The 57671-nt window shown below is 38.0% G+C and carries 48 protein-coding genes (1 of these 48 only partly in view); 39 read left to right on the top strand and 9 right to left on the bottom strand.

The features are described 5' to 3' along the window. A protein-coding gene (locus ACFSTH_RS17125) for a chloride channel protein (protein WP_377775125.1) crosses the window boundary here: on the bottom strand, window positions 1-327 show its 5' end (the start). It extends 867 nt beyond the left edge of the window; the window shows 327 of its 1194 coding nt (coding positions 1-327); it begins with the start codon at window positions 325-327; the stop codon falls past the left edge of the window. A 120-nt stretch (window positions 328-447) separates the two neighbouring features. On the opposite strand from ACFSTH_RS17125, the gene ACFSTH_RS17130 reads away from it, so the two are divergent. Further along, window positions 448-1641: a glucosaminidase domain-containing protein gene (locus ACFSTH_RS17130; RefSeq protein ID WP_377775127.1), complete on the top strand. Its 1194-nt coding sequence runs from the start codon at window positions 448-450 to the stop codon at window positions 1639-1641. Between the two features lie 46 nt (window positions 1642-1687). Here the strand turns inward: ACFSTH_RS17130 and trhO are convergent, their stop codons facing one another. Further along, a complete protein-coding gene (gene trhO / locus ACFSTH_RS17135; RefSeq protein WP_377775129.1) occupies window positions 1688-2593 on the bottom strand; it encodes an oxygen-dependent tRNA uridine(34) hydroxylase TrhO in 906 nt (301 codons plus the stop codon). Window positions 2594-2778: 185 nt separating this feature from the next. On the opposite strand from trhO, the gene ACFSTH_RS17140 reads away from it, so the two are divergent. After that, window positions 2779-3738 carry a 2-hydroxyacid dehydrogenase gene (locus ACFSTH_RS17140; RefSeq protein WP_377775131.1) on the top strand — a complete coding sequence of 320 codons (960 nt, stop codon included), beginning with the start codon at window positions 2779-2781 and terminating at the stop codon, window positions 3736-3738. Between the two features lie 11 nt (window positions 3739-3749). Here ACFSTH_RS17140 and ACFSTH_RS17145 read toward each other — a convergent pair whose 3' ends face one another. Then, on the bottom strand, window positions 3750-4547 hold the full coding sequence (locus ACFSTH_RS17145) for an AraC family transcriptional regulator (protein ID WP_377775133.1): 798 nt from the start codon (window positions 4545-4547) through the stop codon (window positions 3750-3752). Window positions 4548-4654: 107 nt separating this feature from the next. Here ACFSTH_RS17145 and pyk point away from each other — a divergent pair, with 107 nt between their 5' ends. From pyk to ACFSTH_RS17245, 20 genes are all read left to right on the top strand, one after another. Beyond that, window positions 4655-6073 carry a pyruvate kinase gene (gene pyk / locus ACFSTH_RS17150; protein ID WP_377775135.1) on the top strand — a complete coding sequence of 473 codons (1419 nt, stop codon included), beginning with the start codon at window positions 4655-4657 and terminating at the stop codon, window positions 6071-6073. Window positions 6074-6898: 825 nt separating this feature from the next. Then, window positions 6899-8623, top strand: coding sequence for a hypothetical protein (locus tag ACFSTH_RS17155; RefSeq protein ID WP_377775137.1), 1725 nt, complete (start codon window positions 6899-6901; stop codon window positions 8621-8623). Window positions 8624-8648: 25 nt separating this feature from the next. Then, window positions 8649-9308: an aspartate/glutamate racemase family protein gene (locus ACFSTH_RS17160; protein ID WP_377775139.1), complete on the top strand. Its 660-nt coding sequence runs from the start codon at window positions 8649-8651 to the stop codon at window positions 9306-9308. A gap of 26 nt (window positions 9309-9334) precedes the next feature. Beyond that, complete coding sequence (locus tag ACFSTH_RS17165; RefSeq protein ID WP_377775141.1) at window positions 9335-10600, top strand: ribulose-bisphosphate carboxylase large subunit family protein; 1266 nt, start codon at window positions 9335-9337, stop codon at window positions 10598-10600. A 3-nt stretch (window positions 10601-10603) separates the two neighbouring features. After that, on the top strand, window positions 10604-12016 hold the full coding sequence (locus tag ACFSTH_RS17170; RefSeq protein WP_377775143.1) for a four-carbon acid sugar kinase family protein: 1413 nt from the start codon (window positions 10604-10606) through the stop codon (window positions 12014-12016). 86 nt (window positions 12017-12102) lie between these two features. Further along, entirely contained in the window at window positions 12103-13809 is a 1707-nt protein-coding gene (locus ACFSTH_RS17175; RefSeq protein WP_377775145.1) for a sensor histidine kinase, read from the top strand. Then, window positions 13802-15190, top strand: a complete 1389-nt coding sequence (locus ACFSTH_RS17180; protein WP_377775147.1) for a response regulator transcription factor — start codon at window positions 13802-13804, stop codon at window positions 15188-15190. Before ACFSTH_RS17175 ends, ACFSTH_RS17180 begins: the two co-directional genes overlap by 8 nt. Before the next feature lie 181 nt (window positions 15191-15371). Next, window positions 15372-16292: an ABC transporter permease gene (locus ACFSTH_RS17185; RefSeq protein WP_377775149.1), complete on the top strand. Its 921-nt coding sequence runs from the start codon at window positions 15372-15374 to the stop codon at window positions 16290-16292. 9 nt (window positions 16293-16301) lie between these two features. Beyond that, window positions 16302-17183 (top strand): carbohydrate ABC transporter permease, encoded by an 882-nt coding sequence (locus tag ACFSTH_RS17190; RefSeq protein WP_377775151.1) that lies wholly within the window; start codon window positions 16302-16304, stop codon window positions 17181-17183. A 42-nt stretch (window positions 17184-17225) separates the two neighbouring features. After that, entirely contained in the window at window positions 17226-18809 is a 1584-nt protein-coding gene (locus tag ACFSTH_RS17195; RefSeq protein WP_377775153.1) for an extracellular solute-binding protein, read from the top strand. An 8-nt stretch (window positions 18810-18817) separates the two neighbouring features. Continuing rightward, window positions 18818-20344: a DUF5060 domain-containing protein gene (locus ACFSTH_RS17200; RefSeq protein WP_377775155.1), complete on the top strand. Its 1527-nt coding sequence runs from the start codon at window positions 18818-18820 to the stop codon at window positions 20342-20344. A gap of 81 nt (window positions 20345-20425) precedes the next feature. Beyond that, complete coding sequence (locus tag ACFSTH_RS17205; RefSeq protein ID WP_377775157.1) at window positions 20426-21328, top strand: ABC transporter permease; 903 nt, start codon at window positions 20426-20428, stop codon at window positions 21326-21328. Window positions 21329-21348: 20 nt separating this feature from the next. Further along, the gene (locus ACFSTH_RS17210; RefSeq protein WP_377775159.1) at window positions 21349-22236 is read left to right on the top strand and encodes a carbohydrate ABC transporter permease; all 888 of its coding nucleotides are present in this window, start codon (window positions 21349-21351) and stop codon (window positions 22234-22236) included. Between the two features lie 29 nt (window positions 22237-22265). After that, window positions 22266-24002, top strand: coding sequence for a sensor histidine kinase (locus ACFSTH_RS17215; RefSeq protein WP_377775161.1), 1737 nt, complete (start codon window positions 22266-22268; stop codon window positions 24000-24002). Between the two features lie 4 nt (window positions 24003-24006). Then, on the top strand, window positions 24007-25662 hold the full coding sequence (locus ACFSTH_RS17220) for a response regulator (RefSeq protein ID WP_377775163.1): 1656 nt from the start codon (window positions 24007-24009) through the stop codon (window positions 25660-25662). Window positions 25663-25779: 117 nt separating this feature from the next. Next, window positions 25780-27426: an extracellular solute-binding protein gene (locus tag ACFSTH_RS17225; RefSeq protein WP_377775165.1), complete on the top strand. Its 1647-nt coding sequence runs from the start codon at window positions 25780-25782 to the stop codon at window positions 27424-27426. Between the two features lie 182 nt (window positions 27427-27608). Then, window positions 27609-31244, top strand: a complete 3636-nt coding sequence (locus ACFSTH_RS17230; protein WP_377775167.1) for a family 78 glycoside hydrolase catalytic domain — start codon at window positions 27609-27611, stop codon at window positions 31242-31244. A gap of 24 nt (window positions 31245-31268) precedes the next feature. After that, window positions 31269-31970 (top strand): SDR family NAD(P)-dependent oxidoreductase, encoded by a 702-nt coding sequence (locus ACFSTH_RS17235; protein WP_377775169.1) that lies wholly within the window; start codon window positions 31269-31271, stop codon window positions 31968-31970. 227 nt (window positions 31971-32197) lie between these two features. Next, a complete protein-coding gene (locus ACFSTH_RS17240; RefSeq protein ID WP_377775171.1) occupies window positions 32198-33148 on the top strand; it encodes an EamA family transporter in 951 nt (316 codons plus the stop codon). Between the two features lie 78 nt (window positions 33149-33226). Further along, the gene (locus ACFSTH_RS17245; protein ID WP_377775173.1) at window positions 33227-33571 is read left to right on the top strand and encodes a hypothetical protein; all 345 of its coding nucleotides are present in this window, start codon (window positions 33227-33229) and stop codon (window positions 33569-33571) included. 81 nt (window positions 33572-33652) lie between these two features. On the opposite strand, the gene ACFSTH_RS17250 is transcribed toward ACFSTH_RS17245, so the two are convergent. Together ACFSTH_RS17250 and ACFSTH_RS17255 are read right to left on the bottom strand one after the other, a co-directional pair. Then, entirely contained in the window at window positions 33653-33934 is a 282-nt protein-coding gene (locus tag ACFSTH_RS17250; protein WP_377775175.1) for a hypothetical protein, read from the bottom strand. A 337-nt stretch (window positions 33935-34271) separates the two neighbouring features. Continuing rightward, window positions 34272-34628, bottom strand: a complete 357-nt coding sequence (locus tag ACFSTH_RS17255; RefSeq protein ID WP_377775177.1) for a c-type cytochrome — start codon at window positions 34626-34628, stop codon at window positions 34272-34274. A gap of 275 nt (window positions 34629-34903) precedes the next feature. Between ACFSTH_RS17255 and ACFSTH_RS17260 the strand changes: the two genes are divergently transcribed. Continuing rightward, a complete protein-coding gene (locus ACFSTH_RS17260) occupies window positions 34904-35623 on the top strand; it encodes a YebC/PmpR family DNA-binding transcriptional regulator (RefSeq protein WP_377775179.1) in 720 nt (239 codons plus the stop codon). A gap of 67 nt (window positions 35624-35690) precedes the next feature. Here ACFSTH_RS17260 and ACFSTH_RS17265 read toward each other — a convergent pair whose 3' ends face one another. Genes ACFSTH_RS17265 through ACFSTH_RS17275 form a run of 3 tightly spaced genes read right to left on the bottom strand, consistent with a single transcriptional unit; the run spans window position 35691 to window position 36928 of the window. Next, window positions 35691-36041, bottom strand: coding sequence for a DMT family transporter (locus ACFSTH_RS17265; protein ID WP_377775181.1), 351 nt, complete (start codon window positions 36039-36041; stop codon window positions 35691-35693). A gap of 31 nt (window positions 36042-36072) precedes the next feature. Then, a complete protein-coding gene (locus tag ACFSTH_RS17270; RefSeq protein ID WP_377775183.1) occupies window positions 36073-36387 on the bottom strand; it encodes a DMT family transporter in 315 nt (104 codons plus the stop codon). A gap of 1 nt (window position 36388) precedes the next feature. Beyond that, window positions 36389-36928 carry a TetR/AcrR family transcriptional regulator gene (locus ACFSTH_RS17275; RefSeq protein ID WP_377775185.1) on the bottom strand — a complete coding sequence of 180 codons (540 nt, stop codon included), beginning with the start codon at window positions 36926-36928 and terminating at the stop codon, window positions 36389-36391. A gap of 193 nt (window positions 36929-37121) precedes the next feature. Between ACFSTH_RS17275 and ACFSTH_RS17280 the strand changes: the two genes are divergently transcribed. Next, window positions 37122-38078, top strand: a complete 957-nt coding sequence (locus ACFSTH_RS17280; protein ID WP_377775187.1) for an ABC transporter ATP-binding protein — start codon at window positions 37122-37124, stop codon at window positions 38076-38078. After that, window positions 38062-39030 (top strand): ABC transporter permease, encoded by a 969-nt coding sequence (locus tag ACFSTH_RS17285; RefSeq protein ID WP_377775189.1) that lies wholly within the window; start codon window positions 38062-38064, stop codon window positions 39028-39030. Before ACFSTH_RS17280 ends, ACFSTH_RS17285 begins: the two co-directional genes overlap by 17 nt. A 36-nt stretch (window positions 39031-39066) precedes the next feature. On the opposite strand, the gene ACFSTH_RS17290 is transcribed toward ACFSTH_RS17285, so the two are convergent. Then, the gene (locus ACFSTH_RS17290; protein WP_377775191.1) at window positions 39067-39882 is read right to left on the bottom strand and encodes a helix-turn-helix domain-containing protein; all 816 of its coding nucleotides are present in this window, start codon (window positions 39880-39882) and stop codon (window positions 39067-39069) included. Window positions 39883-40073: 191 nt separating this feature from the next. On the opposite strand from ACFSTH_RS17290, the gene ACFSTH_RS17295 reads away from it, so the two are divergent. The 14 genes from ACFSTH_RS17295 (at window position 40074) to ACFSTH_RS17360 (ending at window position 57586) form a co-directional block, all read left to right on the top strand. Continuing rightward, window positions 40074-40886: a phytanoyl-CoA dioxygenase family protein gene (locus ACFSTH_RS17295; RefSeq protein WP_377775193.1), complete on the top strand. Its 813-nt coding sequence runs from the start codon at window positions 40074-40076 to the stop codon at window positions 40884-40886. A gap of 158 nt (window positions 40887-41044) precedes the next feature. Then, window positions 41045-41827, top strand: a complete 783-nt coding sequence (locus tag ACFSTH_RS17300; RefSeq protein WP_377775195.1) for an SDR family NAD(P)-dependent oxidoreductase — start codon at window positions 41045-41047, stop codon at window positions 41825-41827. A 37-nt stretch (window positions 41828-41864) separates the two neighbouring features. Beyond that, window positions 41865-43013 carry a galactonate dehydratase gene (gene dgoD / locus ACFSTH_RS17305; protein ID WP_377775197.1) on the top strand — a complete coding sequence of 383 codons (1149 nt, stop codon included), beginning with the start codon at window positions 41865-41867 and terminating at the stop codon, window positions 43011-43013. A 57-nt stretch (window positions 43014-43070) separates the two neighbouring features. After that, the gene (locus ACFSTH_RS17310; protein WP_377775199.1) at window positions 43071-43700 is read left to right on the top strand and encodes a bifunctional 4-hydroxy-2-oxoglutarate aldolase/2-dehydro-3-deoxy-phosphogluconate aldolase; all 630 of its coding nucleotides are present in this window, start codon (window positions 43071-43073) and stop codon (window positions 43698-43700) included. A gap of 200 nt (window positions 43701-43900) precedes the next feature. Beyond that, the gene (locus ACFSTH_RS17315) at window positions 43901-45373 is read left to right on the top strand and encodes a BclA C-terminal domain-containing protein (RefSeq protein ID WP_377775201.1); all 1473 of its coding nucleotides are present in this window, start codon (window positions 43901-43903) and stop codon (window positions 45371-45373) included. Window positions 45374-45411: 38 nt separating this feature from the next. Beyond that, a complete protein-coding gene (locus ACFSTH_RS17320; protein WP_377775203.1) occupies window positions 45412-46911 on the top strand; it encodes a BclA C-terminal domain-containing protein in 1500 nt (499 codons plus the stop codon). 206 nt (window positions 46912-47117) lie between these two features. Then, window positions 47118-49412 (top strand): 5-methyltetrahydropteroyltriglutamate--homocysteine S-methyltransferase, encoded by a 2295-nt coding sequence (gene metE / locus ACFSTH_RS17325; protein WP_377775205.1) that lies wholly within the window; start codon window positions 47118-47120, stop codon window positions 49410-49412. 42 nt (window positions 49413-49454) lie between these two features. Continuing rightward, the gene (locus ACFSTH_RS17330; protein ID WP_377775207.1) at window positions 49455-50405 is read left to right on the top strand and encodes a methylenetetrahydrofolate reductase; all 951 of its coding nucleotides are present in this window, start codon (window positions 49455-49457) and stop codon (window positions 50403-50405) included. A gap of 108 nt (window positions 50406-50513) precedes the next feature. Continuing rightward, entirely contained in the window at window positions 50514-51077 is a 564-nt protein-coding gene (locus tag ACFSTH_RS17335; protein ID WP_377775302.1) for a TetR/AcrR family transcriptional regulator, read from the top strand. Window positions 51078-51100: 23 nt separating this feature from the next. Beyond that, window positions 51101-52303, top strand: a complete 1203-nt coding sequence (locus ACFSTH_RS17340) for an MFS transporter (protein ID WP_377775209.1) — start codon at window positions 51101-51103, stop codon at window positions 52301-52303. A gap of 336 nt (window positions 52304-52639) precedes the next feature. After that, window positions 52640-54118 carry a ribosomal protection-like ABC-F family protein gene (gene abc-f / locus ACFSTH_RS17345; protein ID WP_377775211.1) on the top strand — a complete coding sequence of 493 codons (1479 nt, stop codon included), beginning with the start codon at window positions 52640-52642 and terminating at the stop codon, window positions 54116-54118. A 191-nt stretch (window positions 54119-54309) separates the two neighbouring features. After that, complete coding sequence (locus ACFSTH_RS17350) at window positions 54310-55506, top strand: amino acid deaminase/aldolase (protein ID WP_377775213.1); 1197 nt, start codon at window positions 54310-54312, stop codon at window positions 55504-55506. Beyond that, window positions 55494-56828 (top strand): D-arabinono-1,4-lactone oxidase, encoded by a 1335-nt coding sequence (locus ACFSTH_RS17355; RefSeq protein ID WP_377775215.1) that lies wholly within the window; start codon window positions 55494-55496, stop codon window positions 56826-56828. Before ACFSTH_RS17350 ends, ACFSTH_RS17355 begins: the two co-directional genes overlap by 13 nt. 173 nt (window positions 56829-57001) lie before the next feature. After that, complete coding sequence (locus ACFSTH_RS17360; RefSeq protein ID WP_377775217.1) at window positions 57002-57586, top strand: DUF1349 domain-containing protein; 585 nt, start codon at window positions 57002-57004, stop codon at window positions 57584-57586. Window positions 57587-57671 lie beyond the last annotated feature (85 nt).

The following is a 57671-nucleotide window of genomic DNA, read 5'->3' on the forward strand; positions in this document are numbered from 1 at the left end:
TTCTCGTCCAGCAGAGCCTCCAAATAAATGCGTTAGTAACGTTCCGCCCCATACAAGCGGTATAATTCTTATTGGTAAAGAACCATCACCAGTTCGAATTTTTTCTTTAAGAACAGTTGTTCCTCCCATTACTTGTTGCCCATAACGATAATAAATATAAGCAACAAACGTACCACCGATTGGAAGTAACCAAAATAGCCAATCGGTATTTTGTTGTACACTTATGACGAAATTCAAGCTGATAGAGAAGAGATAAGCTATAACACCAGCGGCTATCCCTATTGTCAAAGTAAGCGCGAATACACGCAGTTGATTTTTCCATCGCATACGGATAATTTCCTTTATTAAAAAATTTTTATATTAAAATAGTATTATGGTGGACAGCATGTACATATACTTTTCCAAGACCAAACTTCTTAAAAAAATAGGAAAGAGGTACTGGAAACGATGAAAATGATGAAGCATATGTTAGGGATTACAATGATTATCACATTATTTGTATTACTTTTGCCAACTGTCACTGTTCATTTGCAAGCACAAGCATCTACAGAAGAAGAAAATAAAGGTTCAGCAACGAGAGTTATTTCAACATATCATATTAATCAAAATAAACCAATGATTAATAGTTTATATAAAATTCCTCGTGATTTTATTGATTTTGACCATTATGCCAAACAAGCTACAGCGATTAGTGATCCAGAAGCGATCTTGCAATATTTGCAAACAAAAGAAACAATACAAGTACATACTAAGTTTAAACTGAAGAAGAGAAATATGTTATTATCTTCACCGCCAAGCGAAGCAAAAATAACACGATTACATCGTGAAATAGTCAAAGAACAACCAATTCCTCTTGAGGAAGAAATAGAAACAGTTATTAGTACTCCTATTAAAAAATTGTTTGAAGTTACAGCTTACTTTTTGAATATTCGAGCGGAGCATCATGCTAATTCGGATATTTTATCTACTGTAAAGCAAGGGACAATATTAGAAGTGCAAAGTATTTTGGAAAATGGTTGGTTGAAATTAACTGGTGGAGGATTCGTTTCTGGTAAATATACAAAACCATTAGAGATTAGTGAACAAGAAAGTATAATAGCAGACAAAGATAAACTTGAAATCACACCTGAGCTCGATACTGATCGGAAACAACAATCCGCAGTAACTGTTCAAGAAAAAGCTGATATTCAACCTAAGAATACTACTAAACCTACCAATGCGGTGCAGCAATTATCAGGATTAGATGCAGAGCAAGTGGAACAATTGTTCGGTGGTTCCTTATTATCAGGGCATGACCTTGGAACAGCTGTGATGGAGATGGAAGAAGAGTACGGTATTAATGCCTTTTTTACAGTTGCAGTGATGAAGCTAGAAAGTGGGCATGGCAAAAGCAATTTAGCACAAAAGAAAAATAATTTATTTGGGTTGAATGCGATTGATGGTCAAGCGTTTAAAAAAGGATATAGCTTTAAAACAAAAGGGGAAAGTGTGGAGAAATTTGCACAGTTAATTTCTAAAAATTATGTGAATAAAGGATTAACAACCATTGAAAAAATTGCTGGAAAATATTGTCCAACCGATGATCGTTGGCCGGGGTTAGTGAAGTCAATTATGAAAAGTGATTTTAAAAAACTAACATAAAAAGTACCATGTAACAGCAGCTACATGATACTTTATCTAGCACTTATTAAGCATGTTTTTCAACTGCACGTCCATTTTCTTCACAATGTTCGGAGCAGTAATGATGATATTGTTCCTCACATTGGTCACAGACGATATGTTGACGGTGGCATCGATCGTCGGCGCAATTGATGTATGTTTCAGCAGGTGCATTACAGTGATAGCATTTGCCTACGACTACAGCCTCGTCTGTATTATTAATCGTCACCGAAATTCGTTCATCAAATACGTAACATTTACCGTCCCATAGTCGACCTTTTACGTTTTCGTCTTTACCATACGTAACGATACCGCCTTCGAGTTGGTATACGTCAGTGAAACCTTCGGATAACATAACGCCAGTTAATTTCTCGCAGCGGATACCGCCTGTACAATATGTTAAAATCGGTTTGTCTTTGTGCTCTGCCATATTAGCCCGAAGCCATTCTGGAAATTCACGAAAAGCATCGAGATCAGGGCGAATAGCATTACGGAAGTGACCAAGATCAAATTCATAGTCGCTACGTCCATCCAGTACAATAACATCATCACGTTGGAGATATTCGTGAAATTGTTCTGGAGATAGTCTTGTTCCACTTAGTGTGTTTGGATCAAGCGGTTTGTCATATCGTAGTGTCACTAGTTCTTGTTTGTAACGTACAAATATTTTTTTAAAAGCATGCTCATGCGTATCATCAATTTTAAAAACCATATCTGAGAATAGTGGATTAGCACGCATATGTGCAATATATTGTTCTGTTTGCTCTATAGTACCTGATAATGTACCATTGATACCTTCATCAGCGATTAAGATACGCCCTTTAACTTCTAATTTTTTGCAAAATGCCAAATGCTCTTTTGCATATGTCTCTGCATCAGGTACAGGTACAAATTTGTAATACAGTAATACGCGATAATCGCCTTGTTCACTCATTGCTATAAACCATCCTTCTGTAATTTGTATTATTCTCTATGATAGAACTGTTTGCGACCTTTTTCAACACTTGATCGCTTCCGATTATAAAAAAGTTGGAGGATTGTCATGAGAGTTCAAAAAGTTGCTGTATTTGTGCTATGATAAAAAGTAAATATAGGAAATTATACAGAGGAGAACTAGCGATGAAGCCAATCGTGTTTGTCGATCGACCGCTACCAATAGAAGTAAAAATATATTTGGAAGAACATTTCCAATTGGATTATTGGGATAAACAAGAAAAAATAGATCAGGAAACATTACTACTTTATTTGGAACGTGCTACAGGAATTTTGACATCAGGGCGATCGATAGACGAACGTTTGTTACAAGCTGCACCTCAGCTTAAAGCTGTAAGTACAATTAGTGTTGGATATGATCATTTTGATGTGCCAGCAATGGATAATTACGGAGTAATAGGGATGAATACGCCGTATGTTTTGGATGATACTGTGGCGGATTTAGCTATGACGCTTATGCTTGGGTGCGCTCGAAAAGTAGCACAGTTAGATCGTTATGTGAAAGAAGGCAAATGGTCTTTTGCAGATAATCGTAAAAATTTTGGAATCGATGTTCATCACGCTAATCTCGGTATCATTGGAATGGGACGCATCGGAGAAGCTGTTGCTCGACGAGCCATTTTTGGTTTTTCGATGAATGTTACATACTATAATCGCACACGTAAACCGGATGTAGAAGAGCAATTAGGGGTTACTTATTCTTCGTTAGATCAACTACTTGCTACATCAGATTTTGTATTATTACTAACTCCATTAACGAAAGAGACGTATCATCTTATCGGTAGAGAGCAATTACAGCAGATGAAAAAAACTGCTTATCTGATCAATGTATCACGTGGTCAAACCGTCGATGAGTCTGCTTTAATTGAAGCATTAACAAAGGAATGGATTGCCGGAGCGGGGCTTGACGTTTACAATCAAGAGCCAGTTCCAGCGGATCATCCATTATTGCAATTTGAGCATGTTCTAACTTTACCTCATATAGGTTCAGCAACGGAAGCAACTCGCTTCAAAATGGCGATGCTAGGTGCACAAAATTTATATCAAACGTTAATTGCTCAAACACCACAAAACAGAGTAAACTAGTTGTTAAAAACTTAGTTTTTGGGACGATCCTGTATATATTCTGTGGGAGAAGCTCCGAGTAAACGTTTGAAAATGCGTTGAAAATAAGATACATCACGATAGCCGACATAGTCGGCTATTTCGCTTATGGACAATAAAGAGTTTTCTAATAAATAAAGAGCTGTTTTCATACGAATACTATGAACATATTCACTAATAGTTTGACCAGTATGATTTTTAAATAAAGATGCTGCATAGTTAGGAGTTCGATCGATCACATCACCAAGTAATTGTTTTGAAATGGGCTGTTTATAATATTGCTCTATATATTTTTTCATTTTTATAATATGGGTTGTAGTTTGTACTGCGGCTGGTTTCATATCTAGCTCACGATTAAGTAATATAATTGTCTCCAACAGTGCAGCAGCGCATCTTAAATGTGCGTAAGCGAGCTGATCCTCTAATTCTTTGACCGCAGTTCGTAACCGATCAATACATAGCTCATACACTGCTGCATGAATGATTTCCCATCGTTTGTAGTGAAGTAGTGGTAGATTGTTTCCAGGATCTGTCCTATTCACATAATTGTAAACGGTAAACTGAAAAATTAATTGTTCATGAAATACAGTTGGGATACTTTTACTATAATAGGCAGTAGATGATGGGATATAAAGAAAATCACCTTTACTGACGACAATTCTTTCGTCATTTATCCAATAAACACACTTTCCGTAGGTAACGACAACTATTGTATGTAATTCCGCATGCTCCTCTTGTGTATCAAACCAATCCATCCCTTGTACTTTTTTCCAACTAGTTACTGCTATCATTGTGCACCTCGATTATACTATAGTCTTTTCATTGTACTATAATTCATATACACTGTCAGTTTTATCGTATACAATGAGGATTGAAATGATCGGAGGTAAGTAAAAAAATGAATCAAACAAAAATTGTATGTACGATGGGACCAGCATGCCAAGAACCGGAAATTTTGCAAAATATGATGAAAGCCGGAATGACAGTTGCGAGACTTAACATGGCACATGGTGATTTGAAAGATCATGAAGAACGTATTAATGCTGTGAGAGCAGCGGCTGAACAAGTAAATGCTGTCGTTGCTATTATGATGGATATTAAAGGACCAGAAATTAGAATCGGAACATTACAGCAAAGTAGCTATGAACTTGTTGCCGGAAATTTGATTGCTTTAACAAGTGAAGTAATAGATGGTACGAATGAACGGGTATCTGTTAATTATCCAGATTTAGCTCAAGCGGTAAAACCAGGAGATCATGTGTTATTAGATGATGGTCTAATTGAGCTAATGGTAGAATCGGCAAGTGGATCAGAAACGATCTGTCGAGTAATTAATGGTGGACAATTAAAACCTCGCAAAGGCGTGAACTTGCCTGGAATTATTACAACATTGCCTGGTGTTACAGAGCGAGATAAAATGCATATACAATTTGGTATTGAACAAAAAATAGATATGATTGCTATGTCATTTGTACGTCGTGCAGAAGATGTACTTCAGGTGAAAGATTACTTGGCGCAATATGGTGCAGAACACATTCAAATCATTTCTAAAATAGAAAATGAAGAAGGTGTTGATAATTTAGATGCTATTATTGCAGCTTCTGACGGTATAATGGTAGCTCGTGGTGATCTAGGTGTAGAAATTCCACCACAAAAGGTACCTTTATTGCAAAAAGAAATGATCGATAAATGTAATACGGCAGGAAAACCAGTAATTGTTGCGACACAAATGCTTGATTCAATGCAAGTTAATCCTCGACCGACACGAGCAGAAGTAAGTGACGTTGCCAACGCTGTATTACAAGGAGCAGATGCCATTATGCTGTCCGGAGAAACAGCAGCCGGAAAGTATCCATTGCAATCAGTAGAAATGATGGCAGCTATAGCGGCATCTACGGAAGCTACGATTAAACATGAAGAACAGTTTGTGCAAAATCGTAATCGCCATTCTAGCACGACAACAGAAACTATTTGCCAAGCAGTGGTAGCTTCATCATTGCAACTTGGAGCGAAAGCAATTATAACACCTACGGAAAGTGGATTCTCCGCACGTATGGTATCCAAATATAAGCCAAAAGCACCAATCATTGCAATTACAGCGCATGACCATGTCATGAAACGTTTATCATTAGTTCGTGGTGTCATACCAGTAAAAGGGGAATCCGTTACTTGCACAGATGACCTACTTAGCTCATCCATTAATAAAGCACAGGCAACTGGTCTCGTACAAACTGGTGACTACGTTGTCATATCAGCTGGTGTACCAATTGGACAAGCAGGTGCAACAAATCTAATTCGTATTCATGAAATGGAATAAGTAAGTGATGTGTTTAGTGCTACGCGTTACACATTAAATACTGAACACTGAATATTAAGTATTAAGTATTATACATTACTCATTGTGAGCACCTCTCCTTATTAGTTGTAAAACAACTATAAATAGTGATGTACCCTGAAAGTTAGAGTTGAAAACTAACTTCTAGGGTACATCATTAGGGAGAGACTTTTGTTTTCAGTGAACACTACTCCACGATACAAATTCAATTTTTTATACGATATTTCGTATAAAGCTTAAGTTTCAAGTGTCCATCCATGCCCGTTTATACGAATTGTCGTACAAAACCTACGCTTCATTATGTCTACCTCAGCCATTTCATACGATTATTCGTATAAAACTTTCCCTGTTGCGTCATATGTTCAATCGTTTATAAGAATTTTCGTACAAATACAAATTTTAACCTGCTCTGAAATCCAATTATAAGGTATTGCAGAGGTTCTGCGTTAGTTATCGGAGTTACAACAGAGTGAAAGGGTAGAAATAAGTTTCAGTCCATTGTTCTAGAAAGTGAAATTGACAGGAATAAACTGAAAATTAGCTGAAATAAACTAAAATTAACTAAAAACCACTTTACTAAACATAAACAATATGTTAAATTTTCAGTTAAGTAGATAAATAAATTCATGTTATTTAGTAAAAATTAAAGATACGCTAGATGCAGGTGAAGAAAGTGAGATGGTGAATGGATTGAAAGCGATTTAATAGTTGCTTGTTTGTTGTAAGGGATATAATTTACTTTATTTAACATATTTCACGTACTACATTTAATATAAATAAACGGAAATTATTGAGGAGGAAACGAAAATGGAACAAAAACAAATTCCAGATACATTAATGTTAGAGGAACGGGCAGCACATGCAATTAACGCAATGATTGGTATGTCAGATGAAGAGCATGATCATATTCCTTTTTTTGCAGCAAATCTTAATCATAAACCAGCATTTATGACACATGGCGACTGGGATTATGGTTCTACTCATGGAAGAATGATTGATGGGTTAGTATTGGCACGTCATATGTCGGGTGAAACGTATGGTAAAGAAGTTGAGGAACGATATCGTGCTAACTTACTTTCATTTTTTAAAGAGGATGGTCTAAGCTACCGTCAGAAAAATCCAGCATATGATTGGGAAGATAATGCTAACTTTATTGATCAGCGTGCAGTTATTCTTTCTTTAACAAGTTGGTATATTGAAACGAAAGATGAAAAAGTGAAGAAAGCAGCTGATAAACACGTTGCAGCTTTGAAGAATGTAGCCATTAAAGAACGTGATATTTGGTATTATCCTGCATCGGAACATAAGAAAGACGGCTGGCCATCATCGAATGCTATTAATTTACGTTTGGCTCCAGATCCAGCTTCATTCAGCGGACGGTTAATTATGCCTTTGCTAAAATATCATGAAGTGACGGGCAATCAAGATGCATTTGAACTGTGCGAGTTTTTTTCGACGATGATTATCGAGCGTAGTGGCGTATTTAATGCAGATGGTAGTTTTAATGATGCACTTGCTTATCGTAGTGGTCATTTTCATACTCGTTTGGGTACACTTGATGCGATTGCTAGATTTGGTGTATTTACAGGAGATGCTGCTAAACTAGCTTTTGTTAAAAAAAGTTATGACTGGGCACTAACGAAATGTACAACATTCGGGTGGACACCAGGTGATTTGCATGAACAAGCATTTGAACATGAAACATGCTCACTTGTTGATTTAATAGCTACTGGTATTACACTTGCAAAGAGTGGTTATGTCGAGTATTGGGGTGTCGTCGAGAAATTTATTCGTAATCACCTAGCAGAGTCACAATTGTTAGATTTGGATTGGGTGGAAGATAGTACAGATCGGTCCAATGATATTAAAGGAAGAAAAAGTTTCTATAAAGTGGGAGAGCGCACTAGAGGAGCTTTTGCAGGCTATTCCGCACCAAATGATTTTGTATGCGATGTCATAGAAGGTCGAGGTCATACGAATGATTTGCAAATTTGTTGTTTAGGCTCTGGTACTCGCGGCTTGTATATGGGTTGGAGTAATACAATTACAGAACGTAATGGTACAGTTAGTGTTAACTTTTTATTAAATAGAGGTTCCAAGTGGTTAGATGTAAGTAGTTATTTGCCGCATGAAGGAAAAATTGTACTAGATATTCATCAAGATATTAAACGTTTGGAAGTTAGAATTCCTGAGTGGGCAGGGTTTACCAAAATTCGTTATACTCGTGAGTTAGCAGGCGATACAATAGAAGGTCATGGTCGTGAAGCTAGTAGATGGGTGAAGAAACATTTCTTGTTGTTAAATGAAGCAAAAGCTGGCGAACAAATTGTCATTGAGTTTCCACTTAGTGAACGTACAACGGTTGAAAATGCAGTAGGGCAAACGTTCCAGGTGCAATGGCGAGGGGATGATGTAGTTGGTATTTCGCCAGAAGGTAAGCGTAAACCTCTATATACAGGTCGAAAAGTGTTTGATGAAGCACCAATGCGTACAGGAGATTATCGCCGGGTAGACCAAGAAATTGTTTGGTAATCGGCTAAAAAGGAGCGGCAATAAAATGAAAACAGTAGTGGCTATTTATACAGGGCAAGGACTAGCAGACCCATTGAAAGCGATATTTCAAAAAGAACTGCCAGATTGTAAACTCATTAATATTATTGATGATGGTCTCATTGGCGAAGTAGTAAAAGCTGGATCTGTTCCTCCAATTGTAGCTCGTAGATTATTGCAATATTACGAACATGCGGAACAACTAGGTGCTGATGTCATCTTGAATACTTGTTCTTCTGTTGGAGAAATAGCGGATGCGGCAAGACCGTTTATTGCACCACCAATTGTAAAAATTGATGAGGCGATGGCGATTCAAGCAGTACAATCATATAAAAATATTGCGGTGCTGGCTACTTTGCCAACGACACTCGACCCTACTATGCGTTTAATTCAACATCAAGCGGATCGATTGCAGAAGGAAGTAAAGGTGATAGCTGGTTTGGCAAAAGGCGCATTCGATGCTTTAGTAAGTGGGAATGCTGCGGAGCATGACCGCATTTTAATGCAAACGGCGATAGATGCAGCTGCTGATGCTGATGTGATCGTGTTAGCGCAAGGCTCGATGGCGCGTATGGAGCAAACTATTCAAGAAGCGATAGGCAAGCCGGTGCTTTCTTCGCCACGCCTTGGAGTAATGCAAGTAAAATCTGTATTGGAACAGCTATAACACACAAAGATAGGAGCAATAATGAGATGAACGATCAACGTGTGATCGCTACTTATTTGGTTGAAACAGCCTTTTCACTAGAAGAAGCCGCTTTAGTTATTGCTGGAGAACAATCGACTGGTACCTTTACGAAGGTACCAGGAGAAACGGATCGACTCAAGGAAGAACACGGTGCTAGAGTAGAAGGAATTGAATTACTAGAAGAACGTTACCAACCCGGTTTACCAGGTGCAACCGTCCCAGCAAATCATGATGGTAAATATCGTGCTGGAAAAATAACTATTTCGTTTCCACTGCATAATTTCGGTCCATCGATTCCGAATTTAATGTCAGCAGTTGCTGGTAATCTTTATGAGCTACAGCAGTTGTCTGGACTACGTCTATTAGATTTGGAATTACCTGAAGCTTTCGCTAAACGTTATCAAGGACCGAAGTTTGGCATTGACGGGACTAGAAAATTATTGAATGTCTATGACCGACCTATATTAGGTACGATTGTGAAGCCGAGTATTGGACTAACGACAGCTGAACTTGGTCAGATGGTAGAACGATTGGCATTGGCGGGATTAGATTTTATCAAGGACGATGAATTAAATGCTAATCCGACGTATGCCCCACTTGAAGAGAAAGTACGAGTGGTGATGGAAGCGATAGAACGAGCAGCTGATAAAACGGGTAAAAAATTAATGTATGCCTTCAACATTACAGGGGACTGGGATGAACTTCGCAAACATCATGATATTGTAAAAAATGCTGGTGGCAATTGCGTGATGGTCAGCGTGCTGAGTGTTGGTTTGCCTGGTATGGCTTATTTAAATGACTATAGTGAACTACCGATTCATGCCCACCGGAATCAATGGGGAATGCTTACTCGTTCTCCTCATTTAGGGATAGAGTTTACAGCATATCAGAAACTATGTAGACTAGCTGGAGCTGATCATATACATGTTAATGGACTTAATGGAAAGTTTTATGAAAGTAATGCATCCGTAGTTTCCGCTATACAAGCTTGCACAACACCTTTATATGCTGGTTATGAAACGATGCCAGTCATTTCGAATGGGCAGTGGGCGGGAACGGCTCATCCAACGTATGAAGCGACAAAAACGCTTGATGTGATGCATTTGGCTGGTGGAGGAATGCTTGCTCATCCAGATGGCGCTGCTGCTGGGTTTGAAAGTATGCGGTTAGCTTGGGAAGCGGCGGCAAGCGGGGAATCTTTCTCTGATTGTGCAAATAAAAATCCAGTTGTCCAGCGAGCGATTGAAAAATTTGGGAAAGTGGGCCACTAGCTTATGACCGAAACTGATGATATAGCAAATCGTCCGTGGCTAAGTTATTATGGTGATGACTTTACTGGTTCCACCGATGTGTTAGAGACGTTCTTCCAAGCTGGAGTGAATGCACATTTATTTTTGCAAGTACCAACAAGACACCAAATGCAGCAGCAGAATGCTGATTTGCTGGCGTTTGGTGTAGCGGGTATTGGCAGATCTTTAACTCCGGCAGCCATGGAAGAGCAGCTTAGTCCGATATTAAAGCAACTGTATCAACTACAAGCTAAAATTGTCCATTACAAAGTGTGTTCAACGTTTGATTCGGCACGAGATATCGGAAGTATTGGAAAAGTGGCGGAGCTTGGTCGCAGTCAGTTCTCCAATCGCTTTATTCCGTTATTAGCTGCGGCTCCCCATCTGGGACGATATACGGTGTTTGGCAATCATTTTGCAGCAGCGGGCCCTGCTCATTATAGGTTAGATCGTCATCCGACGATGTCGCAGCATCCTGTAACCCCGATGAATGAGGCGGATTTGCGCCTTCACTTATCGTTGCAGACGAATCTCCGGATTGCAGTTATGGATGTCGTTGCTTTAAGCGGATCGCATGATGTGGTAAAAGAACGATTAGAACAAATAGTACTCAGGGAACAACCGGATATTGTTATATTTGATGCCCTTGATGATCAGCATCTCTTGACAGTTGGACGATTAATTTGGGAAGAAGCAGAGCAGAACCAGGACCCCTTGTTTGTAATTGGTTCATCTGGCATCGAAAAAGCGCTCCTTGCATATTGGCAGGAAACAGGAATGCTAGCAGTAGCAGCGAAGGAAGCATCACAGGTTACGCAAACAACCGTGCAAGAGGACAATAAACCTTTACTCGTCCTTTCTGGTAGCTGTTCTCCTGTGACAGCAGGGCAATTACAATATGCGAAGCAACATGGTTTTGCTAGTATTAAGCTGTCGATTGCCGATTGTCTTGCACCGTCTAGTAGCGATAAAACAATAGAGCAGATTTATGCTGATGCAGCTCGCTTACTAGCAGACGGTAAACATGTTATTTTATATACGGCGGAAGGTCCAGATGATCCATTTGTTGTTGAAACAAGAGAAAGATTAATGGCATTAAACATTTCCATTGACGAAAGTAGTAAACTGATGGGACCGGTTTTAGGAGGGTTGGCTGTACGATTGATCGATCAATTCGAGCTGCCACGTTTAGTGATTGCTGGTGGTGATACTTCCGGTTATATAGTACAACATATGGAAATAGAAGCACTACAATGTAAAGCTAATTTCCAAACGGGCAGCCCTATATGTGCTGTACATGCGGAGCAAGCGACAATAAACGGCATTGAGTTGATACTAAAAGGTGGCCAAGTCGGTCAACCAAATTATTTTGTAACAGCTGCGCAAACGAATAAATGATGGTAAAATAGAAAAGCTTCGTATTCTCATTATGATAATAAAGGGAGGACGAAGCTTATCTGTGCTGATTGAGGTGATAATTACTCATGTCGTTAAAAACAAGAATTACCTGGTTTTTTATATTAAGTACGCTCGTCCCATTCGTATGCACGGCGTGGTTGTCCTATACAGCGATGTCGTCTATTTTAGTAAATAAACTACAATCTAGCCAATATAATCAGCTTGCCCAAGTACAAATGTCACTTGAAAATGCGTATGATAATTTAAATATTATTGTGCAACAGCTAGCTATTCCCGGAAATATTGGCTATAAATTGCGTGATTACTTATATACCGACAATGAATCTGATAAACGTATACTGGCAAAAGAATTAGAAACAGATGTAAGTTTACTATCATTTACCAGTCCGACTATTAGTTTGACTACGTACTATTTCAACAGTCTAAAGACAGCTTTGTTTGCCAATACCTCTACTAAAAGTGACTTTAATTTATTAGCATTACCTCTACCACTATCGACACGATATCAAATAAGCAATTTTGCTCCTCATCTCAGTAATGAACGTTATAACAACGGTTATGTAATTTCCGCTTTACAAAAGCTAGATTTACCTGGGCAAGAAGAAGTATATGCCTACGTAGAATCTAGTTACCACTTTACAGCAATCAATGAAGAGAATGTTGTTACAGCAAACCCGTATTATTTATTACTCAACAGTAGTAATACGATAACTTATAGTGAACTACCAGAGATGTATCCCGTCGGCAATTATTTTCAAAACGATCAGGCGGAGCAAACAAATGGACTAGATGAGCACCACTACTGGTTCAAAACAAGTAGTACTGCACAAGGATGGCAAGTAGTTTCTCTTATTCCTAAATCGCAATATAACGCAGAACGGGATCATTGGGTGCTACAAATGCTAGGGCTGCTTATATTATTTATCGTTATTACGTTAATACTAGCTGGAGTACTTTGGAAAACTATATTTAACCCCTTACATCTATTTCATCGTGAAATGAAATGGCTGTCCAACGGGCAGTTACATCCGATTATTAAAAAAAGTAACATAATTGAATTCGATGAATTATTGCAACAATTCCGTAATATGAAAAATCAAATTGCAGTACTATTTCAAGAAGTTGAAATAAAAGAGAAAAAACGAGCGGATTTGGAAATTGAAAAATTGCTATATCAAATTAATCCTCATTTTTTAATGAATACATTAGATACGGTACATTGGCTTGCAGTGATGAATGGTCAAAAAGAGATCGATCAGCTTGTATCCTCTTTAAACAAACTACTTTATTATAATTTGGGTAAATTAGGAGAGCTTTCTACTATTGAAGAGGAACTGGAATCTTTAAAGCAGTATTTATTACTGCAAGAAATTCGGTATCAATTTAAGTTCGATTTGCAAATTGAAGCAGAAGCACCTGTATTACAAACGATCGTTCCGAGGTTTATATTACAGCCAATTGTAGAAAATGCACTTTATCATGGATTAGATGATCAAGGCTTCATTCGTGTAACTGTAGCGGAACAAGATCAAGACGTAGTTATATCAGTGATGGACAATGGTACGGGGATTTCAGAACAAGACATTGCCATTTTGCTGCATGAAGATCAGTTAGAGCATAAAAAAGCAGGAATTGGCATTGGCATACCCTATGTTATTCGTATGTTAGATTCCTATTTTGAAGGGAAAGCTAAAGTGGAAATTGAAAGTGAATTAGGAATTGGAACGACTATTTATTTAACGTTGCCAGCTGGAGGGATGACAGTTGATTAAAGTACTTGTCGTCGATGATGATCATTTAGTTCGTAAAGGATTAATTTCTGTTTTGCCTTGGAATCGGTATAAGATGGAAGTGGTAGGAGAAGCAAATAACGGAGATGCAGCGCTAAAATTTATGGAAGAGAATGCTGTTGATTTACTAATAACTGATATCGCGATGCCTGTCATGAACGGGTTGGAGCTCATTCGAATAGTTAATGAACAGTTTCCACATATAAAAACAATTGTGTTAACATTGCATCAAGATTTTGAATTTATACAAGATGCTTTGCGACAAGGGGTCATTGATTATATAGCCAAAATAGAATTAGAAACAGACAAGCTGGATGAAGTGATACAGCGCATATACGATCGATATTGGAACGAAAAAAAGCAAGATGAGCGGGAGAATATGATACAACACCTATCGAATGAACAAATAGATGAAATGGTTGTTGTATTCGCTCCGTTAGGATCATTAACGATCACCGCTTTAGAACAAACGATTACCGAAGGTACATGGGAGGAGCTGGATGCTTATTCGTGGTTGTGGTTGCCTACAACTAATTCATTGTTAGATTGTCAGTCTGTGTGCGAAAAAATAACTATACATTACCCCAGGTTACTCATCGGTTGGTTAATGGAATCAAATGATATCGCTTACTCCGAAATGAAACAAACTTTACGACGACATGGGTTGAAGTATTTTTTTTATCAATGTACTGCTCCAGGAGAGTGGGTCAAAGCATCTATCGTTACTATAAAAGAAAGTGGACAAGTGATCACGGAGGAACAACTGTTGGAGCATAAGCAATGGTGGATTAGTTTGGATTGGATGCATAATGATCAAATATATCATAATAGATTACAACAATTAAAAGAGATGCAACTACCAATAGCTCACTTAAACCAATTGATGTTGGAAATAGTAGTTCATTGGAATAAGCAATATAGCTTTATTTTTAAAGGCGATATAACCGTTCCGACAACGTTCATCTGTTGGCAACAATATGTAGACTGGTTAGCACAACTGCGAGAACAAAGTGCTGCTGTTACCAAAACGACTTACTCTAGTGAAGTAACTGCCTGCATTATGAGAGCACTCAAAATAGTAGAAGAAGAATTAGCAGATTCTTTAGTTGCGGGTATCGTTGCACAGCGGGTGAACTTAAGCCGTAGTTATTTTAATCAATGTTTTAAAGATATTGTCGGATTGTCGTTTAATGAATATGTACAGCAGCAACGAATGAAACAAGCGCAAAACTTTTTGTTGCGGACGAATCGATCGATTAGATGGATATCGGAACAGTGTGGTTACACCGATGAAAAGTATTTTAGTAAATTATTTCGCGACATTGTAGGTATTACACCAAGTGAGTTTCGTAGAAGAAAGTGAGGTTATTGGAGGACAATTCGTATGGTGATTGTCCAATAATGATGAAGGTAACGTTTCTAGTACAAAAACAGGTGATAATTAAAAGTCAATTATCACCTGTTTTTGCTGTCAAATGAGCAACAGTTGTTTCGAAATAACGTGCTATCCTTTTGTTAAGTGTTAACACCTAAGAAAGGAGGCGATGATCGTCAAATCATTTCGACAGACACTTTATAAAAATCGGATACTACTACTTATGTTAGTACCTGCGATGCTGCACATTATCGTTTTTTCTTATTTGCCAATGGGTGGCATTATTCTTGCTTTTAAGCGCTTTCAGTATCAATCAGGTATATTTCAAAGCCCTTGGGTGGGATTAGAAAATTTCAATTACTTTTTTGTATCAGGACAAGCATGGGAAGTTACCCGAAATACTGTTTTGTATAACCTAGCGTTCATTATTATTATTCCAGCAATTCAAATTTTGTTAGCTATTATTTTGAGTGAATTAGGTGGGAAGTATTTCAAAAAAATTACTCAATCGGTTATGTTTCTACCATTTTTTATTAGTTGGGTTATTGTAGGTTCTATTGCTTATAATGTGTTTAATTTTGAATATGGTTTGCTTAATAATATATTAACCATGTTCGGAGCAGAGCCTGTCAATATGTATGGTGAACCGGGGGCATGGAAATATCTTATTTTATTTTTTAAATTGTGGAAAGAGCTTGGCTATGGGATGATTATTTACTTGGCAGCTATCGTCAGTATTGATAAAGAAATGTACGAAGCTGGAAAAATGGATGGAGCAAATATATTTCAACGTATTCGTTACATTATGATTCCACAAATTATGCCAATGGTGATGATCATGTTTTTACTGCAAGTAGGACAAATTTTCCGAGGAGATTTTGGATTGTTTTATCAGTTGATTGGTAATAATGGAGCTTTATTAGCGCAAACCGATATTATCGATACGTTTGTATTTCGTTCTTTATTGCATTCATCGGAAGTAGGGATGGCGGCGGCAGCAGGGCTTTATCAATCTGTTATGTGTTTTATAACGATCATGCTAGTGAACTATATAGTAAAACGAGTGAAGAGTGATTACGCATTATTTTAGGAGGGCAAAGTGAAAATTTCAATCGATGAGAAACTATTTCGTGTTGTTGGTTACCCGCTAGTTGCTTTTTTTGCACTCATCTGTTTACTGCCTTTCATTTTAATACTGTCATCTTCTTTCAATAGTGAACAAGCTATCGTACAGAATGGATACAGTTTTATTCCTCAGCAGTTTAGTTTGGATGGGTACAAAGTTATTTTTGAAAATCCATTAGTTATTTTTCGATCCTATGGGATTACGATATTGATTACAGCGGCTGGCACAATTGCGAGCGTATTCATTAGTATGATGACGGGATACGTACTACAACGTCCTGATTTTCTATGGCGTAATAAATTATCTTTTTTCTTCTTTTTCACGACATTATTTAGTGGTGGTTTAGTACCTTGGTACATTTTATGTGTCAAATATTTGGGCATGAAAAATTCTTTATGGGCACTTATTTTGCCAGCAATGATTTCTGTTTGGCACATTTTGTTGGCGAAAGGGTTTATGAGAGGTATTCCATACGCTATTTCAGAATCTGCGAAAATAGATGGAGCTGGAGATTTTAAAATATTTATATCTTTAATTTTACCGTTATCGAAACCAGTAATGGCTACGATAGGATTATTTACCGCATTAACTTACTGGAATGATTGGTATCATAGTATGTTATTTATTTCCGAAGAACGGTTATACCCGCTTCAATATTTGTTGTATAAATTGTTGGGTGACATTCAAGCTATTCGCTCCATTATGGAGCAATCGGGATTATATATCGAATCTTTCCCAGTGGAATCGATGAAAATGGCATTAACGGTTATTGTGACGGGACCAATTATCTTTCTTTATCCGTTTGTACAAAAGTATTTTGTGCAGGGGCTAACGATCGGAGCTGTAAAAGGTTAATAGTTTGCTATTAAGATAATAAAACGAAAAAGGGGAATTTATATGATACGTAACGTTAAAAAATCTATAATTACGATGTTGGGATTATTATTGATCGTTTCTTTGGTAGCTGCTTGTTCCGCAGGATCAAACACCAATACAGCTAGTGAAGCTGGAGAACCATCGGGTACGGAACAATCGCCACAATTAACTAGTAATGGGATCGATATTTCGAAACATGTGGACTTAAAAATGTTTTTAATTGGTGATAAACCAGCTGATTTTGATAACGTTTATGATAAATTAAATGCGCTAATCAAACAAGATTTGAATGCGTCATTGCGCGTAGAATTTTTACCATTTAGTGATTGGACACAACGTTATCCATTACTATTCGCTTCTGGAGATGCGGTAGATTTGATCTATACGTCCGATTGGGCGATGTACGATCAAGAGGCAACCAAAGGTGCTTTTGCTGAAGTAACGGAAGAAATATTGGAAAAGTATATGCCAGAGACGAATAAACAACAAACGAAAGTTTCCTTTGACCAAGCTAAAATCAATGGCAAAGCTTATTTTGTACCTAATGACAAAAGTGCTGTATCCAATGCGAATGTTATTGTAATTAGAGGTGATTTGCGAGAAAAATATGGTTTGCCCGAAATAAAATCGATTTCTGATTTGGAAGCGTACTACGATGCAATTGCGAAAAATGAAAAAGGAATTTTTCCTTATGCTGCTTCACAAAACAATAATGAACTTCGCTCGATTATGCTGACTACATTAAATGAAATGTTTACCATTAATTATTATAGTGACTACTATCATCCTTTGGCAGAAAGTGAACTGTCTACACCAACTATTTCATGGATTTATGGATCAGAGCCATATAAGATATGGGTTGAAAAAATGAAAGAGTGGGCGGATAAAGGCTACTGGTCGAAAAACGCGATTTCTAATAAAACGCAACCACGAGATGCGTTTGAAAATGGTACGTCTGCTTCATTAATTTGGAATTTGGGTACCGTTTCTATGACTGCTCAAAAAGTACAACAAGAACATCCAGATTGGAAGCCGGAAATTTATGATATTGGCGAGCAGACAATTAAATTTTTGAGTCGTTTTACTGGTGATGGGATGGCAGTTGCTACAGCATCGAAACATAAAGAAAGAGCATTTATGTTGTTAGATAAGATGAAGTTCGATCGCAAATACAACGAATTAATGAGAATGGGAGTAGAAGGGGAGCACTGGATCGCTGTCGATGACAACAAGTGGGAAGCTGGTCCTAAGCAAGATCGATATCCGTTTGGTAGCGGAGGAACATGGGGAGTTAAAAGCGAAAATTATGAGCGAACAAGCGTCACTCAGCCAGAAATTATAACGGTTATTAACGATAAATGGTTGGAAAAAGTAAAGCAGCCGGCTACGTCAGGGTTTAGGTTAGATGAAAGTAAGATTAAAACAGAGTTAGCTGCTGTTAACAGTGCTAAGTCGAAGTATATACCATTGTTAGAACTAGGTTTAGTAGATGATGTAGAGAAAGTATTAGAACAATATAAAGCTGAAGTGATGAAAGTTGGGCAAGAAAAAATAGAAAGCGAAATAAATACGCAGCTGCAACAATATTTGGATAGCTTAAAATAAATGAAAAGGTGGGGATAGAGATAGAGCGGATAGAGATTTGGGATCAGTATGAGGTGAAATTATTGGGACCAAGTACAGGCAACCCATTCACACAAGTACAGTTGACAGCAACCTTTTCCATGCAACATAAAACAGTATCCGTTACAGGTTTTTATGATGGCGAAGGGGTATATCGCATTCGGTTTATGCCGCAGACTACTGGTATTTATCATTTTACAACGGAAAGTAACTGTCAGCAATTAGCAGGCATTACCGGATCATTTGAATGTATAGCTGCCAATGAGCATAACCAAGGTCCTGTTCAAGTTAGTGATCGCTATCATTTTTCTTACGCTACTGGTAAGCGTTATATTCCAGTCGGTACGACATCTTATGGCTGGGCGCATCAACAAGAAGCGTTAGCTACAGAAACGCTACAGACGTTAGCTGGTAGTCCCTTTAACAAAATACGAATGTGTATATTGCCACATTATAGCCCATATAGTGAGCGCCATATGGTGCATTATCCCTTTGTAGGAAATGCAGCGGACGGCTGGAATGAGCTGGAGTATAATCCACTATATTTTCAAATGTTAGAAAAGCGAATAATGCAATTACAGCAATTGGGCATTGAAGCTGACCTTATATTATTTCATCCATATAATCGTCAGTGGGGGTTTGATAAACTATCTCCTGAAGCCGATGATGCTTATATTAAATATGTAATGAGCCGATTCGCTAGTTTTCGTAACGTATGGTGGTCCATTGCTAATGAGTATGACTTTATGGAGCATAAAACAGAAGCAGATTGGTTGCGAATAGGTGAGCTAGTAGCCGAAAATAATGTGTATGACCAATTACTTTCTATTCATAATGGTTTTGTATTGTATGAACATTGGCAACCTTGGATTACTCATGTTTGTATGCAAGATGGATTAGCAGTCACTCATCCCGGTAGAGCTGTTGTGTTAAGAAACGTATATAAAAAACCAATTATATATGATGAAGTTTGTTATGAAGGAAACCTTCGTTTTCGGTGGGGTGGATTATTAGCAGAACAATTAGTAAGTCGTTACTGGAGAGGGATTACCGAAGGTACTTATGTTGGTCACGGGGAAGTATTGCGGGCGAGTAACCAAGGAGTAGATGAAGTATGGACAGGTATCGGAGGTCAGCTGCGAGGGAGTAGTGCAGAACGTATACAGTTTTATCGTGACATTATGGAAGCAGGTCCTGCTGAAGGAATGGAGCCGTTAGATGAATGGTTTCAAGTGGGAGTAGCTGGAAAAGAAGGAGTGTATTACTTGTTTTATTGGGAAACACCTCCGAAAACATGGCAATTTACAATTCCTGGTAAAGATATGCTGCTACAAGAAGGTAGCAAATTTCAAGTCGATATTATTAATACGTGGAATATGACCATCGAGCGTATTCCAGAAATATTTGAAACTGTACGACAAGATGATTATAGCTACGGTGATATTTATAATAGACAAATTGTGTTACCTGCCAAACGTTATTTGGCTTTAAGAATTACTGCATGTGCAGAGAGGTAAGTAAAAGATACATGAAGTAAAAATGCTCCACTATAAATATGGGATCCCCCTATTCTACACTAATAGTAGGAGGGGGATCTTATGGTTAAGAAAAGTAAATTTCGTAAAAACGGGCAGTTGCATGTGATGTTAGTTCCAGGTCTTATATTAGTTGCTATTTTTAGTTATTTGCCAATGGCAGGGCTTATTATTGCCTTTCAACAATTTAACCCTATGCTTGGTTTCAGTAAAATAACGTGGACAGGTTGGGAGAATTTTTCCTATATGGTATCCTTACCGGACTTTTTTCCTGCTTTTAAAAATACGGTCATTATTTCTTCTATGAAAATAGTAACAGGAATAATCGTGCCTGTAATGGTAGCGCTCATGCTTAACGAAGTACGTTCTGTTTTATTCAAACGATCGGTTCAAACGATTGTTTACATGCCTCATTTCTTCTCTTGGGTTATTTTGGGTGGAATTGTTGTAGATGTATTATCGCCAAGTGAAGGAATTGTCAACATGATCGTAAAGGCATTTGGCGGAGAATCAATTGCTTTTCTAACTAGTAATGAATGGTTTCGATACATCCTTGTCATTACCGATCAGTGGAAAGAGTTTGGATTTAGTACGATTGTTTACCTCGCTGCGCTAACGGCGATAGATCAAGGATTGTATGAAGCTGCTGTCATTGACGGTGCCAATCGTTGGCGACAAACATGGCATATTACACTGCCAGGTATTACACCGATTGTTGTACTCGTTAGTACGTTAAGTTTGGGAAATATTTTAAGCGGTGGCTTTGATCAAGTGTTCAATCTTTACAATCCTATGGTTTATGAAACAGGTGATATTTTGGATACGCTCGTTTATCGAATAGGAATTGTTCAAACGCAATATGCTGTTGCTGCTGCGATTGGTTTAATTAAATCAGTCATTTCTCTCGGCTTAATCGGATTTGGGTATTGGCTAGCTTATCGTATTGCTAATTATCGTATTTTTTAATCGAAAAAGGAGGTACACCGATGCACATAATGTCTCGAAGCTACAAGGTCTTTTTATGGATAAACAATATGATGTTAGTATTGTTAACCGTATTGTGTTTGTTTCCAGTTTTAAACGTATTAGCGGTATCCTTCAGTTCTAGCACTGCAGCTAGTGCAGGTGAAGTTATCTTCTGGCCTATTGAGTTTACACTGAAATCTTACTCGTTTGTATTACAAAGTGGTCAGTTTGTTATTTCCTTTTTGAACAGTGTTTGGCGTGTAGTACTAGGATTGATTATAAGTTTAATTATTACGGTATTAGTTGCTTATCCACTATCCAAGGAAAGTACTGCTTTTCCACAGCGAACTGTTTATGCATGGATATTTGTCTTTACGATGTTATTTAGTGGTGGTATTATTCCAAGCTTTTTAGTAATAAAGGAACTAGGTTTGCTAAATTCCATATGGGCTTTAGTATTGCCGTCTGGTGTGCAAGTTTTTAACATCGTATTGATGTTGAACTTTTTTCGAGGATTACCAAAGGAGTTAGAAGAGGCTAGTTTTATGGATGGTGCAAATCATGTCCAAACGTTGGTTAAAGTGTATTTACCCATTTCCTTGCCAAGCTTAGCTACGATTTTTCTGTTTACCTTAGTGATGCATTGGAACTCGTGGTTTGATGGGATGTTGTATATGAATCATACCGACAAATATCCACTGGCTACGTATTTACAATCTGTACTTAATAAAACAGCCATTCCACAAACCAATTTGACATTAGAGCAAGTGCAGGCATTGCAGTCGGTTTCTAATCGAACGGTGAGTGCCGCTCAAATTTTCATTACAGCCTTTCCCATATTGGCTATCTATCCCTTTTTACAAAAATATTTTGTTAAAGGTCTAGTACTTGGTAGTGTGAAAGGATGAAAGCTTTCTAGCAAATGAGGGACAAAACTATGAAATTTCGTTGGAACTCTATGTTTGTAAAAATATTAATTATGTTTTTATTGCTTATTATCCCTTTGTATGGTGCGAGTATTTGGTTTACTAAATACAGTTCAAAACAAATGCATAGCGAACTAGAGCATTCGAATCAATCCGTGCTCCAATTTCATTATGCAACATTACAGTTTGAGCTACAACGAATGAGCGATTTGCTGTTAGAATATGCTGTTGACAGTGTTATCGCAGATTTTGACACGTTAGTACCTATTTTATCGAATTATGAAAAAGATTTTAGATTAAATGAAATATTACAAAAAATGAAACAAATGAAAGCTAGCAGTTCTTATTTAGCGGATGTTCGTTTCTATATACCTAGCTCGCAAAAGATCGTATCTGCCAAACAAGGGATTTCGACTATAGCAGACGAACAGTGGCAGGGGCTGCTAAAAACAAGAGGGAACTTAAGTGGCAATATTGTCGTATACGAAAATCACTTATATGTCATGCATGCTGTTCCTACTTTACTGGATAGTTCTCTAACTCCAAATTTTATACTAGTTGCCGAAATATCGAAGAAGGAACTTTTAAAACAAATAAACTTAATTGGAAAAGGAACAGATAGTGGTGCGTTTATTCAATTTACACCATTTGCTTTTCAACTGGGCGATGAAGAGAGTCTGCAAGTAGCTACGCACTATCAGCCTTCTAATCCTATTGATTATAAGGTAGGTGTAATCCCATATGAATCGAAAGACACCCTTTTCTACGCTATTGTTGATCCTAACTATGGATTTGAACTCGTAAGTTACATACAAAAGCAGGTGATGTTACAACCAATCCGTCACTATTATTTTTGGATGTTACTATTAACGATGGTGTCTTTTTTGCTGGTGGTGTTATTTAGTTACGGTATCTATCTTTTTATTCACCGACCGCTATTTCGACTTGTCCGAGGGTTTCGTACCGTAGAACGTGGGGACATCGCACTGTTACGGGATGAGAAGCGGACAGATGAGTTTGGATATTTGTATGAGCAATTTGATAAAATGCAAAAAAAATTGTATGTTTTGATCCAAGATAATTATGTGCAACGGATTCGTATGCAAGATGCTGAACTTAAACATCTTCAATCACAAATTGCTCCTCATTTTCTGTATAACAGTTTATTTACGATCAAACAAATGGCTGAATTGGAAAATATAGAAGATATAAAACAGTTTTCTGATTATCTAGGACAATATTTTCGATTTATGACGAGAGATTACAAAAAAGAAATGCAATTAGGGGAAGAATGGGAGCATGCTCTCATTTATTTGCATATACAGGAGATTCGTTTTTCACATCGTATAGCGATGGACATTGAACCATTACCAAAACACTATGCCTCTTTACTAGTACCCCGAATCATATTGCAACCACTTGTAGAAAACGTATTCAAACATGGGCTGGCAAATATAACTTCGGGTGGCTACCTGTACATGAACGTGAAAGCTCATCCACAAGCTTTAACCATTACTATAGCAGATAATGGAGGAAGTTTAACGGATACGAAACTTTTTCAGTTACAAAATCAACTACGAAACATAACGACTACTGGTATACAAGGAGAAATTACAGGGTTAATGAATGTTCATCAACGATTACAAATGTACTTTGGAATAACGTATGGACTTACATTAGAACGCAGTAGTTTAGGTGGTTTAAAAATTGTCGTTTCATTGCCGCTTCAAAATAAAGAGGGGGAGTAGTTATATGCGACGTTTGCTCATCGTGGATGATGAACCAATTATTGTAAATGGTTTGCAGCAATTTTTTATAAAAAAACAACTAAACGATGTAGAAGTTGTAACCGCTTATTCTGCGAAAGAGGCGTTGACTTGGTTAGAGTCCATCCATATTGATGTTGTGCTTAGCGATATTTGTATGCCTGAGCTAGATGGATTGCAATTACTGCAAGCGATAGAAAAGTTTTGGCCAAGGTGCAAAGTGGTTCTATTGACTGGACATGATGAATTTGAATATGCACACCAAGCACTTAGGAGTGCTAATGTTATTGATTATATATTAAAGACAGAAGGAATGGAGAAGATTGGTCAATCTGTACAGCATGCTTTTTATGTCATTCGAGAAGAATTATCGGTTTATCATCATAAAGTGTGGTTACAAGAAGAGTTGCCACAAGCTCTAATGCAGCTGCAGCAACAATTATTGCGAGAAGTTTTGCGAGAAGTCCCAATAACAGGAAATAGACAGTTACAAACCGAGTTTACTGCTTTGCAATTACCGCTTGACACTACAAAATCTGTATTGGTAATCATGTTACATATCGAACAATGGGGAAAATATGAGACGACATCAGAACGGGATCTTATGTTATTCGCTATCAGTAATATCGTAGAAGAGTTGCTTGCTGATCGGGTTACTGTGAAGTGTGTACAATATGATGGTTATACTATTGCGGCAGTTATTCAACTGCAAAAAGAAGGAGTGGAACGAAGGGGTCTTGAGCAGGAAAAAGGATATGTTCCATTCGTTCACCGTACTTTAGAAGTCATCCAACAAACGAGCAGAGAGTTGTTTACCCTCCATATTTCCATTGCGGCTAGTGGACAGTTACGTCCGTTTAACGAGCTTTCAAGTGAAGTTAATCGATTAAGATTAGTACTGCTCAGTGATCGGTTTCGAGGGAATGAGAGACTGGCAATTACTAGTTTTCAACCATTAAACAACCACGAAGAGAAAAGGGGTAGACAAGCAGCTTTTTATTTTTTAGAAAAAATGCATCAAAGTTTGTTGCAAGAACAAGGAGAAGACTGGCCTCATTATTTTCAAAAGTTTGTAAATTTGTTTACAGAAGATGGCCCAATGGACCCGTTTGATCGCTTGCTCATTGTTCAGGCATTAACTCGTCAGACAATTTTATGTTTAGAGGAACTAGGCCTTAAGGATAAAGCGATTGCGGAGTCCAATTTATTATATCTATTTCAAATTGATCCATCTACTTCATGGCGAGAAATTATTTCGTTTTATCGTTTGCAGCTGGAATGGATGCAAGCGATGCGGAATGATCATTTGCAGTTGGAACAATCCAATTTAATTGGTCGTATTCATTATTTTGTTCGCAATAACTTACACCGCAACGTTTCGGTTTCGGCTATTGCGAGAGAGGTTTCGCTAAATCCTTCTTACTTGTCTCGGTGGTATAAGCAAACGTGTGGACATGCGCTATCCGACTTCATCCAAGAAGTCAGAATAGAACGAAGTAAGGAGTTGCTGGCTACAACAACGTGTAAAATTCACGAAATATCAGAAAAACTTGGTTTAGCCGATACACAATATTTTTATCGTTTTTTCAAAAAAAACGTTGGTTGTACCCCGCAAGAATATCGTAATCAATTTAGTAATTAAGTGGAAAGTAATAGAAAGATACGTAATGTAAGGACTATCCACTATTGGTGAAAATAACGGTTATATACAATATAGATGTACAGGAATTAGATTGCATATTATAAGGAGGGCTTTTTTATGAAACATTATTTGCGCATGACTTACTCCGTAATACTGATTTTAATGCTTACTTTTATGGCTGCATGTTCTAACGGAAAGACTACTGAATCGGCAAAAAGTGATGAGACAATTTCGATTATTTCTGAAGATGACGGTCCTTTGTCAAAATATGCGGTGCCAGTGACTGTTCGTACAGTCATGAATGATGTAGGCAAAGATTTTCTTTCAGAAGGTGATACGCTGGAAAATAACGTTTGGACGCGTGGTTATGAAGAAGAGTTGAATATTAAACTTACATTTGATTGGATTGTTGAAGCTGCGAATGCTTCAAGCAAACTGAATGTTACACTGACTGGCGGAGACATTCCGGATATATTCGCAGTTGGACATACGCAATTCAAGCAATTACTAGAAGCTGGAAAAATTACAGACTTAACCGAAGTTTTTGACAAGTACGCTTCGCAGCAGCTTAAATCTTTTTATAGTATGGGAGGCGATGGACTGAAACCGGTTCGGCATGAAGATAAGTTGTATGGATTGACTGATTATAGTGGGTCAGTAGATACAGCGCCGATGGTATATATTCGAAGTGACTGGATGGAAAACCTACAGTTAAAACCACCCAAAACAATAGATGACTTAATTATGATTGCTACTGCATTTACAGAACAAGATCCGGATAAGAATAATATAAAAGATACGTATGGTTTTCAGTTTAATAAAGATCTAGACGGTGGCTGGACGATGAAGATGAATGGTTTTGCCAACGCCTATGGTGCTTTTCCTCGAATTTGGGTGAAAGATGACAAGGAGCAACTCGTTTATGGTAGTATTCAACCAGAAATGAAAGTGGCACTTGAAAAATTACAACAATTATACAAACAAGGTGTGATAGATCAGGAATTTGGGACGAAAGATGTCAATAAAGCTGCTGAGTCTATTATGGCAGGAAAAGCTGGTATATTTTTCGGTCCGTTAGCCTCTCCTTTTGCCATTGGAACCATGATGCAAGATGAAACTATCGATTGGATGGCTTATCCTATTCCGTCTGAAACAGGTGAACCGACTGTTGTACCTAGTGAAATCCAAAACGCAACCGTTTTTGTAGTACGTAAAGATTTTGCTCATCCAGAAGCATTAATTAAATTGTTGAACTTTGCTGTAGAAAAATTATACGGACAATCTGCGGAACAAGAAGCGGGCAAATACTTAGGTGATGGTGGTCAGGGATTTCAAGTAACGCCATTTAAAATGTTGCAACCTAATAAAAATGTACTGATTTATGAGAATGTCGTGAATGCGCTACAAAGCGGGGATACCAGTAATCTAAATCGTGAAGAATGGAGTAATTATGAGTTTATTCAAGCATACCGCTCTGGAACAGATCGTTCAAAATGGGTGTATGAACGTATTTTCGGACCAGAAAGCACAATTGCTGTTGTTAAATATTACATGGATAATGATTTACTGAAACTCAATCAGTTTAGTGCTCCTCCAACTACAACAATGGCTACTAAAAAGGCTACGTTAGAACGACTAGAACTTGAAACGTTTTCAAAAATTATTTATGGAGCTGCGTCAATTGATGAGTTTGATAAGTTTGTAATGGATTGGAAGAAACTTGGTGGTAGTCAAATGACAGAAGAAGTTAATGAACAAAGGTAGCAAATAAATGATTGATATTAGCATAATCACGTTGTTTTTAACTTGTCATAACAAAAGATGTTGATGATGATATAACTTATGAGTATAATGAATGGTATGATAAACAGTTTATATAAACAAATTATTTTGTATAGTAAAATTTAATTAATTTTATATGATTTTTGCAATTAGAGGAGGACATAATGGATATTGCCAATTGTTTAACACCCTATAAGTGGAAGGAACCGGTTCTAGTTGGTTCAGGTATAAAAGGTGCATTTGATTATCATGCTGTTGATTGTTCTTTTGTATTTCGTCACAATGATCGGTTTTATATGATGTATGTTGGATTTGATGGAATTGGCTATCAGACTGCGCTTGCAACTAGTGATGATCTACTAAACTGGGAGCATTTAGCATTAATTTTGACCAGAAGTGAAGATGAGAGTCGTTGGGATGCTCGTAATGTGGCTGGCACTTGGATGTTAAGAGACAATAATCTGCATGGATCAGCGGAGTTGAAAAAATGGCAAGGAAAATATTGGCTGGTGTATCACGCTTATCCTGGCGAAGGTTATGAAACGGGTTCAGCGAAAATCGGCTTAGCGTGGACAGAAGATGAAAATCTGTTAGAGTGGCATCGGTTAGAAGATCCGATTCTTGTGCCGGAAGATGGGGAAGCTTGGGAGCTAGGCGGATTGTATAAAGAATGTTTAGTGGAACATGAAGGACAATTTTATTTGTTTTATAATGCGAAAAATCAAGATCACGGGCGTTGGATTGAACAAACAGGTATTGCTATGTCTACTGATTTAATCAACTGGACGCGGCATCAGCAAAATCCGGTATTGCCAGTAACAGAAGGCGCATGGGATAGTGGGTTTGCTAGTGATCCATGTGTACTACAGGATGGTTCTCGTTGGGTTATGTTCTATTTTGGATTTGATTTTAAGAAAGCACAAGAAGGCATCGCTATTTCGGATAATTTGCTAGATTGGGAAAAATATGAACAACCGATTATAGAAGTAGGCACTGGCACGGAATTAGATGCTTCCTATGCACATAAACCATCCGTCATTACGCATAATGGTATTTTATATCATTTTTATACCGCTTGTCGGAAACCGCAGCCTGGGGATGCCACATGTAACTTTTTTCCGGAGTTTCGAACGATTGCTGTTGCTACATCTAAGCCGTTGGTCGTTTCGGAAATGTGGACAGACGGATTGAAAAATCCACTAGGAATAGATAATGCGACACCTAGATTGAGTTGGTCTTACTTGCATGATCTACCTAACGATTTTACTCCACATAGCTATCGTATTAATGTAGCATCTAGTGAAGCGTTATTGTGGGAAAACCAAGTGGATATGTGGGATAGCGGAATCGTGAATAGCAATGAACATACATCTATTGTATATGGTGGAACGTTGCTTCAACCAGGTAAGCGCTATTATTGGCGAGTGAGCGTCTATGATGCTGCGGGAGAACAATATAATAGTTACATTGCTTGGTGGGAAATGGGTCTGATGCGTCAAGAAAATTGGCAAGGAAAATGGATTGCTCATCCGGAAGGAAAAACAAACAAGGGTGCTACTTTATTTGAGCAGCAAATAGATATTAAGCCCAATATAAAAAAAGCTAGAATGTATGTATGCGGACTTGGGCATTTTGAGTTAAAATTGAATGGAAACAAAGTAGGAAACAATGAGCTGGAGCCTGGGTGGACCAATTATGATCAATCTGTGTTGTATACGGTATATGATGTAACAAATGATTTAAACTGTGGAAATAACAGCATCTCTATTGAAGTTGGTAACGGCTTCTACCATGTTGTAGGTGGTCGTTATACGAAGTTTAAGGACTCGTTCGGAACACCCACTTGCCGGCTAAATCTTGTTGTAGATTATGTCGATGGTTCAACAACAACGTTTTATACGGATGAGCAGTGGGTAACAAGTTTTAGTCCTACCATATTTAGCTGTATTTATGGTGGAGAAGATTATAATGCCTTGCTTGAAAATAATTTAACGTGGATCAAGGTGATAGTAATTGATGGTCCCAAAGGAAAGCTGCAAGCACAATCGATCCCTGCCATCCAAGTACTGAAAACGTTTCAACCGCAGCAAGTGAACCAACTAAACGATAATACTTATATTATTGATTTTGGACAAAATTTTTCGGGTTGGCCGAAAATAACAGTGAGTGGCAAACAAGGTGCACAAGTGAAGCTTATACCGGGAGAATTACTAACGGATGAAGGTTTGGTAAATCAAAAATGGACGGGGTCTCCATGCGAATTTAATTACACTTTAAAAGGGGAGACTGTAGAAATATGGAATCCCAAATTTACGTATAGTGGTTTCCGTTATTTGCAAATAGAAGGTGCTACTTTATGCGACACCTTATTTACTCAATGTCAAAGTCATAAGTCGAACGCAGCGGTCATTGTCCATCAGATACAAGGTGAAATGTTATCTACTAATGTTAATCGTGCAGGTAGTTTTTCTTGCTCTGATTCGTTAATTAACCGTGTGCACGATATCATTCATTGGGCAATGGTCAGCAATACGAAAAGTGTCTTTACAGACTGTCCACATCGTGAAAAACTTGGATGGTTAGAGCAGGTACATTTGATGGGACCTTCGTTAATTTATAATTTTGATATGGAAGCTATGTTTCACAAAGTGATGCAAGATATGCAGGAAGCGCAGCTGGATAATGGTATGATACCAACTACTGCTCCAGAGTATGTCGTATTCCAAAAACCATGGGACATGTTTCGACATGCGACCCCATGGGGTGGTTCCTTTATTTTAATGGCATGGGAAGTATTGCAGCGTTATGGAAATAGCAAGTTAATCGAAACCTACTACAAAGATATGCAGCGCTATATAGACTACTTAGCAAAACAAGCAAAAAATCATATTATTCAAGGTGGCTTAGGAGATTGGTATGATATTGGTCCCGAAGGACCGGGCTTTTCGCAAGCTACCCCAGTTTCTTTGGTGGAAACAGCGATCTATTATCATTTGACTGACATTATGCAAAAAATAGCTAATCTATTAGCTTTGGAGGAAGATAGGAAGTTATACGAAGTTCAGCTACAACATATATACGAAGCTTTTCAGGCGCACTTTTGGAATGAAGAGCTGCAAACGTATGCTGGTGGAAGTGATACAGCATTAGCCATGCCATTGGTACTCGGTTTAGTTGCTGAACGTCATCAATCGTTGCTTACTAGCAAGTTGGCGGAACAAATGGAGAAGCGAGGGTACCAAACGACTGCTGGTGATGTAGGGCATCGTTATGTATTGCAAGCGCTTAGCAGGCATGGATATAATGATCTTATTGTTAAAATGTTGCAAAATAGTGATTCTCCAGGCTACGGATACCAAATTAAACACGGTGCAACTACATTAACAGAAGCTTGGGATGGGCCAACCGTAGGCAAGTCGCAAAATCACTTTATGCTTGGTCATATAGAGGAGTGGTTTTACAATCATCTAGCGGGCTTGGATTATCATTTTAACTACGAGACTAAACAATTTCAGATGGTTGTCGAACCATATTTTGCAGACAGCTTGCAATGGGCAGCAGCTTCGCAACGTTTACGCGCTGGTGATGCTGCGGTTCGTTGGGAGAAAAATGAACTTGGCGATATAAAATTGCGGGTTACTGTACCGGCTAACACTATTTGTGAAGTAAAGTTACATAAAGGACAGCTAAAAGCAACAAAACAATGGAAAATTCCAGCAACTGTAACAACGATATCGGAAAATGCAGAAGTAATGACTTTAACGATGGATTCAGGTAGTTTTACTATGGACGCATGTTAAATAAATGAGCGGAGTGTGAACAGAATGAATATACTAATAACTGGAGCAAATCGTGGATTAGGGCTAGCACTTTTAACTGAATCATTAGAGCGGGGACATCAAGTATGGGCTACTGTTAGAGCAGATGTGGTAGATGGTAGTGACTTGCAGCAGCTCCAAAAAAAATACACGAATCATTTAAATATCGTAAAATTGGACGTTTTGGGTGAAGCTTCCGTGCAAACGGCAGCTGAGCAATTACGTCAAAACAAAGTCATTCTGGATTGTATTATTAACAATGCAGCTATCGTTTTAGGTCGTAGTTCTACGTTAGAACAAGTAGACCTAAATGATGTAGCTCATACGATGGATGTTAATTTATATGGTCCGATCCGCATACTTAAACATTTCTCATCGTTATTAGTGCAGGATAAATCGCCGATAGTTATTAATATATCATCTGCTTCTGGAAGTTACGATAAAGCGTATGGCGGTGATTATCCTTATGCGATCTCGAAAGCGGCGCTAAATTTCTTTAACTATCAATTACGTTTAATCGAGCGTCCTTATCCGATACAAGCTTTTGCCATCCATCCCGGTTGGTTAAAAACGGATATGGGGGGCGAGGCTGCCCCAACAGAGCCACATGATCACGCACCAGCGATTATCGATATGGCAGAAGGTAAAAGCTCCTATATGGCAGACACTATTTTGGTTGATCATCGAGGAGACCCTTTACCTAATTAGTTATATTTTCAAGTAGTCACTTGACTTTTCTTTTATTAAGCTGCAAAATGTATTTTAGTTTGTGTAATTTCATGAAGTGATCTCGTATAGCCTCACTAAACTCGAAACAGGGTGAGGGTCTCTACAGGAAGCCTTTACTTCCTAGCTACGAATAACAACGCATCTATCATTTAGATGCTGTTGTCGTAGCTAGGTTTTTTATGTTGAAAGAAGGAGTGGAAAAGTAAGTGAAACATATTATGGCTGTATTTTGGGGAGCAGCAAGTTATGGTATTTTGTCTACATTTGTAGTATTAGCGTATGACAGAGGTTTTCAACTAGGAGAAGTAGTAGGAGCTCAATTGTTTTTCGGACTTGTTCTCATTACTTGTCTCGTACTAGCGAAGCAATGGAAAGAAAAGAAAAAAAATAAGTTACAGTCACAGCAAGCGATCACCATTAGAGAAAATGATGAACATGTACGATTGGATGGTAAAAAAGCGATGCTATTAATGGTAGCAGGTATTCCTCAGGCGGCAACAGGATTGTTGTATTATCATACGTTAAAGTATGTGCCTGCTTCGCTAGCGATTATATTGTTGTTCCAATTTGTTTGGATTAGCGTGTTAATACAATCTATCCGACAGAGGAAATGGCCGCAGGCAATGGTACTCGTTTCACTTGCAGTTGTCATTGTCGGCACAGTGTTTGCAGCGGGCATTTTGGAAGATAGCTTTGCGAATATTAGTATGATTGGCATTGGGTTTGGTTTACTAGCAGCGGTGAGTTATACATTATTTTTATTAATTAGTGGAAATGTCTATCCCAAAGCAAATCCGGTTTATCGAAGTTTTTGGATGATTGCAGGAGCTTTTATAACTTTATCGATTATTTATCCACCTACGTTTTTATTTAATGGTCGTCTATTTTCGGAGTTAGCATTATTCGGACTAATATTGGGCTGTTTTGGAGCATTCATTCCACCATTATTGTTTGCATACGGTATTCCTAAAATAGGGGAAGGTGCAGCAGGCATATTAGGAGCTGTGGAGCTTCCTGTAGCGGTTTTTATGTCTATGTTAGTGTTGAAAGAAGAAGTAGGTATACTCAAGTGGATGGGCGTTATCCTTGTCCTCATTGGAATTGTTATACCTGAGCTGACTCGAAAAAAGCGATCTCCTATACCGAAGACAAGATAATAAGTACTGTTGAGCATAGAGGCGTGTTAGTGTAGACTAAAGAGAGGGAAAAAGTAGTAAAATCAAAAGGGGAACGCTATGTTTACTGGAAAAGCACAAACACTTAGTCGAGTGTTACAAGTTGTTTTTATTGTTTCGTTTATCGTCATTGTATTTTTTATGATGTTTGACCGCGGAGAAATTGAAGTTGGCAAGACGTATGATGTTATTGAAGGAAGTATCATTGCACAATCAGCAGAAGATTTGGAGAAACTCGATAATGCGCGGAGAACTCCCCAGTTTAAAGCGTTGTCGGAACAATTATCTATTGAACGAGCACCGAAATCGCTCCATGTATTAGTTATTGACCGTATAGCGAAAGTTTGTCAAATTGAAAGCGAACAATTAAAAGGATTTACATCGTGCGAATCTATTTTAAAGTAACATAAACAGCTGGACCTATACATGATGATATGTTTTCATCGTAGTATACAGAGGTACAGCTGTTTTTATTTCCAACGTATATTAATGAGTCGGTAGTTGCAGTAGCGTACGTGGATACTGACAATCTTTGCGAATGCAGTGAGTCGTTTTATCATAAGTAGATTGATTTAAGCGAAAGTGTATGTCTAATATAGGTAAACTTGGGTCAACGTACAGCATAGATTCTGTGAAAGAGCAGCGTTTAAAATTAAAATCTAACGTTTGAATGAAGATAACACATTTGCGAAAAGAACAATTTTGGAAAGTGAACCCATCAAAACTAATTGTTTCATTTTCAAAATGTTCATTTTCAATAATTTCCATGATGTGTAACACTCCTTTTGTGATGGTAAATCGCTTCAATATTGTTATACAAGTAAACAACGATGAGAGAACAAGTTCCATCATATCAAAGCCTATTTGCAATGTTTGTCAAAATAACAAGACGCAATAGTAATACTTATCGACATAATAATGTGCAGATCCGAGAAAAATGAAGTAATTTGTATATGATAATTATATGCGCACGCTGTATGTCTATATGATCTATATGGAAAAAAATAAGATGACACAAAAAAACGCCCCGATCACTTTACTCAATAATGAGTGCAAGTGATGGAGCATTTTTTGTAATAGTCGTTATCACTATTAAATGGAGTACTTATTTGAAAGTGGCTAGCCAGTTCGTTAAGTTAATAACTTCTTCTTCGGGCAACTTGCCTTCAAACGCAGGCATGATGCCGCCACCTTTCATAACTTTCTTATAAATCTCTTCTTTAGTCATCGTAGTACCAACCGTTTTTAACCCAGGTCCGTTCTTCCCTTGGAATTCTTCCCCGTGACAACTCATACAGTTGCTTTTGTAAACTGATTGTGCTGCTTCAGCATCAACCGGCAAGTCTGGTACTTCAAATGCTTGATTTTGCTCTGTTGGCTGTTTCTCTGGAAATTCGAAGACCATCAAGTACACTGTAAATAAAGCGGTCGCTCCCAGCAAAACAGACATGATCCATTTCATTGAAACATGACTCCTTTCAAAACCGGTAAGTATAAAATAGATAAATCGCTTCACATGCCTAGCTTGCATGCTTAGGTAAGTACTATAGTTATTCTACAACACTTCTGGTTGGAAGTACATGGCTAAATTGCACTTATCCCTTTAATTTGTGTTACCCTTTCATTGCTTATTCATTTTGTGAATAAAGATATTTGGAAATGTGATGTTTGTAGTTTTTCAAAAAATAAAAAGATGGTATACTATAATATATATTACATACGGAAAGCAGGTACATTATGGGTCGTAAGTGGAATAATATTAAAGAAAAAAAAGCATCAAAAGACGCTAATACAAGTAGAGTTTATGCCAAATTTGGCGTAGAGATTTATGTTGCTGCCAAAAAAGGTGAACCAGATCCCGAATCAAATCGAGCATTAAAAGTTGTTTTAGAGCGAGCGAAGACATATAATGTGCCGAAAGCCATTATTGATCGAGCATTAGATAAAGCAAAAGGCAGTGTTCATGAAGTTTATGAAGAACTTCGTTATGAAGGATTCGGACCGAATGGAACAATGGTTATTGTTGATGCATTGACGAATAACGTGAATAGAACTGCACCAGAAGTCCGCTCCGCATTCAATAAGAACGGTGGAAATATGGGTGTCAGTGGTTCTGTAGCTTATATGTTTGATACAACGGCTGTTATTGGGATTAGTGGAATGACGATAGATGAAACGTTTGAAATGTTATTGGAAGCAGATATTGAAGTTCGTGACATTATGGAAGAAGAGGATCAGATTATTGTATATGCTGAGCCTGAGCATTTTTCTGATGTTCAAGAGGCATTTCGCTCTGCTGGTATAACAGAGTTTTCTGTTGCGGAACTAACGATGCTGCCACAAACAGAGGTGCAATTAAGCGGGGAAACTTTGGTACAATTCGAAAAGTTGATCGATGCGCTAGAAGAGCTGGATGATGTACAGCAGGTTTATCATAACGTTGACCTAGGAGAATAGAAAAAGTCTCAATACTATATGAAAAATCTCATGACGTGCTGTATAGCGTCATGAGATTTATTTAGGTTTAAGAACTGGATACGGTGGCAGCTGTACGATCAGCTTGATTAAGTAAAGCGATACCGCCAACGATAAGAATGATTCCCATCGCTGTTAATATGTTGACAGGCTCGCTCCAGATGATAAAGCCAATCATAGCAGTAAGCACCGTTCCTGCACCAGACCAAATAGCATAAGCAAAACTAAGTGGAATGTACTTCATACTTATTGTTAAAAATCCGAAAGCAAGTGTGAAACCAAGGATGAATAATATCGATGGCGTTATTTTTGTAAACCCTTCTGTTAATTTCAACATCGTTGTTCCGAATACTTCACAGATTATCGCTCCTGTTAACAGTAATATTCCTTTTAGTCGCATTGTAATCTCCTTCCATTTCAAACGTTTATAATTAAGCTAGTCGCATCAGAACTACACCGCCAATAATACATAGTAATGCTAACGCTTTTTTTCGATTCATTACTTCTTTAAATAGGTAAACACCTACTAAAGCAGTTAAGGCAGTTCCTAGACCTGACCAAATAGCGTAAGCTGCGCTCAATGGAATTTGTTGCAGCACTTTTGAAAATAAAATAAAGGAAATGGACATGCCAACAATTAACCCCAGAACGGGCCACCATCGTTTAAAACCATTAGATAACTTCATCATCGTACTGCCGAAAACTTCAAAAATGATCGCTAATCCTAATAATACAAAAGCATTCAATTTAAAAATCCTCACTTTCTGTCCATTGCAACGTTCTTGCAATGACCTGCTCTAGTAACGGCTGCTGTAGCTTACCTAAATTTAAAATTTCAGAAAACCAAATACCATCGGCAACAAGTCTAATAATAGTAGCGTCAATGATGTCCATCCCATCATTTTCAATTTGCTGCTGCCAATCTTTATATTGTTCTTGTAATTGTAGTAGTAGATCAGGATTTGCAAATAAAGCAGCAATTAAAGCTTGCCCAAAGTTGTTACCTACCTTAATATCATCTTGAACTTGTTCTAAGTAAGCACGCGCCCGTTTTCCATGTTGCTGCGGAAGCGAAGTTACCTTTGATTCCATATCTTTATTAAATTGATCATTTAAGTAATGAAACATACCCGACAATAAGGCATCCTTACTAGGGAAATAGTAGAGCAGACCACCTTTACTTATGCCCGCTTCTTTAGCAGCAGCATCTAATGTTAAACGTTCTACACCATGGTCTTTTATAATCGTAATAGTTGCATTTAAAATATTCCGTTGCTTTTCATTCAAAATTACTCACCTCATCCAAAGTGTACCGTCTGGACGGATTGTTGTCAAACAGCTGTTTCTTATTTGCAATTTCTAGATTTGTCGCCCGCCTATAGTCTAGTATCCAAATTAGACCGCAGTCTGTTCTTGCTCCTTTGTAACTATTGTATAGTTAAATACGAACAAGATGATTCGTTTGAATAATTTATAGTAAATGGAACGTAACAACTTAGGAGGAATTGTAGTGAGTAGTGAACCAGTCTTGCAACTGCATAATGTAACGAAAAAAATTGGGCGACGAGTAATAGTAGATCAGCTAACATTCGATGTTCCGAAAGGTGAAGTGTTCGGTTTTTTGGGACCCAATGGTGCTGGAAAAACGACAACGATCCGCATGATAGTAGGATTAATTAAAATGACCAAAGGTGAGGTTATCGTTAATGGAATATCAATTAAAAATAACTTTCAATTAGCAATGACTCATATTGGAGCAATAGTAGAAAATCCGGAAATGTACAAGTTTTTATCGGGATATCAAAATTTATTGTTATTTGCGAGAAGACATCAGCAAGTGACAAAAGCAAGAATAGATGAAGTTATTCAATTGGTAGGTTTACAGCATAGAATTCACGATAAAGTAAAAAAGTACTCATTGGGTATGCGTCAACGTTTAGGAGTTGCTCAAGCGCTGCTACATAAACCATCGGTATTAATTTTCGATGAGCCAACCAATGGATTAGATCCGGCAGGGATACGTGAATTACGAGACTATTTGCGTAAATTAGCGAAAGAAGAAGGAATCGCTGTTATCGTTTCTTCTCATTTGTTATCGGAGATGGAATTGATGTGCGATCGAATCGCTATTATTCAAAATGGTAAATTGATTGATATTAGAAAAATTCATGAGTTGCGACAGCAAGTTGGCGTTCAACAGGTCACGATAGAAGTAAGTGACGCCATAGCTGCTCAACAGCATGTACAAGCGTTTTATCCTGATTTGGCTGTAGTCATTCAAGGTAATAGCATCCAATTGGTTATTGATCGATCGACTATACCAGAAGTTGTCCGTTATCTTGTGCACCAGCAAATAGATTTGTTCTCTATCCAGTTAGGGCAGCAATCACTAGAAGATCAATTTTTACAACTGACGGGTGGTGAGCAAATTGTCTAGTTTAGCTATGTTAATACGGAATGAAAACACAAAAATATATCGTAGACCACGTACATGGATTATTATTGCTTTTCTAGTTTCGATTATTGCTTTAATGGCAGGAATTATGAAATGGGATGAGGTCAAATATCCGCCATCAGCAAATTGGCAGGAAGAAATAGTAGCTCATAACGCGGAACTAACGAAAATGATTGCGGAACAAGGTCAGTCGGAATCGAATCAAATGATCGAAGAGTGGGAACGACAAATTATACTGAACGACTATTACTTATCAGAACAAATTAATCCGAACAAAATATCGCTATGGAGCTATATGGATACAGCATCGTTATTAATTGTGCTGATTTCAATTTTAACGGTTATCATAGCTGCTGATATGATAGCAGCAGAGTTTAGTTGGGGCACTATAAAATTGCTACTAGTTGGACCTGCTACACGTTCGAAAATATTAACTGCAAAATATATAGCGACGTTACAATTCGCTTTGTTATTACTTGTCACTTCTTTTGTTGTTTCTTTCGGAGCAGGTGCCATTCTAAGTGGATTAGATACGTGGAATGTAGCAGAGGTAACAGTTAATGCAGCGAACCAAATTGAAGTAAAATCGATGTTAATCTCGATTTTGCAAAAATATGGTTTTGGTATCGTTGAATTAGTAATGTACGTCACGATGGCGTTTATGATTTCTGCTGCATTTCGTAGTTCGACGATGGCGATTAGCTTTTCGTTGATCGCAATCTTTATGGGTAATATGATTGTGAGTATGTTAGCTAAGTATGCGTGGGTCAAGTACATTTTGTTTGCTAATATAAATCTCTCACAATATATGACAAACACACCTTTACGACCGGATATGAGCTTATCATTTTCGATTATCGTGTTAGCCGTTTATTACATTGTTTTTCAACTGATTACATGGATCATGTTTACGAAACGAGACGTTGCAGGATAAAGCGGATCATACATTTGTTATTGTAATCCGATTGGTTTAGAGCTTGTTTTCACGTTTAGACTTTTTATATTGACTGGGACTTGTTCCATACCACTTATGAAATTGATTAATAAAGTGGTTGTAATTATGAAACCCAACTTCATAGGCAATTTCGGCGGCATTGCGATCGGTATGTTCGAGCAGCAATGCCGCTTCTCGTATTCGCATTTGGTTTAATGTATCTATAATAGATTTATTCGTACTTTGTTTGAACAGATGAGATAATCTGGACGGTGACAAATTAACGGCAGTAGCTAATTGCTCAATAGAGATTGATTGGCGGAAATCTTGGGCAAGCCGGTGTAATGTTTCTTCTACTCTACTATCAAATTTTTGTTTTCTTTTACGAGCAAGTAATAGTAAAACTTCATGTATCGACTGCATGCATAACTCATTCCAAAAATCATGCTGTTCTCGAAAATCAAAGACTACTTTTAGCAACGATTGTTTAATTCTCCGCTGTAGTGTTTCATTGTCAATTGAAATATTTACTAGTGACGTATCTGGTACTAAGCGACTAGCTAGTGTAGAGGCATCGAAATGCGCCCAAACAAAATTCCACTGTTCTCCTTTTACTGTTCCATATTGATGGCTTACATCTGATTTGAGTAACGTTATATCCTGTTTACGACATATTATTTCGTGTTCAGGTGTATGAAAGTATCCTGATCCATCAATCGTATACGTTATTAGCCAATCTCGAATACCTATATCCCGTTTGGTAAAATAATTATCGGACTCTTGGAAGTGTCCAGCGATAACCGTTTCACGCTCAGTTAATGAATATTCTATTATTAATTGATCTGAAGGCAATGATACCCCATCCTTTGTAGTATCTTTGTAGTAGGTGTGATTATTATAACTTATCGTCATTATAATATAACTAGCTTAAAAACAAAATAGCAGGATTGTGTGACTTGTTAGCGTATTTGTTACTTCCTGATATATCGCTTTCATTTTATAATAAACTTATAATCATGGATTGTGGTGAAGGGGGAAATGAAATGTCTACGACATTGCGAGTATTAACAACGGAACAAAAACAACAATTTGAAAACGAGGGATATTTGGTTATAAAAGGGCTGTTTTCAGAAGAACAGTTAGTAGAAATAGATACTACATTTGAAGATATTAGTCACCAAACGATACCCGGGTATTTTGAGCCGAAGCTGGACGCGGATGTAACGGATCCATTAAGCCGCTATCCACGAGTTATGCATCCACATCGGTTTAATGATGTTGCTATGAAATATATGCTGCATCAACCAGTGATGGATATATTAGCTGATTTATATGAAGAGGAAGCATTAGCAGCTCAAAGTATGTTTTATTACAAACCGCCAGGCTCAAGAGGGCAAGCTCTTCATCAAGATAACTTTTATTTGAAAGTAGATCCAGGTAATTGTATAGCAGCTTGGACAGCAGTGGATGCAGCAAATGAAGAAAATGGCGGATTACTTGTTGTGCCGAAAACACAAGACTATGATATTGTTTGCCCGGAACAAGCAGATTCGAAGGAATCGTTCACTACTCATTTTGTGAAGCCTCCGAAAGAGCAAAAAGCTATTCCAGCAGTGATGGATCGTGGAGACGTATTGTTTTTTAATGGTAACTTGATTCATGGTTCTTATCGCAACAAAACAAAAGATAAATTCCGAAAAGCGTTTATATGCCATTATGCCAATGCTTCTGCTACAAGTATTTCAAAACATTACAAACCGCTATATAGAGCAAATGGTGAAATTGCTGAATATGTAGGAGATAATCCTGACGGTGGTCCATGTGGTGAGGAATTTGATAATTTCTATCCGCATTAATATAAATATAATCTATTAATATAAATATAATGATATACTGTTTAAAAAGACCACAGAGAATGAAAATCCTGTGGTCTATTGTAGATTTTTTATCGAAAGTTCCATCTTCATCTGTTAGAAAACGCATTCATTGAGAAGGAGAATAGGAGGAGTTAGTAATGTCAGAAAAGCAAGTCGTAATTGTTACGGGCGCGGCACAAGGAATTGGTCGTGGTATTGCTGAACAGTTTGCTCAGAAAGGAGCAACAGTTGTCATCGCAGATATTGACGAAACTACCGGACAGAGGACAAGTGATGAGTTAAACGAGACATTCGGAACACCAACATTATTTGTTAAAACAGATGTAATTGAGGAACGAAGTATTCAGCAACTTATGAACATGACGATAGAAAAGTTCGGACGGATTGATTGTCTTGTTAATAATGCGGGAGTGACCGTATTTAAACCGCTGCATGAAGCGACTATTGATGATTTTGATCGGGTCATTAATATTGATTTGCGAGGCGCGTTTTTATGTAGTAAATACGCATCGGAGTATATGAAGAAACAAGAAAAAGGTGTCATTCTTAATATATCCTCCAATCATGCTGTAGCAACACTACCCGATACGGAAATGTATGCTGCTGCAAAAGCAGGCGTCAATGGCATGACGCGAAGTATGGCGCTAAGTTTAGGGAAATATGGTATACGTGTTAATGCTATTTGCCCTGGATTTACAAATTCTCCCCATTTTCAAAAGTGGTTAGATCGGGACGGGAAGCGTGCAGAGGTAGAGGAAGAGTTAACTTTTTTACATGCATCGAAACGAATTGGCACACCAGACGATGTTGGTAAGCTAGCCGTATTTCTAGCATCTGATGCTGCAGAGATGATCACCGGTACAGAAATACTACAGGATGGCGGTCTATCCGCCCACTTATACCATTCTAGAATTTGTTAGTTCATAATAAAATATAATCAGAAGGTAGGAATGTAAAATGAAAATTTCAGCAGTAGAATTGTTTCAAGTACCACCTCGTTGGTTATTTTTAAAAATAACGACAGATGAAGGAATTGTTGGTTGGGGCGAACCCGTCGTGGAGGGAAAAGCAGCAACAGTACAAGCAGCAGTCGAAGAAATGGCTGATTTTTTGATTGGTAGAGACCCTGGGCAAATCGAAGATTTGTGGCAAGTATTGTACCGTAGTGGCTTTTATCGTGGTGGTCCTGTACTGACTAGTGCGATATCGGGAATTGAACAAGCGTTATGGGATATAAAGGGAAAGCGGCTTGGTGTGCCAGTGTATGAATTACTTGGTGGAGCTGTACGTGACAAAATGCGGGTATATGCGTGGATAGGTGGCGATAAACCAGCGGATGTAGCGAGCGAAGCGAAAAAACAAGTCGCGGCTGGTTATACTGCTTTAAAGATGAATGGAACAGCGGATATGGAATGGATCGATTCAAATGAAAAAATAGCGGACTCAGTACAAAATTTGGCCGCAGTTCGCGAAGCGGTTGGCTATAATATAGGGATTGGTATCGACTTTCATGGTCGTGTACATAAAGGAATGGCTAAAGCATTAATTAAAGAACTAGAGCCGTTCAAACCTATGTTTATTGAAGAGCCTGTACTCCCTGAAAATAATGAAGCATTAAAACAATTGAGTTTAATGAGTTCTATTCCGATTGCTACAGGTGAAAGAATGTATACCCGTTGGGGATTCAAGCAATTGTTAGCAGAAGGAACCGCAGATATTATTCAACCAGATTTAAGTCATGCAGGCGGCATATGGGAAGTACGAAAAATAGCAGCAATGGCAGAAGCTTATGATGTTGCTGTTGCCCCGCACTGCCCGTTAGGTCCTATCGCTCTCGCTGCTTCCTTACAACTTGATTTCTGTACACCTAATGCATTTATTCAAGAACAAAGTCTAGGAATACATTATAATCAAGGTTCAGATTTATTAGATTATATTTCAGATCGATCTGTATTTGACTATAAAGATGGTTTTGTACAGCGATTAACTGCTCCAGGGCTTGGAATTGAAGTAAATGAACAAAAAGTTAGAGAAATGGCACAGATTGGTCATCGTTGGCGCAATCCTGTTTGGAGAAATGTGGACGGTTCTGTTACGGAATGGTAATCTATATGTAGCAAGCGATCGCAGAACAGCACAATAATAAAAGGCAGGGTTTGAACAATGACAATGACGGAACAATTATTCAAGTACAAAATCGTAGCAATTGTACGTGGTATTGCACAAAAAGATGCAGATTCTGTTATACAAGCTTTGTACAATGGTGGTATTCGCTTTGTGGAAGTAACGATGAATACAGATGGTGCGTTACAAATTATAGAAAAATGGCGTCGCGATTATGACGGGAAAATGTTTGTAGGAGCGGGAACGGTGCTTAATGTGGAACTCGCCAAACAAGCAGTAGCAGCTGGAGCGCAGTTTATCGTGACACCGAATACAGAGGAAGCTGTTATTCGTTATGGTGTCGAGCATAATGTTGCGATGTACCCTGGAGCAATGACGCCAAGTGAAATAGTGCGGGCATGGGAAAGTGGTGCACAAACGATTAAAGTATTTCCTGCTGGCACGTTAGGTATATCCTATATAAAAGAACTACAAGGTCCGCTATCCCATGTTCCATTGATGGCAACCGGTGGTGTGAATTTATCGAATATGGATGAATACTATGCGGCTGGAGCAAAAGCATTTGGCATTGGTGGTCAATTGATTAATAAGGAATGGATAGCAGAAGGAAAATTTGATCAACTAGAAGCACTAGCACGTCAATTTTCCGAAACAGCGTTGCAGTTATAAGTAATATAGGATTAGAAGACTGAGTAAACAGCCGTGTAGGCAGTTTGCTCATTTTTTTGTTTTTAGCGTAAATAAGTAGTTTTTCTTGAGAATGTGTGGTTTAAATCAATAGATAGTTTAGGAGAAGTGGAGTTTTTTGCATACTATAGCTTATATACTTTTTTTCTATGTATATAAAATGTAGTGGGAGGGAAATAACAATGTCACAACCTAATATTCCTGATATTAATCCTCAAATATCGATAACAAGAGATGATGCTGTTAACTTAGTATTATCATCCATTGCTATGGAGGAACTTGGGATAAGTCATATATTAAACGCTGAAGGAGAAAAGATTCAGTATGTACTAGGTACATTAAACGGCATGACAGGTACTAATCCGACGATTGATCAATTATTACAAATCAATGATAGTGTTGCGAACGTTTTAGATAGTGCAACACGTAAGCAAATGTTTTTGCAATCCAAAATGAAAAGTGTATTGCAAACACCTAGTTTAGTTGGTCCAGCAGGCGATACTGGAGCGACTGGAGCACAAGGACCAGCAGGTGGTCCAACGGGGGCAACAGGCCCACAAGGTCCAACTGGAGCAACAGGTCCAACAGGTCCTGCTGGAATACAAGGTGCTACAGGAGCAACTGGAGCAATAGGTCCAACGGGTCCTGCAGGGGCGCAAGGGGCGACAGGAGCGCAAGGTGTACAAGGAATTACAGGTATAACTGGTATTGGATTAGAAGGCGTTTCACCTTATGATGTCTTTCTAGCTCCGGGTTATGGAGTGAATCAAGTAGTAACATATAACGGATCTATGTATGTTGTTGTTAATGCCCCACCTACTGGTATACCGGGTTCTTCTCCTGATTATGCCTTACTGATTAGTAGCGGTGCCACAGGTCCAGCAGGTTTAGCAGGTCCTACTGGTGCGACTGGTCCAGCGGGTGCCACAGGTCCAATTGGTCCTACCGGTGCTACAGGTGCTACCGGCGCAACTGGAGTCGGCATGCAAAATATTATTATGTATAACAGTGCAGCGGCTCCTAATTATCAACTAGGGCAAGTAGTTTCCTTTAATGGAAGCTCGTATATTGTAGTGAATACTCCGCCAACAGGTACACCAAACGCTTCTGTCGATTACACATTAATAGCGGCACGTGGAGCGATAGGTCCGACAGGTCCGACAGGCGCAACAGGAGCTACAGGTCCAACAGGTGTCACTGGAGCAACTGGACTCTCTGGAATACAGGGTGTAACAGGTCCAATAGGTCCGACAGGTGATGCTGTAACCAACTATCGGGCATTTGCACAAAACACTTCTGGTACATTATTAATACTTTTAGGCTCAGGTATCGTTGATTACCCTGATAATATTAATTTAGGTACCGGAATTACGTTGAGTGGCGATAATAAAACATTTACTATTCAACAAAATGGCAATTATTATATTACCTACAATATTAACTTTACAGCTGGTGTTGTCAGCTCATCGGCGATATTAGTTAATGGAGCTATTGTGCCAGGTACGGCAACAGCATCCGTATTAAGTAGTACTTTACGAGGGCAAGTTATTGTACCAATTGCAGCAGGTCAGACAGTGGAAGTTCAAGTAACTACAGCTCTATCGATAGGATTACAAGCACCTGGTGCAACTATTTCGATAATACGGTTAAATTAAAACTTAAAAAAGTATATATTTGGGGAGGAATAATAACAATGTCACAAGCAAATATCCCTCCCATAACTCCATCGATTACGTTAACGAGAGATGAAGCCGTAAATTTGTTAATTGCATCAGTAGCGATGGAGGAATTGGGACTTAGTCATGTTTTAAACGCTGAGGGAGAAAAGATTCAATATGTGTTAGGGACTTTAACTGACCAGCCGCTATCTGAACCTTCCTCACTTGAAGAAGTATTAGCTATTAATGATAGTGTGAAAGATTTAATTGATACAGCTGGTATTAATCAGATGATGTTAGATTCAAAATTAAAAGATATTATGAGAATTCCGACGATCCGAGGTGTAACAGGAGCAGTAGGAGCTACAGGAGCTACAGGGTCGTTTGAAGGAGCTACAGGACCGGCAGGACCAACAGGAGCTACAGGACCAGTTGGCTTGGCAGGGTTAGCGGGTATAGTAGGGGCTAGTGGTACAGAGGGGATTACTGGAGCTGGGGGAACCATCGGAGCTGCTGGAGTGACAGGACCAACAGGACTTGCTGGTCCAGCTGGCGCCAATGGCGCAGGAATGAATGGACAATTACTCTATAATCCATTAGATGCTAGTAATTACCCATTGTATCAAGTCGTTCAGTATGGTGGCAATCTATATTCTGTCGTTAATGTTCCACCGGTCGGCACACCAGGATTATCACCAGATTATTTATTATTAGCAGCTGTAGGCGATACGGGTGAGGCGGGTATAACTGGTTCTGTTGGTGAAACTGGTATGACAGGTACGATAGCAGGAATTACTGGAGTAGCGGGAAACACAGGAGTTAAAGGTGCTACAGCACCTGGAATGACGGGGCAAGTACCTTTTGATATTAATGATATAGGTACGTATGTAGCGGGGCAAGTTGTAACGTACGAAGGTGCAACTTATGTCGTAAGACAAACACCGCCAACTGGTTTGCCAGGTCAATCTGCTAATTACGCCTTGTTGGCAGCAGAAGGTGCGATAGGTCCTACAGGAGCTAGAGGTCTAACCGGTGGAATTGGCGCAACTGGACCATTAGGTCCAACAGGAGCGACTGGCTTAACAGGAGCTATTGGTACGCGTGGAGCATTAGGTCCAGATACGACTAAAACTTTTTTCTTTGGTCAAAGATTAGATGGTTTAGCTACTCTTCCAATTTTAGGAACTGCCAAAGTTCCTTTCAATGTTAACCAAAGAATCGGAACTGGAATAACATTAACTTCTAATAGTGAACGAATTAATTTTTCAGTTGCTGGTGATTATTTTGTTGATTATCGGGTCGAATTAGCCAATACAATTGTAACTAATCTAGTTGTAACATCTACATTATTGTTAAATGGGAGTGCTGTATCTGGTGGTTCAGCAAGCTCCTTGTTATCTACTCATCTAGAAGCTCAGACGATTATGCAAATATCAGCAGGGCAATATCTAGAACTACAAATGTATGCTCTGTTAGGACTAATTCCATTTCAAGCTCCAGGTATTACTATATCCATTATATATTTAGGTACTTGAAATATAATACTTCGAAAGAAATTATTTGTTAACTGAGTATTCTCTTCGGAGAGTATTCGGTTTTTTTATAGTTGTATTAGCAAAAAGTAGTATATGTTATCGGTTATACATTTTGGCTATAGCTAATCATAGTATTTTACAGTTACCTATTGGTCAAATAACCATGTTATGTTAATAGCAACGAAAAAAGCAAAGGGGAATGGAACATGACAAAGAGTAGTATTTTAGGTTATCCACGAATTGGTGCAAATAGAGAATGGAAAAAAGCGCTGGAAGCATATTGGGCTGGTAAGTTAGAAGAAGAAGCATTTACAGCCGAGTTAAAGCGAATTAGATTAGAACATTTAAGTAAATTACAAGCAAGTGGATTAGACTGGATACCGGTAAATGATTTTAGTTTATACGATCATATTTTGGATACAGCAACGATGTTCGGAATTGTTCCAGAGCGCTTTGCATATAACGGAGGTCCTGTTTCACTACAGACTTACTACGGTATTGCTAGAGGAACAACAGATGCAACAGCAGGTGAAATGACAAAATGGTTTAATACAAATTATCATTATATCGTACCAGAACTAACGAATGTAACAGTTCAACTTACAGAAAACAAACCACTAGCTGCTTACGAAGAAGCGAAACAAGAACTAGGAATTAACGGAAAACCAGTAATTGTAGGACCGCTAACACTTGTAAAACTGGCAAAAGGCTATCATAAATCCGACTTATCGCAGTGGATTAATAAACTAGTTCCTGTATACGTAGAAGTACTACAACAACTACAAGCGGCAGGAGTAGAGTGGGTACAAATAGATGAGCCAGTACTTGTCACAAAATTGAATGAAGATGAGCTAGCTTCTCTACAATATATTTATGAAACATTTGCGAAACAAGTACCTAACATAAACATTTTATTGCAAACTTATTTTGAATCGGTAGAACAATATGAGCAAGTTATTGCACTTCCCGTACAAGGAATTGGGTTAGATTTCGCACAAGGATCGGAAGGTAACCTAGCTTCCTTGCAACGTTTCGGTTTTCCTTCGGATAAAGTGTTAGGCGCGGGAATTATTGATGGAAGAAATATATGGGGAGCTTCTCTAACGGAAAAAGTAGCTTTGTTAGATAAAATCGTAACATTTACTTCAAATGAGAAGTTAGTTGTTCAATCTTCTTGCTCTTTATTACACGTACCAGTAACGGTGCAAGCAGAAACTAATTTAGATGAAGAACTAAAAAATGCACTTGCTTTTGCAGATGAAAAAGTGAATGAAATTGTTACGTTAACGAAAATTGTCAACAATGCTAATCGTGCGGCGTTTGCTACCACATTGCAAGAAAATGAATTGCGTTATCAAAGCTTTCAAACTTCTGCAAATCGCAGAAAAGAAGAAGTTCGTGCAGCTATTACAAAAATTGTTAGTGAACCGATTGTACGTAACACACCTTTTGTTAAGCGCTATGAGCAACAACAAGCTCATTTGCAATTACCGTTATTTCCAACAACTACAATAGGTAGTTTCCCACAAACAGCGGAAGTTCGTAAAGCAAGATTACAATGGCGTAAACAAGAATGGTCGAATGAACAGTATGAACAGTTTATTCATGCAGAAATTGATAAGTGGATCGCATTACAAGAAGAAATAGGGCTAGATGTACTTGTTCATGGTGAATTTGAACGAACAGATATGGTCGAGTTTTTCGGAGAAAAACTAGCAGGATTCGCATTTACGAAAAATGGCTGGGTGCAATCCTATGGTTCTCGTTGTGTAAAACCACCAGTTATTTATGCTGACGTTGCTTTTGAAGAAGCGATGACTGTAGCCGAAACAAAGTATGCACAATCGTTAACAAGCAAGCCTGTAAAAGGTATGTTGACAGGACCGATTACGATTATGAACTGGTCATTTGTCCGCGATGACCTGCCTCGTGAGCAAATTGCTTATCAGTTAGCGTATGCCCTTCGTCAAGAAGTGGAAGCGTTGGAGCAAGCAGGTATTGCAATCATTCAAGTAGATGAGCCAGCCGTTCGTGAAGGTTTACCTCTTAAAGAAGAAGAGCAAGCAACCTATTTGGACTGGTCAGTCAAAGCATTCCGCTTAACGACTGGATCTGTGCAGCCATCTACACAAATCCATACGCATATGTGCTATTGCGAATTCCACGACATGATTGATGTCATTGATAAGATGGATGCGGATGTTATCTCCATTGAAACATCACGTAGCCATGGAGAACTTATTCATAGTTTTGAAGTGGATACGTACAGCAAAGGAATTGGTCTTGGTGTATATGATATTCATAGCCCTCGTGTTCCACAAACAGAGGAAATGTCACAAATGATTGATCGTGCATTGCGTGTACTTGATCCGAAAATATTTTGGATTAACCCAGATTGCGGGCTAAAAACGCGTGGTCAAGCAGAAACAATTGCAGCTCTAAAAAACATGGTGGAAGCTACAGAAGTTGCTCGTGCTCGTTATACGTCTAGTTTAGTTTAATAATATTGTTATAATAAAATTTCTTGTCGGAGGTAGAATTCTATGTTAGGTGAAAAAATTAAAAGAAAACAAGCGGGTATACTGACCTATGGTATGACACCTCCGAAAGAATCAAACGGTGCCGAGCGAATAGCTGAGATTGCTACTTTACAACAAGAACGTTTAGCCAATATACCGATTGATGGACTTATTCTATATGATGTGCAGGAAGAAAGTGAACGAATTGAAGAGAATAGACCGTTTCCTTTTATGAGGACAGTAGATCCATTTGAATTTAGTGAACGTTATTTAGATCGTTTGGAGATACCTAAAATTGTGTATCGCTGTGTAGGGAAACATACGATACCTTCATTATATTCGTTCATTACCGCTAAGCCTGGTCAATCACGCTATTCTGTTTATGTCGGTCCATCGTCGAGTAAAGAACGAGTACAAACATCGCTAGGTGATGCTTATCAATGGAGTAAACAGATAAATGAAGATTTGGTGCTCGGAGGTGTCGTTATACCAGAGCGACATATGGTAAAAAATGATGAGCATATCCGAATAAACACTAAAGTGAAACAAGGATGTCAATATTTTATTTCGCAAGCGACATTTAATGTGGAAGCTTCCAAAAACTTTTTATCCGATTATTATTATCATTGTAAGCAGCACGAACTAGAGTTTGTTCCTATTCTATTTAATTTAGCTCCGTGTGGTTCATTAAAAACGTTAGAGTTTATGAAGTGGCTGGGGATAAGTATTCCAAAGTGGTTAGATAACGATTTGAAACATTCCCGAGATGTATTGGAACGATCTGTTCGTGAATCACAAAAAATATTTGAAGAATTGTATTACTTTGGACTGGAAAAAGGTATTCCGATTGGCTGTAGTGTTGAAAGTTTATCGACTCGTAAAGTAGAAATTGAAGCTTCTATAGAACTATTGAACAATATTTCATCTTTTATGAAAAATGCAGATAGATCAACATCCATTGCAGCTAATCAATAACATATATCTTTATTAAAAAGCAGTAGTTGAACTACTGTTTTTTTTTTGCTAAAATAGGCTGACGACCGTTCGTTCATCTGGGAGGGAGAGAGAATTAGAAGTGAAGATATTAAAGATGCAGCATTAAAGTATTTTACTATACATGGCTATGAAGGTGCTTCGTTATCATTGATAGCGGAAGATGCTGGAATACGCAAACAATCGATCTATGCCCATTTTAAAGGGAAAGATGATTTGTTCTTACAAGTGTTGCACGACGCTAAGGAGACAGAACTTCGAGCTGTTGAGCAATATTTTTGTGAATCGAATACCGAAAATCCTGCAACACAGTTATATGGGTTTTTAGTATTTATTATTGAACTATTTGAGCAAAATGAACAATTAAAATTTTGGCTTCGGATGACATTTTTTCCACCAGCACATTTAGCAAGTTTAGTTGCGGTCGACGTTGCGGATATGGAAATAAAAATTTATGAAATTATTTTAGCTAAATTTCGGCATTGGATTGAAATAAAGCAATTGAATGAGCAAGATGCAGAAATAGCAGCAAGAGCTTTTTTAGGTATTACTGATGCGTTAATGATTGAATTAGCTTATGGGAAAGAAGAAAAAATACTTCACCATAAACTTGAAGCTTTTTGGAATATATATTGGAGAGGTGTTTCCAGGTAACTGGCAGCTAATGGGGATTCTATATGCAAAAATCTATACGTGAACAAAAAACAGTTCTTATTATTTTATTGAGTAATATTTTTATTATATTTTTAGGCGTTGGATTAATTATTCCAATTATGCCGTCATTTAAAGATGAAATGCATTTGAGTGGGACAACGATGGGCTACTTAGTTTCAGCATTTGCTGTAACGCAGCTAGTTATATCGCCAATGGCTGGTCGTTGGGTAGATCAATATGGGCGTAAAATAATGATTATTTTGGGATTATTTCTATTCGGGGTTTCTGAACTAATATTCGGTTTAGCACAACATGTTTCCATCTTGTATGTTTCGCGAATGCTTGGCGGTATCAGTGCAGCGTTTACGATGCCAGCAGTTACAGCTTATTTGGCTGACATTACTTCTGTTCGAGAACGACCAAAGGCGATGGGGTATATGTCAGCAGCGATTAGTACCGGCTTTATTATTGGTCCTGCAGTTGGTGGTTTTATTGCTGAGTTAGGCATTCGAGCACCATTTTACTTTGCAGCAGCAATCGCATTTGTTGCTTGTGCGTTTTCCATTTTTATATTAAAAGAACCTTTATCCAAAGAAGAGTTACAAGAAATTTCGGCAATTAGTAAAAAATCGAGCTTTTTGGGCGATATTAAGAAGTCGTTGAAGCCTGTTTATTTAGTAGCCTTTCTATTAGTATTAGTGCTGGCTTTTGGATTATCGGCATATGAAGTAGTATTTAGCTGGTTTACAGATATTAAATTTGGTTTCACTCCAAAAGATATAGCGGTTATTATTACGATCAGCTCTATATTTGGCGCATTAGTACAATTGTTCTTATTTGATAAAATGGTCCAGAAAATTGGAGAAAAACGATTGATTCAAATCTCTTTAATAGTTGCTGTTGTACTTGCAGCACTATCTACTGTTATTAAAGGGTTTGTCGTTATTTTACTCGTTACTTCTTTTATATTTTTAGCATTTGATTTGTTGCGACCTGCACTAACGACGTTTTTATCCAAATCAGCGGGTAAAGAGCAAGGGTTTGTTGCTGGGATGAACTCAACCTATACATCTTTAGGTACAATATTTGGTCCTTCCATTAGTGGTGCGTTGTTTGATGTTAATATTAACTATCCGTACTTATTTGCAGCGGTCGTTATGTTTATCGGGCTGTTATTATCGGTGCTTTGGAAAGAGGACAAAATGAAGCAAGCGTTAGAGCAGTAATTTGCTTGTTCCTTATTTTTATGATATGGTTTATACAAATATAGAAGAGGAGCTGAACAGTATAATGTAGACCACTTGCTTATCATGCCTAATCATAATATAACATGCAGCATTTTTCGTTTGCTTGTTTTATTTTGGCATGCAATAGCAAGAAGGTTTCTTATCTGTTCCGCTTATTCGGTTTCACATATGGAATAATATCGAGATGGGTGAGTTGTATACTCCGTCAGATATGATTTTCTTTTGTGGTACAACGAAGCTGCGGAAAGGTACTTTCCTGCAGCTTTTTTTGTATGTCAAATGCATAGAAAAATGCTTACGAAGGAGGTATATTTAATGGCTACCATTCAAGTAAGTAACGTCACTTTTGCCTACGATGGCAGTTATGACAATGTGTTTGAAAACATTAGTTTTCAGTTGGATACAGGTTGGAAATTAGGATTTACGGGGCGTAATGGTCGGGGTAAAACGACGTTTTTAAATTTATTACTAGGTAAGTATAAGTATGAAGGGCAGATCAAGGCTGATGTTAGTTTCGAATACTTTCCTTATGTTGTGCAGCACCCGGAATATTTGACGATGGATGTAATTGAAGAAATATATCCAGACGCTGTTCAGTGGCAAATTAATCGTGAATTTCAATTGCTACAGCTTTCTGAAGATGTATTGTATCGCCCATTTCATACGCTGTCTAATGGTGAGCAGACAAAAGTGTTATTAGCAGCTTTGTTTTTGAAAGAAAATAGCTTTCTACTCATTGATGAGCCAACGAATCATTTGGATATTAATGCTCGAGCGCAAGTAAGTGAATATTTGCATAACAAGCAAGGATATATATTAGTTTCGCATGATCGCAGTTTTTTGGATAGTTGTGTCGATCATATATTATCCATTAATAAAACGAATATAGAAATTCAAAAAGGTAATTTTTCGGATTGGTGGTTAAATAAAGAGCGGCAAGATCAATATGAACGAAATGAAAATGAACGCTTGAAAAAAGATATTAAACGATTGGCTGAAGCATCAAAACGAACGAGTAATTGGTCGGATGAAGTAGAGAAAACGAAAAATGGTGTACGTAACTCTGGTTCCAAAGTAGATAAAGGGTACATTGGGCACAAATCAGCGAAGATGATGAAGCGTTCGAAATCATTGGAGCAACGACAGTTTGAAGCATTAGAGGAACGAACAGGTTTGTTAAAAAATGTAGAGACAGCAGATAAATTAAAAATTGCGCAAGTGCCTTATCATAAACAACAGCTTGTAGCATTAGACCACATTTCAATTCAATATGATGAACAAGCTGTTTGTAGTGATATTAGCTTTACGATTGAAAAAGGTGACCGTATTTCTTTGACAGGTGCTAATGGTTCTGGAAAGTCTAGTCTCATCAAATTAATATTAGGTGAAGATATTCCTTATGATGGTCAGCTATATATTGGTAGTCAGTTAAACATATCTTACGTTTCACAAGATACATCGGATTTGCAAGGAAATCTGACGGATTATGCCAAAGCGCACGATATTGATGAAAGCTTATTTAAAGCTATTTTGCGAAAGCTAGACTTTTCTAGAGTGCAGTTTGAAAAAGATATGGCATCGTATAGTGGGGGACAGAAGAAAAAAGTGCTTATCGCCAAAAGTTTAAGTGAGCAAGTACATTTGCACATATGGGATGAGCCGCTCAACTTTATCGATGTTATTTCTCGTATGCAAATCGAAGAATTATTGTTGGAATATGAGCCAACGATACTATTTGTAGAGCATGATCGTGAATTTTGCAATCGAATTGCAACAAAAGCAGTTCAATTATAAATAATTTTGCAATATGAACAGGATTTTAGCATTTATTGTCGAAAATGCAAAGGATGCATATTTTTAACGAGATGGCATGTCAGTGTGTCAGATGACGTATGATCTAATAAAGCTATTTTTATTAGGGATAGAACAATCGATATACTGACATGCCATTATCATATAAAGAAGAAGGAGGTTGCTGACATTCTATGATTTCTTTACCTGATTATGAACAATACAAACGAACGTTTGCTCATACTGCGCGACCATTTGCCTATGTCAATTTAGACTTATTAGATGAAAATATCCGTCAAATTGCGGCTGCTGCAGGAGACAAAACAATAAGAGTAGCAAGTAAGTCCATTCGGTCTGTACCAGTAATGTCACGTATTTTTGCAGCTTCAGATGTGTTTAAAGGCGTGATGTGCTACTCCGCTAGAGAAGCATTGTTTTTATTACAGCATGGATTTGATGATCTATTGTTAGGTTATCCGGTATATAATGCAACAGAGATATATGAATTGCTTATGGCATCGAAAGATTTGTATACGGTTACATTTATGGTTGATAGTATGGATCATCTTCATTTACTTGCTAAACAAGCGAAGAAGGCAGCGGTCGTGGCGAATATCTGCTTGGATATTGATATGTCTACTAGTTATCCGGGTTTGCACTTTGGCGTTCATCGTTCCCCACTAACTAGTTGGGCACAAACAGAGCCACTCGTTCAGGAGATTTTGCACAATCACTATATTCATTTGGACGGAATAATGGGTTATGAAGCGCAAATTGCTGGGCTTGGTGATAATGTTGCATCGCAAAAAATGAAAAGCGCAGTTATTCGGTTTTTAAAGACACGTTCTGTTCAAACCGTTGCTCGGCGACGCTCCGAAATATTAACAGGGCTTAATCAATTAGGAGTAAATTTACGATTTGTTAATGCTGGAGGTACAGGTAGTTTAGCAAGTTCACGTTTGGAAGCTGGTGTCACGGAAATTACTGCTGGCTCTGGATTTTTTTCACCTACTTTGTTTGATCACTATCGTGGGTTTCAATATTTTCCAGCAGCTGGATATGCGATAGAAGTAGTTCGTAAGCCGAGTGCACATATGGTGACATGTTTGGGTGGAGGGTATACAGCGTCGGGAGTTGCTGGACCAGACAAAGCGCCTAGTATTCATCTACCACAAGGGATCAAAATGATTGGAACGGAAGGTGCTGGAGAAGTGCAAACACCACTGAAAGTACCAGCAGGATTACAATTAAATATTGGAGACCCTATTTTTTTAAGGCACGCTAAGGCAGGCGAATTATGTGAGCGTTTTACAAAATTGTATGCGATTTCAGATGGCGAAATAGTGGATGAATTAGTAACTTATCGTGGGGAAGGGGAATGTTTTCTATGAGAGAAAAGTCAGCGTATTCTCCAATACGAGCCAATCGCTTTCGGAATTGGTCGCGTAATGTTGTCGTTACTCCAGCAGAAATCGTCTATCCCGCTTCTATAGAGGAAGTGCAGCAACTGGTGCGAACGTGTTATGAAAATGGTCACTATTTAAGAGTTGTTGGTAGTGGTCATTCCTTTACCCCTGTAGCTTCATCTGATCAAATACTTGTGTCCTTAGATCGAATGCAAGGGATCATAGCCATAGATAAACAATCTTATACTGCGGAAGTGTGGGGAGGGACGAAGCTTAAATGGTTGGGGCAGCTATTACATGAACAAGGACTTGCACAAGAAAATTTAGGAGATATCGATGTACAATCCATTGCAGGTGCGATTAGTACAGGTACGCATGGTACAGGAGTTACTTTTGGGACGATTGCTACACAAGTGATTGGGCTAACGGTAGTTAATGGACAAGGGGAAGTGATAGAGTGTTCGGAACAGTCGCATCCGGAATTGTTTAAAGCACTACAAATTTCACTTGGAATGCTTGGTATTATAGTGCAAGTTACATTGCGATTGCAATCATCTTATATTATGAAATACGAAAGTAAACGAATGAAATTAGCAGATTGTTTACCACATTTAGAGCAATACGCCAATAGTCATCGCCATTTTGAAATATATTGGTTCCCCTATGCTGAAACGTGTCAAGTAAAAATGATGAACGAATCGGACACGACGACAAAAGCAACACCAGTGAAAGATTACATAAAAGGACGTATTTTGGAAAATGCTTTATTTGGTTTATTATCAGCGTTGTGTAGAGTAGTGCCGAGTATTAGTTCTACTGCTAGTAAAATTAGTGCTGCCGGAATCCCAATCGTATCGAAAGCAGATTATAGTTATCGTTTGTTTGCTACGGTAAGAAATGTTCGGTTTCTGGAAATGGAATATAATGTGCCAGCAGAACTATTGCCAGTTATTATAAAAGAAATGCGTGGAGTGATGAAAGCAGAGAAATTTCATGTGCATTTTCCGATTGAATGTCGGTATGTAGCTGCTGATGATATATGGCTAAGTCCTGCTTTTGAGCGTGATTCCGCCTATATTGCTGTACATATGTATAAAGGAATGCCGTACGAACGTTATTTTGCGAAGATGGAACAAATATTCAAACGTTACCAAGGTAGACCCCATTGGGGAAAAATGCATACTTTACAAACAGACGATTTACAAAAACTATACCCCAAGTGGGATGCATTTCGAGAAGTTCGGAAAGTGATGGATGCTAAAGGTATATTTTTGAGCCCATACTTACGTCGTCTTGTTGGAGAGTAACCAGCAAAGTGACTTGCAAAGCAAATAAAAGGATGAAATTCTCATCTGTGTGAAATGTTATTGACTTGATGTAACATAGCCATTAAAATTACAAAATAGTGATAATTACCAAGTAAAGGTTTATTTTGCTGCAAAAAATTGAATGCTATATGGTGCACGAGGAGACGAATGAGATGAAGAGAAACGTATTTCTTCCAAATGATAGAACGCAATTAAAATGGATAAATGAACCATCGAGTTGGAAATTCAATGAACAGGATCAATTAGTTATAGATGCTCCTGCTAAAGCGGACTTTTTTTGTGATCCTGCTGGGCAGCACTTTGCTAATTCTGCTCCTTTTTTATATTTGGAGTTAGATCAGTCATTTGAATTAACGACGGAGTTAACAGTTAATATGAAAGAAAAGTATGATTCTGGCTGTTTGATGATAATGATAGACGCTAACAATTGGGCTAAACTTTGTTATGAGTTCAATGGAAAACATGCTTCTATCGTAACCGTAGTTACACGAGACGGTGTTTCTGATGATTGTTACTCAGAACAAGTATATTCGGATCATCCTTTTTTGAAAATGACAAGCAATAATAAGGTCATTCATTTTTATTTTTCAGAAGATGGGATAGATTGGACGATGATTCGATATTTTGCTTTACCATCCAAGCAGCAAGCTGTAAAAGCAGGTGTTGTTGCACAATCTCCACAAGGACCTGGTTGTCATATGACGTTTTGTCAGCTACAGTTAGAGACTGTTAACTAAATTCATTGTGTTAATATTGGCAATACATATGAAACGAATAGGTAATATACAGTGGAATAAACAGTGCGTAGTTATACTACGAGCT

Source organism: Paenibacillus yanchengensis, assembly GCF_042684845.1.
In the GTDB taxonomy this organism is placed as follows: Bacteria; Bacillota; Bacilli; order Paenibacillales; family Paenibacillaceae; genus Pristimantibacillus; species Pristimantibacillus yanchengensis.

Coding starts and splice junctions, on each gene's coding strand:
- ACFSTH_RS17230 (WP_377775167.1), top strand. CDS start 27,609: ATGGATATTGCCAATTGTTTAACACCCTATAAGTGGAAGGAACCGGTT.
- trhO (WP_377775129.1), bottom strand. CDS start 2,593: ATGAGTGAACAAGGCGATTATCGCGTATTACTGTATTACAAATTTGTA.
- ACFSTH_RS17250 (WP_377775175.1), bottom strand. CDS start 33,934: ATGGAAATTATTGAAAATGAACATTTTGAAAATGAAACAATTAGTTTT.
- pyk (WP_377775135.1), top strand. CDS start 4,655: ATGAATCAAACAAAAATTGTATGTACGATGGGACCAGCATGCCAAGAA.
- ACFSTH_RS17170 (WP_377775143.1), top strand. CDS start 10,604: ATGACCGAAACTGATGATATAGCAAATCGTCCGTGGCTAAGTTATTAT.
- ACFSTH_RS17295 (WP_377775193.1), top strand. CDS start 40,074: ATGTCTACGACATTGCGAGTATTAACAACGGAACAAAAACAACAATTT.
- ACFSTH_RS17280 (WP_377775187.1), top strand. CDS start 37,122: ATGGAACGTAACAACTTAGGAGGAATTGTAGTGAGTAGTGAACCAGTC.
- ACFSTH_RS17310 (WP_377775199.1), top strand. CDS start 43,071: ATGACAATGACGGAACAATTATTCAAGTACAAAATCGTAGCAATTGTA.
- ACFSTH_RS17145 (WP_377775133.1), bottom strand. CDS start 4,547: ATGATAGCAGTAACTAGTTGGAAAAAAGTACAAGGGATGGATTGGTTT.
- ACFSTH_RS17350 (WP_377775213.1), top strand. CDS start 54,310: ATGATTTCTTTACCTGATTATGAACAATACAAACGAACGTTTGCTCAT.
- ACFSTH_RS17140 (WP_377775131.1), top strand. CDS start 2,779: ATGAAGCCAATCGTGTTTGTCGATCGACCGCTACCAATAGAAGTAAAA.
- ACFSTH_RS17155 (WP_377775137.1), top strand. CDS start 6,899: ATGGAACAAAAACAAATTCCAGATACATTAATGTTAGAGGAACGGGCA.
- ACFSTH_RS17320 (WP_377775203.1), top strand. CDS start 45,412: ATGTCACAAGCAAATATCCCTCCCATAACTCCATCGATTACGTTAACG.
- ACFSTH_RS17355 (WP_377775215.1), top strand. CDS start 55,494: ATGTTTTCTATGAGAGAAAAGTCAGCGTATTCTCCAATACGAGCCAAT.
- ACFSTH_RS17195 (WP_377775153.1), top strand. CDS start 17,226: ATGATACGTAACGTTAAAAAATCTATAATTACGATGTTGGGATTATTA.
- ACFSTH_RS17215 (WP_377775161.1), top strand. CDS start 22,266: ATGAAATTTCGTTGGAACTCTATGTTTGTAAAAATATTAATTATGTTT.
- ACFSTH_RS17235 (WP_377775169.1), top strand. CDS start 31,269: ATGAATATACTAATAACTGGAGCAAATCGTGGATTAGGGCTAGCACTT.
- metE (WP_377775205.1), top strand. CDS start 47,118: ATGACAAAGAGTAGTATTTTAGGTTATCCACGAATTGGTGCAAATAGA.
- ACFSTH_RS17330 (WP_377775207.1), top strand. CDS start 49,455: ATGTTAGGTGAAAAAATTAAAAGAAAACAAGCGGGTATACTGACCTAT.
- ACFSTH_RS17225 (WP_377775165.1), top strand. CDS start 25,780: ATGAAACATTATTTGCGCATGACTTACTCCGTAATACTGATTTTAATG.
- ACFSTH_RS17260 (WP_377775179.1), top strand. CDS start 34,904: ATGGGTCGTAAGTGGAATAATATTAAAGAAAAAAAAGCATCAAAAGAC.
- ACFSTH_RS17175 (WP_377775145.1), top strand. CDS start 12,103: ATGTCGTTAAAAACAAGAATTACCTGGTTTTTTATATTAAGTACGCTC.
- ACFSTH_RS17210 (WP_377775159.1), top strand. CDS start 21,349: ATGCACATAATGTCTCGAAGCTACAAGGTCTTTTTATGGATAAACAAT.
- ACFSTH_RS17255 (WP_377775177.1), bottom strand. CDS start 34,628: ATGAAATGGATCATGTCTGTTTTGCTGGGAGCGACCGCTTTATTTACA.
- ACFSTH_RS17265 (WP_377775181.1), bottom strand. CDS start 36,041: ATGCGACTAAAAGGAATATTACTGTTAACAGGAGCGATAATCTGTGAA.
- ACFSTH_RS17130 (WP_377775127.1), top strand. CDS start 448: ATGAAAATGATGAAGCATATGTTAGGGATTACAATGATTATCACATTA.
- ACFSTH_RS17205 (WP_377775157.1), top strand. CDS start 20,426: ATGGTTAAGAAAAGTAAATTTCGTAAAAACGGGCAGTTGCATGTGATG.
- ACFSTH_RS17185 (WP_377775149.1), top strand. CDS start 15,372: ATGATCGTCAAATCATTTCGACAGACACTTTATAAAAATCGGATACTA.
- ACFSTH_RS17165 (WP_377775141.1), top strand. CDS start 9,335: ATGAACGATCAACGTGTGATCGCTACTTATTTGGTTGAAACAGCCTTT.
- abc-f (WP_377775211.1), top strand. CDS start 52,640: ATGGCTACCATTCAAGTAAGTAACGTCACTTTTGCCTACGATGGCAGT.
- ACFSTH_RS17160 (WP_377775139.1), top strand. CDS start 8,649: ATGAAAACAGTAGTGGCTATTTATACAGGGCAAGGACTAGCAGACCCA.
- ACFSTH_RS17315 (WP_377775201.1), top strand. CDS start 43,901: ATGTCACAACCTAATATTCCTGATATTAATCCTCAAATATCGATAACA.
- ACFSTH_RS17245 (WP_377775173.1), top strand. CDS start 33,227: ATGTTTACTGGAAAAGCACAAACACTTAGTCGAGTGTTACAAGTTGTT.
- ACFSTH_RS17300 (WP_377775195.1), top strand. CDS start 41,045: ATGTCAGAAAAGCAAGTCGTAATTGTTACGGGCGCGGCACAAGGAATT.
- ACFSTH_RS17220 (WP_377775163.1), top strand. CDS start 24,007: ATGCGACGTTTGCTCATCGTGGATGATGAACCAATTATTGTAAATGGT.
- ACFSTH_RS17340 (WP_377775209.1), top strand. CDS start 51,101: ATGCAAAAATCTATACGTGAACAAAAAACAGTTCTTATTATTTTATTG.
- dgoD (WP_377775197.1), top strand. CDS start 41,865: ATGAAAATTTCAGCAGTAGAATTGTTTCAAGTACCACCTCGTTGGTTA.
- ACFSTH_RS17360 (WP_377775217.1), top strand. CDS start 57,002: ATGAAGAGAAACGTATTTCTTCCAAATGATAGAACGCAATTAAAATGG.